Raw genomic sequence first — 57,438 nt, 5'->3', positions numbered from 1 at the left:
CATTGGATTAACTTGTACAACGGTGGCCCCAGCAAACATGGCTCCAAAATAACTGAATACATACTGCGGGCAGTTTGGTAACATTAAAGCGATCTGGTCACCTTTTTTGATTCCGACATCTTGGAAATAAGCTGCCACCTGTTTTGCGTAAGCGTAGACTGTTTGATAATCAAAGGTCTTTCCCATAAAGGTTATGGCTGTATGCCTAGGGTATTTATTTACCGTCTCTAAAAACAAGTCTCCTAAACTCAGTTCTGGAATTTGAATCTCTTTAGGATTTCCTTCTGGTATAAACTTGTGCCAAGGTTTTACTGACATCTTTCTCATCTCCCTTATTTTTTATTTACGTAATTAGCCAACCACCATCAGCTAAAACATCTGAACCTGTCATGTATGAAGCCTCAGAGGATGATAAAAATGTAATGATATTCGCAATTTCATCTGGTTTACCAACCCTTCCCAGGGCTGTATGCTGCTCAATAGCTGATTGAAAACGCTCATTTTGAAGACCAGCTTCAGTAAGAGGGGTTTCAATAAATCCGGGTGAAACTGAATTGACTCTAACATGTGGTGCTAATTCTGCAGCTAAAGCTTTTGAAAAATTAATAACTGCAGCTTTAGAAGCACTGTAGTGTGGAATTCTCGCTCCAGCTTTATGTCCTGATAACGAAGCGACATTGACAATCGAACGGTCTCTTTTAAGTCCTTCTAACATTAATTCACTTAAGGTTTTAGATACTAGAAACACACTTTTCAAATTAACATCTTGGACTCGTTGCCACTCTTCACTCGTTAAATCACGAATGGATGATTTACCAGAACTACCTGCATTATTAACCAGTATATCTAATTGACCAAACTCGCTTTGAATGTAGTCTTTTAATTGATTGACCGCTTGGTCGTCCGTCACATCAGTAGGATAAACGTAAGATAAACCATTTTCCTTAACAATCTCATTACTCACACGATCTAGTTTTTGTTTTGTTCTGCCTACTAAGACAACTTTTGCACCTTCTTTAGCAAGCCTTTTAGCAACAGCAGCACCAATACCGCTTCCTGCTCCAGTAATGACAGCTACTTTATTACCGAACCTCATCTTACACGCCTCCTTTCATTCAAATTTTTTCACTAGAATGTTCTATTAAAATCCTTCCATCACTCAACTCAGGCACGAGATCGTATAGATTTTTTTGTGCGACAAATTCTAGTACATGGTCTAATTGATGCTTTGAAAGCATTCTTCCAACAGATGATTTTTGTAATACTTGAGTGGGCTGATCCTTTAAACCTTCATAAAAGGTTAAAGCGGCAAAAGCAGAATCCGTTAAGTCATACGATGTTTCAGCCAACAGCTCACTAAGTAAATGACCTGCTCCATAAAAATCTTCTATATTGAATACACCGCCAGAGCCGGCACATACGATGACAATTGTTTGATCGGTATGATCTGTTTTGATTTTTTTAGATACTGACAAATTGTTGAGTAATGAAGCACAGTAAACTTTGTGAGCAGATGCTGATTTTTTAACGGCAACGGTTCCGTTCGTGGTCGACAGGATTAATGTCTGATCTTTAACCACATCCCTTAAAGCTAATGGGTTAGGTGAGTAAAACCCATCAAGTGTTAATCCATCGTACTCACCTGCTAATATACAATCGTCATCTCCTAATTCTTCAAATGTTTGTCTAGCTTCAGCCATATCCAAGACAGGAATGACTTCTTTGGCCCCGTCTTTTAGAGCACTAATAATGGTTGTCGTTGCCAGCAGCACATCAAACACAACCATGATTTGCTCTTCACTGATTTTATGTTCATCTATTTCTTCTTTAGTTAACAGCACATGAATTTTCGGCATAAAACACCTCTAACTAATTAGCCTTTCGATTAAGTGAGTAAAGTGCATATTCAATCAAGTTTTCAACAAAGTAGTTAAGTTTTGCAAATCTTTGATCCTGCGTTTGCCCCTTTTTATAACGATAATAGATTTGCTGACAGATGACGGCTAACTTGAAATAAGCAAAGGTTTGGTAAAAGTTCATATTGGTAACATTACGGCCACTTTTCTTAGCATAGGCTTCGATAAACTCATCACGCGACATAAAGCCTGGCTGCGTGGTAATTGGTTCATTACCAAGTCCTTTTTTCAATAACTCTGAATCACCTGACTCCTGCCAATAACTCATAGCTACACCTAAATCAGCTAGTGGATCACCTACTGTTGTCATCTCCCAATCAAATAAGCCAACTAATTGCGTTAAATCGTTTTGATCAAACATGGCATTGTTGAGTTTAAAGTCATAATGAATAATAGTAGATTCTTTTGTTTCTGGAATATTATGTGCCATCCATCTTGTTAATTCATCTACTCCTTGTATATCATCTGTTTTGGATCGTTCGTAACGGCTAATCCAACCATGGACTTGTCTTTCTAAAAACCCATCTGGTTTGGTCATATTTTTAAGGTTCGTTTTGGTATAATCAATATCATGTAACTGGACAAGCGTATCAACCATGGCCTCAGATATATCTCGATTGGTCTTCTCAGATAACTTAATTTCTTCAGGCATATTGGAATCAAGTACTACACCTTTTTTACGTTCCATGACAAAAAATGGTTTACCTTCTTCTTCGTTAGAATAGAAAAAGTACGGTTTAGGAGCTACAGGGAAATGCGGATTAATTTCTTTTAGAATGTTAAATTCTCTTTCCATATCATGAGCTTTAGGTGCAACTGGTCCATGAGGCGGTCTGCGTAACACAGCTTCCCAATCACCAATTCTTAATTGATAGGTAAGATTTGAACTTCCCAAAAAGAATTGTTCGACTTCTAAGGGATCATCACTTAATCCGCTAACATGTTCTCTAATCAGTTGTTCAACTTTATCAAGGTCTAGTTCTTCTCCTTGTCTGACTGGAATCGTATCTTTTGGACTCATCTAAAAACCTCCCAATCTATTAAACAGCTTCTATAATTGTTGCAATCCCTTGACCACCACCAATGCAAGCTGTAATTAGGGCATTGGTTTTTCCTGTCCTGCGAAGCTCGTAGATCGCCTTCGTCACTAAAATCGCGCCCGTTGCTCCTAATGGATGTCCATGAGCGATTGCACCGCCATTCACATTTACTTTATCTAAATCCATATTCAGCTCACGGTTGCATGCTAATACTTGTGACGCAAACGCTTCATTAATTTCTATTAAGTCAACATCATCGAGTGTCATATTCGACTTCTCTAACACTTTTCGTGTGGCAGGTACTGGCCCAATGCCCATTATGTTAGGATCAACACCAGCTACCGCGCTTTGCTTTATAACCGCAAGTGGTGCTAAACCTAATTCGTCTGCTTTTTCTTTTGACATAATGATTAAGGCCGCTGCAGCATCATTTAAGCCCGAACTATTACCAGCAGTTACTGACCCTGCCATCATAAAGGCCGGTTGTAATTTGTTTAATGCTTCTATTGTTGTTTGAGGTCTAGGATGCTCATCCTGACCAAAAACAATCGGATCACCTTTTCTAACAGGGACTTCGATCGGAACAATTTGTTCTTCAAAGCGACCCTCTTCCATTGCCGCAGCCATTTTCTTTTGACTTGCTAACGCAAACTCATCTTGTTCTTCCCGGCTTATGTTATACTTTTTAACTAGATTCTCAGCTGTAATCCCCATAGGCGGATCTCCGATTTCTGTTGGAGATAATTGTGATTTTCTAAACTGAGGCGGAACAGGGCTAAATGCTTTAGATGGGCGGTCCATTAAGTATGGAGCCCTGCTCATACTTTCAACTCCGCCAGCAATATAAACATCTCCTGCTCCAGCCTCTATCGCTTGGGCTGCTAAATTAATAGCGTTAACCCCTGAGCCACACTGCCTGTCAATCGTTAAACCTGGTAAATTGACAGATAAACCTGTCTCAAGCGCAGTTAACCTAGCAATATTTCCGCCACCACTTAACACATTTCCCATGATGACATCATCTATTAAATTGACATCTAGGTTGACGCGGTTTATAGCTTCTTTGATTACTTCTGCACCAAATTTATGAGCAGGCACTGTTGCAAGAGTTCCTCCAGCCCTTCCAATTGCTGTTCTTACGGCTGATACTATAACAGCTTCTCTCATCAGTTATACACTCCCTTACTACATCGCATGTGAACCACCATCAACTTCAATCACATCTCCTGTTACAAAGTTAGAAGCATCCGAAGCTAAAAATAACGCAACACCTTTTAAGTCACTATCAGAACCGAACTTTCTTAATGGTGTCCCTTTTAAAAATTCATCCCCGCCTTGTTCAATAAGTACTTTAGACATTTTAGTAGGGAAAAATCCTGGCGCGATGGCATTAACATGGATACCATGTGGCCCCCACTTTACAGCGAGATCACGTGTAAATGAAATAACGGCACCTTTACTAGAGTTATAGCCAATCGTATCCATTAAATTAGGGTCCGAACCTTTTAATCCTGCAATTGAAGATATATTAATAATCTTTCCTTGCTTTTGCTCAATCATGACTTTCCCAACGGCTTGAGACATGAGAAAAGTTCCTGTTGCATTAACTGTAAACACTTTATTCCAAGCTTCAAGCGGCATATCTACAACTGGAGCTCCCCACGTTGCCCCGCTGTTATTAACCAAAATGTCTATTTTCCCAAATTCATCTAATGTACGATCAACCACATTTTGAATATCTTCTTGATTTGTGACGTCACATTTAACCGCGATTGATTTAACACCCATTTGATTTAATTGTTCACTTACTTCTTCACATGCTTCAAGTTTTCTCGAACAAACCACCACATTAGCTCCTGATTCTGCAAAACCTTCAGCAATCTGCTGCCCTAATCCTCTTCCTCCTCCAGTCACAATGGCTACTTTACCGTTTAAATCAAATAATTCTTTAACGTGCATGGGTTAAACTCCTTTCCTGATACTTCTTTAATTCCTGTCTAGCAATCGTACGGCGATGCACTTCATCAGGCCCATCTGCAATCCTTAATGTCCGAATAGAAGCATAGCTGGATGCTAGAGGAAAATCTTCACTAACGCCTGCAGCTCCAAGGACTTGGATTGCCTTATCAATAACATTTAATGCCATATTAGGTGCAACCACTTTAATCATGGCAATTTCAGTTTTGGCTTCTTTATTACCCACCGTATCCATCATGTAAGCAGCTTTTAATGTTAATAGCCTGGCTTGCTCGATTTCGATCCTAGAATCAGCAATCCATTCTTGAATAACACCTTGGTCTTTTAACGGCTTACCAAAAGGCTCTCTCTCATGTATCCGCTTACAAATAATATCCAGTGCGCGTTCGGCTGCTCCAATCGTTCTCATGCAGTGATGAATTCGGCCGGGTCCTAATCGCCCTTGTGCAATGGCAAATCCTTTTCCTTCTTCCCACAAAATATTGGATGTTGGCACTCTGACATTATTAAATTCAATTTCTGCATGACCATGCGGGGCGTGATCGTAACCGAATACTGGTAACATTCGTTTTATATGTACCCCAGGCGTATCAAGAGGCACGATAATCATGGACTGCTGTTCGTATTTAGGTGCTTCTGGATCTGACTTACCCATAAAAATAGCAAATTCACACCTTGGATCTCCTGCACCTGATGACCACCACTTAGTGCCATTGATAATAAATTCTTCACCGTCGCGAGTAATGCTTCCGCGTATATTAGTTGCGTCTGAAGATGCTACATCTGGTTCTGTCATTGAAAAACAGGACCTAATTTCTCCATTCAGCAACGGTTTTAGCCACTTTTCTTTCTGTTCTTCTGTACCATATCGCTCTAATATTTCCATATTACCTGTGTCGGGTGCTGAACAATTAAATACTTCAGGGCCAATATGAGACCGTCCCATGATTTCGCATAATGGGGCATATTCCAAGTTCGATAATCCTGCTCCGTATTCACTATCTGGCAAAAACAAATTCCATAATCCTGCTTCTTTAGCCTTTACTTTTAATTCTCCTAAGATAGGTGGGTTCTCCCATCTCGACTCTTGCTGTGCTAATTGATCTGCAAAAACTTGTTCATTCGGATAGATACTCTCGTCCATAAACCTTTCCAATTTAGCTTTCAACTCTTTAACTTTATCTGTGTAATCAAAATTCATCATTCAGACTCCTTTTCCACAGTTTATTAACCGACCGGTTAGTATATTAATTTTATAATATAAAAAATATTCAGTCTATTCAAGGTGCATTTTGATATTTTTAGAAGACATTTTTACTGATTTTGCTTCAAAAACCCTTAGCCATGGTGTTCACCATGGCTGAATTTTTAAGGCTTTAAAATTAATTTACCTTTTGTTTGACGCCCTTCTAATAGTTCATGTACTTTTTTAGCATCTTCAAGGTCATATACTCCACCAATCGTTAGCTTCAATTGGCCAGATTGAAGATAGGATAATAGCTCTTTTAAACTGTTTTGAAATAATTTTTGTTTACGCATAATTTGGGGCAGGAAAAATCCAATGACTGATTGATTTTTCCCCATCAAATAGGACGGATAAAGTTTAGGTTGAACTCGGCTCGCCACTCCATAGATTACAAGTCTTCCAAACGGTGCTAAACATTTAAGAGTTTGTTTAAACACATCTCCACCAACCATCTCTAAGGCAACATCAACACCTTCTCCATCAGTTATTTCTAAAACCTTTTGCTCCCAGCCTTCTTCTGAATAGTTGACGAGATGCGTCGCTCCCATTTGTTTGGCATGATTTAATTTCTCTTCAGTACTAGCAGTAGCAATAATCTTACTTGCACCAAATAGTTTAGCTAATTGAACCGCAATTGTGCCAACACCACCAGCTGCTGCATGAATAAGTACCGTCTCACCTTCTTCTATACGTCCCATCGTTTTTAAGATGTGATATGCACTTAATCCTTGTAGTGGTAACGCAACAGCCGTTTCGAAATCGACACCATCAGGAATAGGGATTAATGTTTTCTCAGATGTTTTTGCATATTCAGCATAACCTTTCGATTCAATTAGAGTGACTACTCGATCGCCAACTTTAACATGTTCAACCTGATCGCCAACTTCAGATACAACACCTGCTACTTCTGCGCCAGGAATGAATGGTAATGTCGTCTCAACGACATATTCACCTTCACGGCGCGCGGTATCGGCAAAATTCACCCCGACAGCTTTCACTTCTATGACGACCTCATGACCTGTTGGCACTGGCTTTTCCAAATCAACATTCTGCAAGACATCTGGTCCTCCAAATTCTTTAAACTGTACTGCTTTCATGTCTTTTACCTCCAATATACTAACTAGTAAGTATGTTAACGGTACTCAAGTCTACTTTTATTTAAGTAGACCATTTAAAACAAAATCCACATACCCTTCAGCTAATTCATCTTCTTTGATTGGACCTGTTGGGTCGTACCAGAAATAACTCCAGTTTGTAATTCCTAATATGGCAAAGGATAATATATCAGGTCTAACATGGTCCTTGAATTGTCCTTTCTCTATGCCTTCTTTAACTAATTGTTCAAGATTTTTTCTAAACTTATGACGCTTTGGTGAAATTCTTTCAAGTTGATCCTGACTGATATGCCTCATCTCACGGAAAAAGATTCTAGCACTTTGACCATTATTTTTAATTTCATACGTCAATACTTTTACAATTTGATCAAGTTTTTCTTTGAAATCTAAACTTGAATTACTTAATACTTCTTCTTGTTTATTTAGAATATTGCTTATAAACTCATAATGAATCATCGCTAGGACTTCTTCTTTGCTCGTAAAATAATAATAGAAAGTCCCTTTAGTTACACCGATTTCATTGACAATATCTTGCACTGACGTTTCCGTGAATCCTTTCTTACCAAAGAGCCTGATGCTCGTCTCCATGATCTTTTCTTTCAATATTAAAGCCCCCACAACGTAACAATTTTACTAAGATTATACCACTTATTAGTCTTTTTTAGGGGTTGTTAGATAAATTGTCCGACTTTAACATGACCTTTTAAGAGATTACGAGAAATAATTAATCTTTGGATTTCATCTGTTCCATCATAAATTCTCCAAAGTCTTGCTTCACGATACCAACGTTCGATTGGTAGTTCACGAGTGTACCCCATACCACCATGAATTTGTAACACTCGGTCTACGACATTATTGCCCATGTTTGCCCCATATAATTTTGCCATGGAAGCTAAATGACGATTATCTTCTCCAGCATCTAAAGTATATGCCGCATTAAGGACAAGCCATTTTGCTGCTTCTATTTCAACGGCTGAATCAGCAATTTGCCACTGGATAGCCTGTCTGTCTGCAATTGGTTTACCAAAAGTTTCTCGCTCTTTCGAATAATCAATGGCCATTTGTAGTAATCGCTCAGCTGCTCCAACAGCTCTTGCACCAACGACCCACCTAGCAAAACCAATCCACTCTAAGCCTAGTTTATAACCACCGTTAATTTCACCTAAAATATTCTCTTCTGGCACTCTTACGTTATCAAAAATAAGTGATGCAGGTCCCCATTCACCCATTGTGTGGATGTATTCTGATTTCCAACCCATATCCCTGTCAACAATAAAACAAGTGACGCCTTCTGGACCTTTTTCTTTGTCTGTCACCGCAATCACCATAACGAAGTCTGCTTCATTCCCACCTGTGATAAAGGTTTTTTCACCGTTTAAAACCCATTCATTACCGTCTTTTACAGCTGTCATCTTAATATTGCGTGTATCAGAACCGGCTCCTGGCTCGGTCATGGCAAAACACGATTTTTTCTCACCGTTAATCGTTGGAATTAAGTATTTCTTCTTCTGTTCTTCATTACCGTAATACAAAATATTGTCTGCTGATCCGCCAAAAGTAAACGGTACAAATGTTTTAGAGATTTCCATCAACACAATGGCCATCATCATTTGCCCAAGATCAGCACCACCGTATTCTTCTGGTGTATTAATTCCCCAGAAACCAGCCTCTTTAGCTTTCAGTTGCAGCTCTTCCATTTTCTCATTTGAAAGTCCAGGGCGACCTTCACGTTCATTTTTTAGCACTTCATTTTCTAAAGGAATTAATTCTTTTTCAACAAACTTACGAATAGTTTGTTGAACCATTTTTTGCTCTTCTGTTAACCTTAACTGCATTTACACCACTCCTTAATCTATTTTACTGACCGTTTGGTATGTTGATGTCAAAAAAATATTTATTCCCATAATCTAAAACTAACCTGTCCTTGAATAACCTTTTGATCGTCCTGTTTTGTTACATCGACATCAAATACGAGTAACGAATCCTGGTGATCAACTAGTTTAGCATTTAACGACAATATATCTTCCAAAAAAACCATTCCAGTAAAACGAACTCTGTAATCTTCAATATACCCTTCTTCAATATGTGCAGAAAATAACCGCGATAAATTCCCCATTGTCCACATTCCATGAGCTATGATCCCAGGTAGACCTGCGTTTTGCGCTTCCTGATCAATAGTATGAATGGGGTTGTAGTCATCAGAAGCCCCAGCATATTTGATGAGAGTTAAACGATCTACTGGTTCTAATTCAACTGACGGAAGCTGATCACTAACCTCTAAAGATTTTAATGAACTCAATAGCTTAACTCCTTTCTAACTGTTTCAGTTAAAATCACTACTCGTTGGCATTTATAAATGACTTCTCCATGTTCATCTTCACCATAATCCGTTAACGTCAACATGCCTAATGTGCCACTTTTTGCTTCTTTTTCAGCATAATTCGTAACTTCTCGGTAGCAATGAACCTCTTCCCCTACTAATAACGGACGGTGGTAATGAAAGCTTTGTTCACCATGAATTAATCCTGCACTTGGTAATTTCATTCCTTTAATCTCACCGTAATTTAATGTCACAGGATAGGTTGCAGGAACTAATAAATTCCCAAACTCCGACTCCTCTGCATAATTAACATCGGTATACATTGGATGCGTCTCACCGATTGCTTTTGCAAATTTCACAACTGCGCCTTGCTCAATTATATTTGTTACCTTATGAGATTTTTCACCTATAAAATCGTATAGCACGTTCATCCCCCTCGATTAATCTTTTGGTCCACCAGCAACGTAAATAACTTGACCACTTACAAATGAAGATGCTTCATCTGCATAAAACAAAGCGGCGTTCGCTATATCCTCAGGCTTTCCGCTTCTTCCAACAGGAATTTGACTGACGCTATGTTCCACTAATTGCTCAAAGGTAATGCCGATACGTTCTGCCGTCGCTTTGGTCATATCTGTTTCAATAAATCCTGGAGCAACTGCGTTTGCTGTAATGCCATATTTACCAAGCTCAATGGCTAACGTTTTTGTAAACCCTTGTAAACCAGCTTTTGCTGTTGAATAGTTGGCCTGTCCTCTATTTCCTAAAGCAGAGGTGGATGATATGTTGATGATCCTTCCGTATTTTTGTTCAACCATATACTTCTGAACGACTTTAGAGCAGTTAAACGCACCTTTTAAATGAACGTCCATCACCATATTCCAGTCATCACTACTCATTTTAAAAAGCAGGTTATCTCGAATGACACCAGCGTTATTAACTAAAATGTCAACGCTCCCAAATTGATTCACTAATTCTTCAACCGCTTGTTCGACTTGATCGATTTCTGTTACACTCGCCACTTTAGTGAATACTTCAAAGCCTTTACTCGAAAAATCGCTTTCTGCTTCAGCTAAAGCTTCTTCATTTACATCGATGATACCGACTTTAGCACCTTCTTCTAGGAATTTTTCAGCAACACCTTTTCCAATTCCGCGGCTGCCACCAGTCACTAAGGCGACTTTTCCATCGAATCTACCCATTCTCATATCCCTCCTAGTAGTATTTTACAAATCTATTATATGATAAGAAATCTGAAATTTACAACTTTTCTAAAAGTACAACTTTGACCTTCATTAGTTTGAATAGGCAACAGAATCAGTGTTCAACTGTGGTAAAAGTTTTTGATAAATTTGTTTAACATCATGAGAATTCACCTTTCTCGGATTAAGTGGAATCGTCAGTTGATCGTGCAATGCATCATGTACAAGTTTGTCTATATCACCTGGCATCACACCTTCTATATAGCTAAAATCTCTCGGAATATCTAATTGTTTATTAAATTCTTCTAAAGCTTCAACTAGAAAACTAGCAGCTGAATCATCATCACAACTAATTAATTCGGGTTTTAGAATTCTTGCAATGTCAGCATACTTACTCTTATTTGCAATTAAGTTATAATCGATTACTTTTGGCAAGATAATCGCATTGGCCAGTCCATGTGGTACTTTATATAAAGCTGTCATAGGGTGTGAACAGGCATGAACTAGCCCTAAACCAGCAGCATTAAAGGCTACTCCTGCCATTGTACTAGCTATATGAACTTGTTCCTTAGACTCGTGATTAAATGAATGAGCATAACTTGCAGGTAGGTGTTCTTTTAACATTTTCATAGATTGAAGGGCAAGGCTATCTGTGAAGGGGTTAGCATTTATGGACGTATAAGACTCTAGTGCATGTACAAATGCATCCATTCCAGTAGCAGCTACCATATGACGTGGTAAAGATGCTGTTAGAATTGGGTCTACGATTGCAACATCAGGTCCAATGAGTGGTGAGGCTAAAACCATTTTTCGCTCTTGTTGTTCATCAGTCACAACAGCTACTGAAGTCACCTCTGACCCCGTTCCAGCAGTAGTCGGAACACAAATCATAAATGGTAGTTTCTGTTCAATAGGGTCTCCGCCATGAACGTAATTTAATACATGATCTTGATGACTCGCAACAACTCCTACTGCTTTCGCAAAATCTATTGGACTACCACCACCAATAGCCAGGAGTAGATCACAATTATTTTCTTTAAACACACTAGCTCCCTTCATAATTGAATCGGAGGAAGGGTTAGCTTTAACATCCGAATATACGTGAACTTTAAGGCCATGATCTTCAATCAAATTGGTAACGCTTTCAATTAGACCCGCTTCAACAAGTCCAGGATCAGTTGCTAGAAACACACGTGACGAACTGGATTTCTTAACTTCCTTTAACAGAAAATTATTCAATTTACCTGAGCCGAATAATATTTTAGTCGTGTTTGAAAAGTTAAATGATATCATATTCTCCCTCCTTTCTAGACCCTGAAATTTAGCTACCACTTTAAAAATTATGTTAAGTCTAACTCATGACTCTGTCAATATAATTTCAGAATTTTTAGTTATTAATATAGTTCTATTGTTTGATTTAGTTTGACGAGCTTTATGGTAAACTATTTCATACAACACTACTGTTCAAACAACTAGAAATAGGGGAATAATCTTGGAAGTAAAAACACATATTATAACTTCAGTAACCATCGCGGCTAGCATTTCAACATACATAGCCATTCCATTTTCAGCTGGTTATGTTTTTGGTACGATTTTAGGAAGCGTGCTCCCTGATTTAGATAAAAAAGACTCCTTTATCGGCAGGCGATCTTTAGGAGTCTCTTATATCATCCAGATGTTATTCGGACATCGTGGTTTCACTCATTCAGTTTTTTGCTGGATTTTAGTTACCATATTATGTTTGTATCATCCTTCACACTTTACTTATGGACTATCAGTTGGTTATGCAGGACATATTTTAGGCGACTTTTTTTCAAACCGAGGTGTTCCAATTTTTTATCCAGTTATTAAAAAGCCTTTTACGCCCAGTTCTCTATTAACATATAAAACTGGTGGACTTTCTGAAAAATTAATCTTAATGAGCACAGTCATTATATTACTCATCATTATGTTAGATGGGGATTTATTCCATGAACTCATTCAATCTGTTAGACAGTGGGTAGACCATCTTTAAAAATGGTCGCTCCACAAATGCCACGGAAAGTCCATAGGCGGGTTCGATGAGACTCGAACAGCTTCTTTTTTGGTAGGATGTTCAATGGTTAACACATGCGACCAAAGCGCAATCTGTTGGCCTGGTTTATTTACCTTTGAACCATATTTTTGATCTCCATAAATAGGCCATCGCCGAGACGATAGTTGAACGCGAATCTGATGGGGCCTTCCAGTATGTAAGTTAATCTCGAGTAAGGATAAACCTTTTTTCGTACCGAGTAATTTATAATTTAATAATGCTTTTTTTGCTTTTTTATTTTTTGATGAAGACACATGAACTTTGTTTTCCTTTTGGTCTTTTAATAAAAAGTCTTTTAATTGACCCTCATGTTCTGCCGGTGTACCACGAACTACCGTTAAATACTGTTTATCAAAAACATTACGCCTAATTTGGTCGGATAATCGTGATGCGGCTTTGGATGTTTTAGCAAACACCATCACTCCTCCAACTGGTCGGTCAAGCCTGTGAACTAAGCCTAAGTATACATTGCCAGGTTTTTGATCGCGTTCTTTAATAAAATCTTTAAGGATGGTTAGTAGGTCGCGATCCTTTGACTGATCTGCTTGAACAGGCACATTGACGGGCTTTTCGACAAATAGTAGATGGTTATCTTCATACAAAATGTTAATCTTCACAATTGAAGCTCCTTTATATTAGTCTGACACTAGAATAACATATACTTATAACCTTATAATTAGAAATATTAAATCCCCTCACCAATGTAAGGGGATTTAAATTATGATCGTTTTTGCAATCGCTCGTTTACTTCTTCTACTACCTCTTGTGCGGTCATTCCATCACAATTAACGATAGATGCATCGGATGTTGCTTCACTCATTCCCATGACATTCTGATTTTGTCCTGACACACAGCTACAATCACAGCCCGCAGCATTATCACCTTCTAGAGTGACAACATCATGACCACTCTGCTCTAATAATGCTTTTACATCAGATAAAGTCTCTTCTACTGCTATTCTTGCCATTGGCCTCACCTCCATTTTCCAAGGCTTAGTTTGTACAGCCTTTGGGAAAATTATGCAGGTATGGCCATTTATTCATATGCTTTTATTCCATTAATGGATTCAGCTTCTTTGATTGCTCTAATAATCGCTTTTTCTAATACTTGGGTAGCTAAACTTCCAATCACATCTAATGAAAATTGCCTGTCGCCATTGGCTAATGTAAAAATGGTATCGCCATCAAACATCGTATGGGCAGGATAAATGGTCCTGCCAATCGCATTATGAGCTATTTGTGATACTTTGGTAGCTTCTGATTTAGTCAGTTTTGCATTAACCGCAATGGCTCCTATAGTTGTATTCTGACCAACTCGGCCAAATGACTCAACCTGACTTAACATAAATTCTTCACTATCAACTAGTTCGCCAGTTTCAGGGTGAATCGCGCTAGCTAAACATTCACCAGTTTTGGGGTCACGTACCTCTCCTAATGAGTTTACGGCGACCATAGCTCCCACCGTTAATCCATTATCCAATGTTATTGCTGCGCTTCCAAGGCCGCCTTTCATGCATTGTTCAAAACCCATAATTTTACCAACCGTTGCTCCGCATCCAGCCCCTACATTGCCTTGTTTAAAAATACCACGTGCTGCTTTTTTCGCAGCTACATACCCCATGTCTGCATCTGGGCGCACACTAGCATCTCCTACCGCTAGATCAAATAATATTGCTGAAGGTACAATTGGTACCTTAGCCACACTGACATCAAGCCCTATGCCCTGTTCTTCTAAATATCTCATCACACCACTTGATGCATCTAACCCAAATGCACTTCCTCCTGATAAACAAATTCCGTGCACTTTATTCACCATGTTAACAGGGTCGAGCAGGTCCGTTTCTCTAGTTCCTGGGGCAGCACCTCGTACATCTACCCCGCAGACAGCACCCTCTTCGGTTATAATAACAGAACACCCTGTTAACGCTTTTGGATCTTCAACATGTCCCACTTTCACACCTGGAACATCTGTTATATTATCAAAGCTCATTAAAAGCACCTCCTAGGTTAATCAACCTCTCAGTTATGCTTTTCTATGCTTTGAATCGTTTTCCCTTTTTATATGGTAAAATTGATAAGACGTGTATCTTTTTAAATCGTCTAACGCCTTGCTTAGTAAAACAAAAGGCCAAAAAATCATCTTCATAAATTTTCACGACCCGAACAATTCGCTGACTGTAATCTCCATTTTGATCTAAATAAATCATCTCAAGTTGCTGTTTTTGTTCAAGTGCACGCTGAAGTATGCGTTCCATAAATAAACCTCCAACAAGAACGTTTGTTCGTATTATATCACTTTTGACTAAAAATATGAACAAATTTGAAGTAACAAATTGTTTTTATTGGAAACACGGTGAAGTTTATAAGCAAACGTTGACTTTTCGTAGATTTAGGTAGGAAGGTTACAATATCAGAGAATATACATAACTTCAAACCCTAAAAAATAGCCCAGCTACAAGAGCCAGGCATCAACTTATCGCTCAACGACTTGATCATTGACTTCGGCGAGAAAGTGACTAATTTTCCTAACTGTCTTTCGAATTCGTTCTTCAAAAATGATCACATTCGTAAAGTATCCGTGAACCATTCCTAATTCAAGCTTTGCATCCATTTTGACACCAGCTTCTTTAAGCCTTCTAGCGTATGCTAATCCTTCATCACGTAAAACATCATTCTCAGCTACAATAACAATAGCCGGAGGTAAGCCGCTCAAATCTTCACACGTTAGCGGGGCTATGTATGGGTTATAATAATCCTCTTCATCTCTTACATAATGATCTCCAAACCACTGCATTAACGTTCGGTCTAACCCGTAACCATTAGAAAATTCCTCATATGATGAAGTGTCATAGCTTAAATTCGTTATTGGATAGACTAGCACTTGAGCTTTAACAGGCGGCCCTTCTCGGTCTTTTGCCAGCATTGCAACTCCTGTAGCTAAATTTCCACCCGCACTATCTCCACCTACAGTTATATTAGTAACATCACCATCTATTTCAATTGGATTTGCATAGACCCACTCTAAAGCAGAATAACAGTCCTCTAATGGTGTTGGATATTTATATTCAGGAGATAATCGGTAATCGACTGACACAACAATTCGCTTGGTTTGATTAGTCAAAATTCGGCATGTGGCATCGACTAAATCTAAATCACCTAAGACCCAACCACCTCCGTGATAGTAAATAAATACTGGAAATGGGCCCTCTCCTTCAGGTTTATATACTCTAATTGGAACCTCATAATCGTCACTTGCTTTAAAATGACGATCTTCAACTTCATGTACATCTTCAAACCCTTGACTGACTACTGGTATTTGTCTAAATAATGACCTTACTTCTTCTGTTTCCATTAATGACAGGTCGGGCATTTCCTCAAACATTTCTAAATAAACTTTCGACTGTTCATTTAGATTAGCCATAGACACCATCCTTTTCTGAATTTGTTTAATTATATTGGTGTCTGTTTTAGTTTAGAAGTTAAAATCTAGACTTGTTTCCAGTTTTTCCTTTTGATACTAGTTAAATTTATGGGGAAAATTTTTAATTTATAAGGAAATCCATGTATATATAAAACTGACCAGCCATTGTTTATAGCTGGTCATACCTGATTAATTATCTGATTGCGCAACGGTTTGGTCCAATTTCCATTTCACGTTGTTCTTCATCCTCTGGTTTCTTTTGACCCATGTTTGTTTGACGAATATCATTATACGAGTTTGGCTGTGGTGGTAAGTTATCTGTTACAGCAGACCTGAATTCTTCTTCACTTTCTATATTTAAGCCATGGTTTTCTTTATATAACTTACCTAACTTCTCTGATATACTACCATCTTGATTCATTTCTTTTATACTCATATAATGTGCCGGTAATACTATTAACTCCTCAGGCAATTTTTTGTATCTCTTATATAACGTCTCTCTTAAATCTGCAACCCAATCCTCCGCTTTTCCAGCTAAGTCAGGTCGTCCAATTGAGTCAATGAATAGAATATCACCCGTTAATAGATACTGCTCATCAATGATATAAGACGTGCTTCCAATAGTATGCCCTGGCGAGTAAAAAGCTTTAATGGTCGTATCACCAACTTTGATTTCATCACCATCCTCTACTGGCTGATAATCAAATTGAACATCGGTTGCATCTTTGAGTGGTAAATAATAAGTTGCCTCATGTTTGTTCGCTAAATCTCTTCCACCTGAAATATGGTCCGCATGCAAGTGGGTATCGAGAACCGATTTTATTGAAAAGCTGTGTTCTTTTATAAATTCATCATATTGATTCGTCATTCGATTAGCATCAATAATTGCAGCTTCACCATTTGATTCGATTAAATAAGATAAACAACCTTTACCTATTCGAACAAATTGGTAAATCGTCCCACCTGACACTTTACCAATTTCGATCGGTTCTAAGTGCTCACTGTACGCTTTCATGCCACCTTCAATAGAATATACATTGTCATAGCCAGCCTCAGCAATTTGCTCAGCTACCATTTGGGATGAACCACCTTTAGCACAAATGACATAAATCGGTTGATCTTTTGGAAGCTTCTCTTCTACTGGCTCAACACCATCCATTAAATCAAAATAAGGTTGGTTATGAATTTCAACATTATCACCTTCAACCTTCCAGTCATCAAAATCATCCGTATTTCGAACATCTAAAATAAACAAATGTTCACCATTTAAAATTTTACTCGTCAATTCTTTTACAGAAATATGTTTAACATCTGACATTAGGATCCCTCCTTTAGAATGTTAATGTCACATTTGCATCCTCAGCAAAGCTTAAGAACATTGCTGCACCACCGACTTCGATCCCTTCAACGAACTGATCCTTATCTAAACTCATCACATCCATTGTCATTTGACAGCCAATCATTTTGACGTTTAAATCTTTTGCCATACTTAATAACTCCTCTACTGGAGGTACATTTGCTTTCTTAAACCCTTCTTGAAAGTGTTCTTTTCCTTGAGGTAAAGGTAATTGTTTATGGGCATCTTTGTGTATCAGATTTAACCCTTCAAATGTAAAGAATATCCCAACTTCTGCATCAGTTGCAGCTGCAGCTGTTGCTATATTAAACACTTTATAAGCATCAAACATCCCGCCATTTGCGGCAATAATCGCTACTTTCATAATGAAAATCTCCTTTTTTAATGATTTTGATCTACAGGTCCATCCCACTCATTCATACCTGGTACTACATTTTTCACATTCTTATAACCTTTTGTTGCTAACTTTTGAGCTGCAAGGTCACTTCTATTACCTGTGCGACAAATAACATGCAAATCATCCTCTTCATTTAGTTCATTAAAACGTTCTTCCAATTCACCTAAAGGAATATTAATAGACCCTGGAATATGTCCAAATGCATACTCGGCTGGTTCCCGAACATCTAGAATTGTAATCGTCTCATCACCATCTATCATTTCTCTTAAATCTTTTAAGTCCATTACATCTCCATGTTTTGTTTCTGATGTGTCTTCTTCACTAGCTTTTCGTAAATAATGTTTAAGTATATCTCCATCTTCTTTAGTTCCAAGATAATGATGGCCAGTACTTTCAGCCCAAGCTTTAATATCCGCAGTAGAACCTTGATCTGTTGCCTGCACTTCCATAACTTGTCCAGGTTCTAACTGATTAAATTCTTTTTTAGTTTTCACAATTGGCATAGGACATGCGAGTCCCTTTGCATCTAAAACTCGGTTTACATTAACCTCCATTCACTTCACCTCCTTAACGTTCAACTTTACCTTCCCATTCGAGCATCCCACCAGGCATGTTTTTGACCTTATACCCTTTACTTTTTAAAAAATCCGTTGCTTTACCACTTCTTCCGCCTGATCGGCACACCATTATATGTTCTTTGTTCTCATCGATTTCACTAAGTCGGTCAGGTAACTCCCCAAGTGGTATATGTTGAGCGCCTGGAATTTTCCCTTGTGCGACCTCATCATCTTCCCGGACGTCAATAATACTCAATTCTTTATGATCTTCGAGTTCTTTTTTAACTTCTTCAGGCTTCATTTCTTGGTGTGACATATAAAAACCCCTTTTTTATTTTCATATCAAACTTAATTTGTCTCACATTTTGTGCTTTATACGATAACGGGTATTAAAAATTTTTTAGAACCTTGAAAGCGCTTTATTAGGCTGTTTTTGAAATCGTTTCCTTTAGGTAAATATCAATACGTTAAGCATTTTCACACAAAGTATAACCACTATTTAGATTTGTATAAATAGTCAGAAATTAGTTATTTACAACCCTTTTACGCGGTGCTATAGTGAATATTAAATTTTATGAGGAGGGATTAGGAATGTCAGAATTACTAAATAATCCACTAATTGCAACTGTACTCATATTTTCACTAATTGCTTTTGGTGAATGGGTATCAATCATCACTCGAGCAAGAATTCCAATGTTATTAACAGCGATGGTGAGCTTCCTAATCCTGTCATGGACCGGCATTTTTCCGGAAGACATCATGGACCGCTCACAATTTGCCGTTTTAGGTTCAATCTTAATTGGGCCAGCCATTGTGCATATGGGAACTTTAATTCCACTTTCTATATTAAGAAGTCAATATAAAGCCGTCTTGATTGCACTCAGTGGACTCGTTGTTTCCGGGGTTCTAGTCCTATCAATTATTACTTTTGTATTTAGTTATGAGACAGCTGTTGCCGGGATCGGACCAATTAGTGGTGGTGTAGTCGCCTTACTAATTACACAAGAAAAACTAACGGAAATCGGACTTTCTGCATTAGTTGTGATCCCAGCATTAATTGTTGCTTTTCAAGGTGTGTTGGGGATGCCACTGGCGTTAAACTTTATGAGACGATATGCCAAAAAAATTGTTGAAGGTATTGATAATGGCACCTTCAGTCCAATGAAAGGAGCAACAATTGGGGAATCCATTTCAGGGGCTAAAAAACAAGGACCATTAAAATCGAGCACTACCATTAAACTATTTTTAGTGTTTGTAGTAGGTGCTGTCGGTGTCATCTTAGGAGAAGTCACCGGGATTCATTACAGCTTATGGTGTTTAGGACTTGGGATTGTGTCCGTTAAGTTTGGGATTCTGGAAAGCGAATCTCTTAACCGTGCTAATTCATTCACATTGACGATGATTGGGATTATTTTTGTCGTCATTGGAACCATGGCTGATGTATCACCTGGGCAGGTCATTGATAACTTACCAGCTATTTTATCTATTCTACTGTTAGGCACTTTCGGAATTGCTCTTGGTGGTTTCGTCGGTTCTAAATTGGTCAAATGGGACCCATTAAAAGGGATGCCTGTTGCTTTAACAGCCTTATTTGGATTTCCAGGAGATTATATCCTATGTGAAGAAGTAAGTAGAAGTACAGCACGTAATGAGAAGGAAGAGAAGATGATCTTTGATGAGCTTTTAACACCGATGTTGATTGGCGGATTTACGACCGTTACGGTGGCGTCCGTAATCATTGCAGGAATTTTAATTCAAACTCTATAAGGAGGAATTTAAATGGGTAAAACATTATTCAAAAATGGATTATTAGTTGATGGAAATGGCGGTGAGCCAAAATTAGATCAGGTCGTCGTCACCCAAGATCAAAAAATCCTTTACGTAGGACCTGAAGACAGTTATGAAGCAACTGGAGAAGAAAATGTTGTTGATGCTCAAGGTGGCACGATTTTACCAGGTTTTATTGATACGCATGTTCATATGATGATGGAATATACACCTTTATCAGAACGTTTAACGAAGCCATTTTCATATATGTATTTTGAAGCGCAGAAGTACCTTGAAAATACCTTAAATGCTGGTGTTACTTCAGTTAGAGATGCTTTAGGTACTGATTTAGGAGTTAAAAAAGCTATTGAAGAAGGTTTGATCAAAGGGCCTAGAATGCAGCTTAGCATTAATGCATTAACCATAACTGGTGGTCACGGTGATGGTACACAATTAAACGGAGATGTGCTTGACCTTCTCCCTTCTGGTCATCGCGGGATGCCAGATGGACGATGTGATGGTGTTGCAGAGGTAAGAAAGAAGACTCGCGAAATGTTGCGTGCCGGTGCAGAAGTTATTAAAGTCCATGCAACAGGCGGCGTATTAAGCCCAACTGATCACCCAGAGTTTACTCAGTTCTCTTTAGAAGAATTAAAAGCAATCGTTGAAGAAGGTCGTTTCCGCAAAGGTGTTAAAGTCATGGCTCATGCCCAGGGATCTGAAGGTATTAAAAATGCTGTTCGGGCAGGCATTCATTCTATTGAGCATGGTATTTTTATTGATGATGAAGCCATCGAATTAATGCTTGAAAATGGCACTTATTTAGTTCCAACATTACTAGCTCCAGTATCAGTTTTAGAAACTGCTGATGAAAAAGGTATGCCTCAATCGGCTGTTGAAAAATCAAAAGAGGTCATCGAACAGCATCGTGCTAGTTTCACCAAGGCTTATCAAGCAGGAGTTAAAATAGCGATGGGAACTGATGCGGGTGTTATGAAACACGGAACTAACCTACGTGAATTAGGCTTAATGGTTGATGCCGGTATGACACCAATGGATGCTATTGTTGCAACAACTAAAACAGCATCAGAATGTCTTGGTTGGAGTGATCAAGTCGGCACACTTGAAGAAGGTAAATTAGCCGATGTGGTCATCACAAAAGGGAAACCACTAGATGATATTTATTCTTTAGCAAATAATGATGAAATCCAGTATGTATTAAAAGGTGGTCAAGTCCAAAAAAATCTCCTATCTACTAAGCAAGAGTTAACCCATCATTAAAATTATCTAAAAAGGAATGCCGTCATGCAAATGGCATTCCTTTTATTTAAGATCTTCTTCCTTTTGGTTACATCCTTGAAGTTCAATAAGTTCCTCTTTCAATTGCTGGTGATCGTGTTCGAGCTTCTCTAAAGCATTTTGATACATATTTACTTTTATATTAGCGACATCTAACAAACGCTTATAATGTTCAAGTTTAATTTCTAATGAACTTAGATGTTCTCCTAAGTCTTCTTGTTTTTTTCTAAATTCCTGATTTTCTTTTTTTAATTGTTCAATTAACAGATAATGATGAGAATGCTCAATTTCGTCAATTCTTTTTTGTTTCTTTTTAAGTTCAGACTGTAAATAAATCAATTTTTGTTGAAGTTGTATGGCATCTTGTTTTGATTCAGACATTTTTCTCCTCCCCGCGCTCTGGGTACTTATCTATATGACCCTATTGTGAGGAAAGTTCAGCATACATAACAAATTCTAAAGACACTCACTCCATCGCTGCTGTTACTTGCGACAATTGAAGCTACTAATGTTCAATCATTTCTCCCTCTAAGGTTTTATGAAATACAATAAAAAAAGAACCTGATTATAGATCAGATTCTTTTTACACAAAATTTTTATTTTGAAGCTTTTTCTTTCTTTTTAGATGAAGATGATTTTTTCTGTTTAGAAGTGGTTGTTTTAGATTTTTTCGTGGTGCTTTTCTTTTTACTTTTCTGAGACTCATTTAATGATTTCTCTAATGCAGCCATTAAATCATCAACATTCTCTGGAGCTTTTGGTTCTTTTGCAGTCGTAATTTCTTCTCCTGCTTTCTTCTTCTCAATTAATTCCATTAAAGCTGTTCGATACTCATCTGTATATTTTTCAGGTTCAAATTCAGCTGTTAACTGGTCTATTAACATTTTTGCCGTTTTTAGCTCTTTCTCTCCCACATCAGTTTCTTCTGGAACATTCGGAACTTCTTGAAAATCTCTTACTTCATCAGGATAATGAATCGTTTCCATTACTAATGTATTTTCATAAATTCTAACAACGGCTAAATGCTCTTTTGAACGAATAGTGATTTTCGCTAATCCAATTTTCCCTGTGTCTTTTAAAGCCTGGCGCAATAAGGCATATGCTTTTCCACCCCCATCATTTGGCGAGAGAAAGTAACTCCGATCAAAATAAATAGGGTCAATGTCTTCTAGCTTAACGAAGTCCATTATCTCAACTGATTTATCTTCGGTTACATCTTTCAATGATTGTAAATCCTCTTCTTCAAGGACCACGAACTTGTTTTTGGTATATTCAAACCCTTTGACAATATCGTCATTTGTGACTTCCGTTTCGCAGACTGGGCACACTTTTTCATATTTTATAGGAGATTGACATTCTTTATGAAGATTTCTAAGCTTAATATCTTTATTTTCAGTTGCTGAATGTAATTTAACCGGAATATTAACCAAACCAAAACTAATGGTTCCTTTCCACATGGTATGCATACGAATCACCTCTTTAACTTTATTGTCTGTTGCTTTGTCATAATCATTCAAGTTTTGACTAAAAATAATGGAAACGTTTTGGAGGAGACATTATGTGGAAACCTATGATTCCCACTTTAGTGGATGAACCGCCACTAAAGAAAAATTGGATTTTCGAGACAAAGTATGACGGCTTTCGGTGCGGACTAAGTTGGACGAGTGAAGATATAAAGTTAATTAGCCGAAACCAAAAGGACTTAACTGAAAATTTCCCTGAAGTTGTAGAGTGGTGTAAGTCACAACAGCATAAAATTGAAGATTTACTGCCCCTATTTATCGATGGTGAAATAGTTATTTTAAGAACAGAGTTTCAGGCAATCTTTGATTTAGTGCAACAACGAGGTCGTATAAAGACTAAGAAAAAAATCAACCAAGCTAAACAGAATCGACCAGCTACATTTATGGCTTTTGACCTTATTCATTATCAAAATCATGACATTTCAAATCAATCTTTACGTGACAGACGTAAAAAATTAGAACAAATAAGCCAGCATTTACAAACTGAAAATTTTGCGTTTAGAAGACCCTTTAATTTAGTTCAACAATTTAATCAGTACGACGAAATTCATGGCGTTATTAAGTTACACCAAGCGGAAGGTATTGTCGCAAAAAAAACCTCTTCTCCATACTCAAATGGTAAACGCACAAATGATTGGGTCAAAATCAAAAATTATCGCATGGTTCAAGGCGCTATAACAAATTGGAATGCGAATAATGATTATTTTGAAGTAGCTTATTTCAATGAAGATCAGTTCAATACATTAGGAAAAGTTAAAAATGGATTTAAGGAAAAAGATAAAAAAACGTTAATTACATTTATTCAAGAGCACGGGGAACAAACGAGCTCTTCTTTATGGTCCGTCCACCCAAGTGCTTGTATCGATATAAAATGTTTAGATGCAAAAGACGGAGAATTACGAGAACCATTTTTTCATCAATTTCGATTTGATTTAGAACCTGATGATGTTACCAAAGATTTAGTAAGAGAAGGATTGGCACAGCTTCCTAAAGAGATTGAATTATCCAAACCTGATAAAGAGTTATTCCCGCATACTACTAAGCGAGATTATGTCCTATATTTACGTGAAGTTGCACCAATTTTATTACCTCGCCTGCAAGATAAGCGTTTAACGATGATTCGCTATCCTGACGGAATAGACGAACATTCATTTTATCAAAAGCATCTCCCTGATTATGCACCAGATTATATACAAACTGTACCAGGTGATGAAGATGAAGAAGATATATTATGTCAGGATTTAAAAAGTTTATTATGGTTCGGTAATCATGCGGCATTGGAGTTTCACGTGCCATTTCAAACCATACACTCTTCTTATCCAGATGAAATGGTGTTTGACTTAGACCCACCCTCTTTAAATGAATTTTCTTTGGCGATAGTAGCCGCGCAATTAATTAAAGAAATGTGTGAACATAAAGGCTTCAAGACATTTGCCAAAACATCAGGTAAAACTGGGCTTCAAGTTCATATTCCATTAGAACCAGAAAGTATGACATTTGATGAAACACGTGAATTTATGGAAGCTGTTGCGAATGTGTTAGTAACAAAATACCCAAATGATTATACCATTGAAAGATTGAAAAAGAATCGAGGTAACCGGCTTTATGTTGACTATATACAACATGCTCCAGGAAAAACAATTGTCGCTCCCTATTCGCCGCGTGCAACTCGCCATGCATCGGTTGCAACACCTTTGTATTGGGATGAGGTGACCGAGCAATTAGACCCAACTAATTTCACCATTCATTCTGTTCCAGAACGTATAAAAAGAATAGGTTGTCCGTTTTTACAAATGCCAAACTCATGAATAGGAAAAGAAAATAAGGAAAAATTATGAATTATGATGATAAAGGTATAGGTGGGTCAAAATGATTTTCAAAAACCTATTTTTTAAACAAAAAAACGGATTAAAAACGCACAAAAACTCACCAGAGATTGACGAAACGGTTCAAGATTTAATCGATCAGCTTAAGAAATCAGACGATTTTAAAGAAGTGACTGTTAAAGAAGGCCTTAAACCATTAAAATTTTATTATTTTCATCCTTTAGTTGATAAAAAATTAGTACAGAATGATATTTTACCTTATCTACAAGAGGAATCCATTCATTCACTTGAAGATATCAAACGTTCTGTTCCGATAGAAAACATGGAAGTTACAAATGACATTGCAACGATTCAGCATCAAGTATTGTCAGGCTCCTGCATGGTACAGATCGGAGAGAAAAGCAGTGAGGTTATACTTCTAAGGGCTGTCAAGAATAACCACCGGGACGTGAATATACCTGAAGTTGAATTTAGTGTCGTAGGTCCAAAAGAAGCTTTTATCGAATCACTAGATGTTAATCTAAATTTAGTAAGAAGAAGACTACCAATACCAGAATTAAGAGTTGAAGAAATAACGGTTGGTAAAATTACTAAAACCAAAATTGCCATACTTAGCATCGAAGGGATTACGAATAAGGAGAATGTCAATACTCTAAAGCAAAGAATTAATGATATTGAAATTGACTCTGTTATTGATAGTTCATATATCGTCCAGCTGATCTCTGATAATCAGCATTCACCCTTCCCGCAATTTATAGATACTGAGCGACCAGACCGAATTGCCGCCGTACTTGGAGAAGGTAAAGTTGCATTTTTGGTTGACGGTGCTCCGCATGGCATTATTGGTCCAACGACACTTGTTGAGTTTTTCTCAGCATTTGAGGATTACTTTCTTAATTGGTTAACAGCTTCATTCTTTAGGTTAATTCGTTCATTTGCCGTTGTTTTCTCTATTCTAGTTACACCTATTTATGTAGCTGTATTAACCTATCATTATGAGATTATCCCTAAGGATTTGTTAGGGATTTTGGTTACATCAAGGCGTGAAATACCATTACCACCAATATTAGAAGCTATATTTTTAGAGCTGGCAATTGAGTTGTTAAGAGAGGCTGGAGCAAGACTGCCAACAAAAGTCGGACAAACAATCGGTATCGTGGGCGGAATTGTAATCGGAACAGCATCGGTTGAAGCTGGGCTAACGAGTAACGTGTTATTGATCTTTGTAGCCCTTGCTGCATTAGCATCATTTACAACACCTGTTTATCAAATTGGTAATACAATCCGTTTATTGCGCTTTCCATTTCTGTTTATGGCACATATATGGGGATTATTAGGCATTTCAATTTGTTTCTGTTTTGTGATGTCCCATTTATTAAGATTAAGCTCTTTAGGAAGACCTTATTTAGAGCCTATCTATCCCCCGCGAGTTCAGGATTTAAAAGATGCGTTTATTAGATTACCTTGGTCGAGACAATCGAAACGTCCAGTAGAAGCCCAAACACAAGATACTATGAGGTTCAATCAAAAGAAAGCTAAGAAAAAGAAAACTGAAGTAGATGAGTAGGGATTACATGAGAGAACTACAGCGAGAAATTAAAGATCAATATAAAGTCTCCCCCTATTTAGCTATATTTTTAATTAGCTCTATTCAAATCGGTGTTGGAGTATTAGGCTTTCAATCGTACATTGTGGGTTACTTAAAAAATGATTCGTGGATGGCAGTCATTATTGCTGGAATACTCATTAGCATTTTGATTTTTATTATTTACAAAATTTTAAAATACGGTAATGGGGATTTAATTGTCATTCATTACGACACGTTCGGGAAGTGGATTGGAGGATTCTTTAGTCTCATTTGGATTATATATTTTATCGGTATTAGCATTCTCGTATTAAGGTCGTTTATACAAGTTGTACAAGTTTGGATGTTCCCTGATTTAAACGTTATCTATCTAAGTATAGTGTATTGTATTTTAGTTTATTACGTGATCACAGGCGGATTTAGAGTTGTTGCAGGTGTGAGTTTTTTAGGAATGGTTATCCCTTCTTATTTAATCTTAACGATTTTATATCTTTTGGAATATACCGATTTTAGAAACCTTTTGCCTGTTTGGAATCATTCAGTGCAAGATTTACTTATAGCGACTAAACAAATGACTTTTAGCTATATCGGATTCGCAACTCTTCTAATGTTTTATCCATATATAAAAGATCCTGAGAAATCAAAGATTTGGGCACATGGAGGTAATGTCATAACAGTCGGTCTTTACTTAATATTAATTGTCATATCACTTGCTTATTTTGCTGCTGATCATCTTACAAAACTTTACTGGCCTACTTTAACTATGTGGAAAACGATTGAAATGCCATTTGTCGAGCGTTTTGAATATGTAGGCATCTCTTCTTGGGGGTTAGTCATTTTACCTAACATTTGCTTATCCTATTGGGCGGCAAGCCGAGGTGCTCGTCAGTTGTTTAGAATCAGTCAACGAAAAGCCTTAATAATCATTTTACTTATAACAGTTGGTGCTAATTATCTTTTAAAAACTCAGAAACAAGTTGAACAAATAACGACATATTATTCTCAGTTTAGCTTTTATCTTTTATTAGTCTATTTACCTCTATTACTAATCATTGTTTATTTCAGATTTAAAAGGAGAAAAAAATCATGAAGCGATTAGCCATCATTCTTTTGTTCAGTCTCATAATTTTAAGTGGGTGCTTAAATAAAAATATTCTAGATAACATAAGAATGGTAACAGCCATAGGGTTTGATGTGGCTGAAAATGGCCTTCATGAAATTACGGTAGTCGTACCAAGATTTAATCCTGACAAATCTACTTCTAGTGAAACCTATACAACCTTTGCTAATATTACAAGCGGCGCTGAAGAAGCGTTAAATATGAGTGATTCTAAACCTTTTGTGAGTGGTAAAATTGAAGTTGTACTTGCTAGTCAAGAACTAGCACAAAATGGATTAATAAAACTGACTGATGGATTTCTAAGAGACCCTTCAGTAGGGTCTAGGGTATATTTAGCCATTACAGATATTACAACAAAAGAATTACTACAAGGTCAATACAGTAATCAAGATAACGGAATGTTCATCTCAGATATGCTCAGGCAGAATATGGATTCAGGGCCATTACCTGAGACAAATATTCACTTATTTTTTAATCAATTTTACGATCAAGCCCGTGACCCTTACCTTCCATTAATCGGAATAGAAGGCAAACGAATAACCATTAAAGGATTAGCTCTTTTAAGAGACGACAAAATGGTTGAGATATTAAGCAAGGATCAATTATTTACTTTTAAAACATTGGCGCATCGAAAAACGATCGGAGACCAATTATTAATTGAACTAGATAACGATGAGTATGCTTCTTTGTATAAAGTTAAAACAGTTCGGAGCATTAAGATGTCAAATTTGAAAGAGACACCAAAAGTTAATATTAACATTGATATGAATCTGACGGTCAGAGAATTTACAGGTCAAGATTTAAATCCTCAAAAAATTGAAAGGTTAAAAAAGAAAACAGAGGAAAGAATTATAGAAGATTCTAAAGAAATGATTGAAACATTTAAAGAATTAAACATTGATCCATTAGGATTCGGAGATCAAGCCAGAAGCCGATTACGATCATGGAATAATACTAAATGGGAAGACCAATATCCTAACATCGAAGTGACCATTCAACCTAACGTCACTATTTCAGAGACAGGGATTGCGAAGTAAAGTTATCAACTAAATAAATCAAACCTGAACTATTGATCATTGCAAAGTTCAGGTTTTTGAATTCACTTACTGTCTAGCAGTCGTCGTTTGTTTGAATAATTGATGGCCAAATACAGCAGTTCCGGCTATTAAAATAGATTGTATGAAAGCTTCGAAAGATAATCCCAACATGACACTTGTTAAAATAATACTAATTAATAATAACGATAATGGAATAAAACGATTGGGAATTAACTGAGTTTGTTTAATAATTTTCCCTAATACCATTAATACTGGGACTAGAATTAAAGCTTCATCCATAATAAAGCTAAGTAAGTCCATCCTCATCCCTCCTTCATCCTTTTAAGTGGTCAATAAAAGCATTAAAACCTGATTCTTTTAACTCACGAACTCGTTTTTCAGCATTCTCTAAGCTTTTAAATGAGCCAGTTATTACACGATATAAAGTTTCAGGCTGACTTATTCCACTATTCTCAGAATGATAAGTGACACCTTCATCTCGGCATATAGCTTTTACTACACATTCATACATACCCAATCTATACTCTTTGTTTCTCAATTTGTTGCGGTGTCCACCATCTAGAAACTCATATTCTACGATGGTTGTTCTGCACCTTCCCGTGTCACGGTGCATATAATAATAGTCGCGCTTGCTTTGATTTGAGTAATGTTTAGTGAAGGTTCTGCGGACGGGATAGCCCATACGTTTGAATTCATCAGTTAGAAGGTTTTCAAACTGTCCTTTTGAATAAATACTATGAATGAATTCCGCTCCTTTTCCGCCTCCAGCATTAAAATGATGAGATATACATCGGTCATACTTTCTTACTTTACTTGTTCGCTCGTGTCTTGATAAAGTAACATCATTTGATCTTGTTGTAGTTGAAGTTATTCCTAGTTCATCTAATCTTTGGTTCACATATAGTGCCGCTTCTAAGGTCCATACTTTTTCTTGCTTACCATCATAAACTGCACCAGGGTCTTCCCCGCCGTGCCCTGCATCTTGAATCCAATTAACCATACTCATCTCTCCCTAAAATTATTCTACATATATAATCGTTGGAAGAGACAATATCGAGTATTAAATATATATAAACACGTAGTCAGTTAATTGTAAACTGAATATTCTATCATTTTTACAAAGAAAAAAACTAGCCCAAATTGGCTAGTTCTTAACTGATATCAAACCCGATTTTTCCAAAGTTTTTAGTGTCTTTTAAATACGTAAACGCTTCAAGATAATCTTCTAAATTGAACATATGGTCAATTTCTGGTTTAACATTATGTTGTCCAACGAACGCTAACATAGATCTAAACTCTTCTGCACTTCCCATTGTTGACCCTAGTAGATTAAACTGACCATAAAAGAAATGTCTAATATCTATTTCGACGGTATCTTCTGTTGTCGAACCAAACGTTACAATTGTTCCACCTTTGCGAATGATTTTAAGTGATTTATTAAATGTTGCTCGTCCAATACTCTCAACTAATAAATCAACCTGTTCCCCTTTTAACACTTCATTCCAATCTGAATTTGTATCTATAGCAAGGGCAGCTCCAAGTGATTTAGCCTTTTCAAGTTTACTCTGACTTCTAGATGTAACAATGACTCTTGCACCAATGGCTTTTGCAAACTTAAGTGCGTACGTCAAAACACCACTACCGATTCCTGGAAGCATGACTGTGTCTCCCTTTTTCACTTTCCCTCTTGTAAAGAGTACACGATAAGCGGTTAGAGCAGCCAAAGGTAAAACACCTGCTTCATGCCAGGACAAATGAGCTGGCTTGCTTTCAACATGATCTTGATCCATCACAATATATTCTGCAAACGTGCCATCATCTGGTAAACCTAATATTTCAAACCCTTCTGGTGGCGCCTCGCTAATATTTTTCCAACCAAGGCCTGGGTTTATAACGACTTCATCACCTACTTGCCATTGATCAACACTATCACCAACCTCTGTGATGACGCCTGCTCCATCAGAACCTAACACAAGCGGTTCATCACTTGCACCATGTCTGTAAGTGACCGCAATATCCCGTCTATTCATTCCAGCCGCTTTCAATTGAACCTTCACCTGATTACTCTTTACAATCGGTTCATCAATATCTGAATAAGACAATCCGTCTAACCCTTCAATTTGTTGATGAATAATCGCTTTCATCTAACTTCCTCCTTTACAACACCTCGTAGATGATATGAAAATACATCTAACTTATCCAAATCTGAAATATCTTCTTCGTATAACGGAACCTTGATTAATATTTGTTTATTAAATTCTTCTTCCATTTGTTTTAAATACTTTTGTTCAATTTGTCTACGTTTTTCTAAAAAGGCTCCATCAGCTGCTTCTGGTAATACTTTATTAACAATTAATGTGTTGACATGTAAATGGTATTGATGTAATTGCTTAATCGCTTGTTTCGTCTCAATCATAGGTAACCTTTCTGGAATGAGCACAAAAATAAAGCCAGTTTGAGTTTCATCTAAAATCACATCACGCACAGATGAAAATTTTTCTTTCCTCTTTTGCAGAATTTCATAAATTGGATCATCGATCGGCTCGCCATCATTTAATAATTGAGTATAATTATCGTTAATCTTTTGCCTTTTTTGAAGCATGCCGTCGATCCACACACTCATTAGCTCTGGTAATGATAACAACCTAATTGTATGACCAGTTGGGGCTGTATCAAAAATAATTTTATCAAAATGATGTTTTTCATCTAAAATAATAGAAATTAATCGATCAAACAAAGCTGCCTCTTCTGCTCCTGGTGATGCTGCTGCAAGGTCGATCTGTCGATTCACTTCATCGACTAATTTTGATTTAACAAGTCCTTGTAAATTGCTTTTCACCTGTTCCATATACCTCTTAGTTTCTTTGGTTGAATCAATTTCAATTCCCCACAGGTTTTGATCAAGCTGTGTTTTGTCATGAGATAAAGGCTTATGAAAAATATCACCTAAATTATGTGCAGGATCTGTGGAAACAACTAAAGTATCTAGTCCTTGCTTTGAAAAGGCGAGTGCTAGTGCAGCGGAAGAGGTAGATTTACCTACCCCTCCTTTTCCTCCAACGAATATTATTTGTTGATTGGTTAGCTGATTCATAGTCTCACATCCTTTTAGCAACATCGTATTCCATCAAGAGGTGATTTTTCCATCCCCATACGCAAGTGCCAATCATGGAACTTTTCAATAATGTAGGGATATAGTTCCAGTGTGTAATAAAAGGCTGGATTAGGTATTCCTAATAAATCTGAGTAAACTAATAATAAAAACAAATCATCTTCGTCCCTTAATTCCCTTGCAATCTCAGTTTTGTGAGGAACACTTAACATTTCTTCATATAATTCGATCATTCTTTTAATTGAGAATTTCCTTTGTTCAGCCATGCTTAACACCCACTTCATGTGTTTGTTTTACTATTTTATCAAAATCATCAATATTTTCTAAATAATAACCATTCACAAAAATGGCATTTAGTTTTATTTTCGTAAACAAATATAAGATAGCCTTTTTATAGGTGATCATACCAGCTTGGGCTTGTTTAAATAAATATGAAGCAACACTACCAACGTTTTTTGGGTCCACATAATTGATGCTAAGATGTTCTCCATATTTATTTTTCCACTCATTATACATCTTACCAAGTTTCATATAATCATCTTCTAAATGTTTAAATTCATTAGATAATGTGATGAACCCGTCATCACTCATACCACCACATCAACCAGATCCGATTGCTTTAGTCTGCCGAATGATGAGAACATTAATCATCCTCCCCACCTCCTAAATGAAGATGAAAAGCCGCACTGTAATAGCACGGCTTTAATCATATTAACTTACATTTTTAAGTTTATTATCTTTTTCTTTTCTGAGAACCGATATTGCAGTTAAAACAATCCAAATTGCGAATACAAACACGACGGCCCCTAATATAAATAATAACCAATCAGATTGCGCAGCCCACGGGGCCCATTGGGTAAAGACTTGCAGATACATAGCGTATAGAGTCATGACCATAATGAAGCCCATCGGTATTAGTGCAGGAAGTATATTACGTCCCTTACGTCCTAAGTAAATAGATAGTAAGAGCAAACTAATACCTGCTAGTAATTGGTTCATCGTACCAAATAGAGGCCATAATAGGTAACCTCCTGAACCTAATCCACGATCACCTGGTAATAATACTAAAATAGTCGAAGCCACGACTGCTAATGTTGTTGCTGAGTGCTTAGATGTAATCGACTTAACATTATATTCCATACCAAGTTCTGCGATAATATATCTCATCAAACGGACTGCTGAATCTAACGATGTTGCAGCAAAGCTGACAATAATAACGGCAACAATAGTCGCTGCTACACTTTCAGGAATGCCAACACCTGTTGCTAGTACTGCTGCACCATCAACAAAGACGTTTAAACCTCCACCAGCTGCACTAAAGTCACTATAGAACCCTAAAAATTCACTTTCTGAATTAAAGAATGTGACCACTGCAATAATCGCAATTACAGCTAGTAAACCTTCACCTATAGAACCTAAGTAGCCAACAAAACGAACATCTTTCTCATTTGAAAGCTGTTTAGAAGATGTACCACTTGAGATCAGACCATGGAAACCTGAAATCGCACCACAGGCAACTGTGATAAACAAAATTGGAAACCACGGAGTATCGTTTGCTGCAGGGTTTGTCATTGGTGCTGTTACCTCTGGTGTTGTCAGAAATAGGCCTAAATATAGAATGACAAGACCTAAGATCAATTGGTGTGAATTAATAAAATCACGCGGTTGTAGTAGTTTCCATACTGGTAATGTCGATGCAAAATAAAGATAGACCATTAATATAAGTATCCATATTAAAAATGCCATGCTAGTCGTATCTAGTCCAAAGGCAGAAGTGGCTCCTTCTCCACCTAGGTAAGAGACTACATCAATCTGTAATGCAGGAACATAACTAGTTAGAATAGCAGTTCCATACATCACTGCAAGCGCAGCTAATGATGGTAATAACATGCTTCCACTACGTTTATAAACATGGTAACCAATCCATATAGCAAGTGGAATTTGGATAAAGACTGGTAATATACTAGCCGGATTATTAATAAATAAGTTGGCAATAACCCAAGCAAATACCGCATTTACCATTAGAACTAAAATTAAAATAATGAATAAAAACAAGATTTTTGCCCGTTGTCCAATTAGCTTGTGAGCTAAAGTTCCAACAGATTGTCCTTTATTACGTACTGACAAAAATAATGTACCTGAATCGTGCACACCTGCAGCAAAAACAGTACCAAGAATAACCCATAAAAACGCTGGTAACCAGCCCCAATATACCGCAATAGCTGGTCCAACAATAGGAGCCGCACCTGCTACAGAAGTAAAGTGGTGCCCCCATAGTACAAATTTGTTAGTCGGGACAAAGTCGACCCCATCTTTATATTCATGCGCTGGGGTTTTGAAATTTGGATCAAGTTTATAAACTTTTTCTGCAATGTACTTCGAATAAAAACGATAACCAAAAAAGAACACAACAAAACCAATTAAAGCTAAATAAATACCATTCAATCCCGTAACCTCCCCTATTCATTTTTCTAGACAGTATTTTACCCCTAAATTATCAGAATTTCAAGATAACTTAAATAATTTTATATAATCAAACTATTATAATTTTATATTTTATTTATCTAAACTTTTTTCATAAACAATAAGACCCAGTTCATAATTGAACTGAGTCCACTTAGATTAGACACAATACCTACATCAAATACTTTAACTAGGTCTTATGAGCTATAATTCGGTTTGGTAAGTTAATTCTTTTTACTTATTTTCATTAATTTAGTTCCAACCAAACTAGTTATTAAACTAAGGAAGATTGATACAAGTAATAAAGTTATTAATGAAAACCCAATCACATAATGTTCATTAAATTCTGCTCTTACAATACTATAACTAAAATTAGATGCGTAAGTTAATCCAGTAAAAATTAAAGATATAAAACCACTATAAACTAATATGGTCTTAGTTTGATTTTTTCGTGTGAATTTTCTAAAGGACAAGGAGTACAATAAAATGACTAAAATTGTAATAACAAGCATCATCCATAAGTAGTTTTCTAGATACACAAAACCTTGTTGGATTAATCGGTTATTTAAACTTGAATCAACTGTCTGAAGTATTTGATATTGAAAGTGTTCTGGATTAAAATCTCCGCCGCTCATTTCAAATGTATTTAAAAAGGATAAATTCAGCATATATACTGATAATTGAACGATTAATACTAGACCAGAAATTAGAGATGAACCAATAAGAACTTGATAAAAACTTTCTTCTTGTACATTACCTATAATAAGTCCACTTAATATTAAATATAAGCTCATAATTGTTACAGCTGCTAAAGAGGCGAGTTTAACACCTTTAGCGTAAACAGATTGAGCTTTCATACCTTTTTTGAAAGATAACACGGATAAAAGCACTACAAAACTAATTAAAAAGCTTTTCCACATTACTCCCCATGATTGATAAGAATAATTCGTAACCTCATTCACAGTTTGATACCCTTTTTCCATTGAATAATCTGTTAAAATACTAAGAACCCACATCATGATACTGTAAATAAAACTAAAGGAAATCGTCTGAATAAGCCAATCTTTTTCATCTGAAACTTTAACTCTAAATGCATAAAGCATACCAGCTAATGCAATCGTGATGACCGTTATAATCAAATAAAAAGAAAGTCCGAGCTTTGATTCCATAGTATGGTTTGTCAATGTTTCTGAAGTTTTTTGATTTGTAACTTCATCAAATGTTACATAGACTTCTCCCAAGTTGCCCAATAACATTATATCTACTGGTGACAGAGCAGAAATAACAGTAGGGCTCCAGTTCATCTGTTGCGCCCCTTCTGTTGCCTCTAACTTCATCATTTGATAAGAATCTAGTAAATAACGATACGACACCCCCCATTGAACTTGTTCAAAGTCTTCCATATCATGTTGGAAGGGTTCTGCATATGAGTGATTGTCTGTTAGTGATAATGAAAATGCAGAAAAGACGTATAAAAAAACGATACATAACAAAGCAAAAGGTATAGCTAGTAATAAAGGCCTTTTAAAATCGTTCATTTTTATATTATGATCCTTAGGTTTAACTCTTTCTGGTACTTTATGTATGACACACTCAAACGATTCACCGCAGAAATAACAATACTGGGCACCACTCACTTGATCGGAACCACAATTATGACAAACCATGTCACTTGTTTGTTTTGTTAAACCCGTTTGCATTGATTGATGTAAAGCATGTCCATCTTCTATGCAATAAATAGCTTGATTAGGGTTTCCGGTACCACATTTAGTACAGTAAATCACCGAACCCCCTCCTGCTCATTTAACTTTGTGCCACATGCATAGCAAAAAACAGCCCTACTCATCGCCTCTACTCCGCATTGAGTGCAAGTTGGAAACGCAGTATTCGTCTGTTTTTGCACCTCACTTCCGCAATTAGAACAATATTGATCTCTATTATTTATCAGGTGTCCACAACCACAGAATTGTTCATAATCACCAGTATTTTGGGTTTGAAGCTTAAATATATTTTGATCTAATTCAGTAATTTCCTGACTGATGTCACTTAATTCTTCACTATAAATTTGCCCAATTCTATATTGATAATAAACTGATTGTCCTAGCTCAGCTAATAAAATAGATTTCTTTGCCCTTAATCTATTAAGCTCCTGTTCTATGTAATCGTTCATTTTCTCTCCCCCGTTAACTAAAACTTAATATTATTTTAACATACAAAATATTCTAATTAATTACTTAAGGGTGGAAATTACATATCTTTACTCAAAAAAAGGGTGTAGAGCAATTCACTCTACACCCTTTTTGCTATGGCTTATTAATGTGTAATCTTACCAAAGGCTTGGACCATTTCCTTTATATAAACCAAGGCCAAGTCCGTTCCCTTTGCCTTTACTTTTACCTTTACCCTTTCCTTTTCCTTTCCCATTTCCATTACCATTATCATCTTCAACTACTGTAATTTTACCCTCAGCTTGTTTAAGTGTTTGGTTTCCAAATTCATCAGTAGCTTTTACTTGAATAACAGCTCCTTCTGCTTCTAATCCTTTAGGTGCTGTCCAGTAACCGATGTAATGGCCATCTTCCATTTCCATCATTGGCAATTCAGTTGCATTTTGGACACCAAATGTTAATGGCATTAGGATTGAGAATCTAGCATCTAAGTCTGTTTCACTATCAAACTCAATGATCACTGTTTCACCAGCCTCAACTGTTTGATCTTCTGTTGGTGTAAGATTCTCAATTTCAGGTGCAGTGTAATCCGCCTCTACTTCTATTGACTGACTGGATGTGTTACCTGCCTTATCAGAAGCTTCAACTTCAATGACATTAACACCTTTATCTAAGATGATTCGTTTAGAATATTGACCATCCTCAACAGTTGCTTCTTGACCATTAACCAATACTGAGTCTAAATGGTCATCGCTTATCTGACCTTCAACAGTTACGGTTTCACTATTTAATAGATCACCATCACTAGGGTTATCAATAGTTATCTCAGGTGCTGCTGTATCTAGGGTTACCGATACAACATCAGATTCATTAGCCTGTTCACCATTAACAATATTAATAGCTTGAAGGTCATTATTTCCTTCTTCTAATTGAACTGGCATACTGAATTCGCCATTTTCACCAATTTCAACTGATCCAACTTCTTCTCCGTTATTTAATAGTTGAACTGTCGTAGTTGGTGAAGCAGTACCTTCTACTGTAATTTCAGTTTCATTTGTAATTAATCCACTAGATGGATTGGTGATTTGGACGTCTTCTACTGCGTAATCTACACGAGCTCTGATCATGTAGTTACCTTCAGCAGCAGGAGATGGTGACCACGTACCACCTACAGACTGATAACTTCTTTCAGCATTTGGACTACTTTCATCAGTTGCTAGCCCTGGTACATTAGGGTTAGCACCCGTTTGTACATAGACCATGTAGAAGTCACCATCTACTTGAATGTTATATTCACGTAAATCAACAACTGTCCACTGATCTAAGTCTCTAATAGCCTCAGCATCAATAGGTCCTGCTAATTTTTCACCAGGTAAACCATCAGAACCACTAGCATCCCAAACTTCTACGGCGAATTCAGTTCCGCCTGGACTAGGCCAATCTGTTCCGTGGAATTGGAAGACACCATCAGTTACGACAGCTTCGTCCTCCCCTTCAGGAAGAGACATCTTAACAGCCCACTTATTGCCCGCATCATAGAATGCACGAGCGTTTTCAGCTGTGCCATCATCGTAACCAATTTCACCACCTGGGTAAGTGTACATCGGCTCCAATTCAATGTTAAGTTCTTGGTCACCATCGAGATTAACCTCGAACTCGTCACCGTGGAAACCTTGAGCATAGACTTTAAGAGTATAGGTTCCTTCGTATGCTGTTAGATCATAATTACCGTTAGCATCTGTTTGTACTGGATCAACGTTAGCATCTTCTACCAATAGTAACGTTGCCCCTTCTACAGGGTTACCAGAGTTTGCGCTAGTAACTTGACCCGATAATGTTGCTTGAGGTAATTCTTCTAAAACAAAATTAGCTGTTACCGTTTCATCCGCTTCTAAGTTTACCGATTGTTCCTCTGAAGCGAAACCATAAGTTTCAGCTTTAACTGTAAACTCACCTGCTGGATGTACGAATGAGAAACTTCCATCAGCTGGATTTGTATTTACTGACTTGCCACTTTCAAGTACAGAAACCTGCGCACCAAGTGGAAGGTTGCTTACTTCTTCATCATTTAATTCTAACGAATCAGAAGCTGGTTTCTTCATAAGTGGTTCAATCTTAGACGGATCTACTTCTGGAGCATCTTTCTTAGCTTTATCGATTATTTTCTTAGGCTGGATTGATGCTTTATTACCACCGATTGAAGTATCGGTTAAGGTTACATCATCGATATACCAACCCGCTCTAGTAATAATGCTATCTGAATCTAAGTTAAATGCTATATAGACACGTTCACCAGCATATTCAGATAGATCAAGCTCCATTGTATTCCACGCTTCATCATCACCAGTTAACTCTTGTAATGACTCCCAGTTTTCCATGTCTTGTGAAATAAAGACATTACCATAATCCCAACCAGATTCAATGTTATACCAGCTTTCAAATTGTAAGAAAGAGTCGCCTTCCGGTAAATCAATTGGAGGCATTAACAAGGTTGAGTTTTCACTATTGTTGTAATCACCACTTAAACCAGTTGCATAAACATTTTCACCAGAAACTGCCTCTCCTGGACCTGACGTCGGCTCACCACGCTCCCAAGAGATATTGTCACCATATACTTGCCAACCTATTGCAGGATCCTCAAAATCACTTGAGTAACCGACCGTAATTCCTGAATCGATTGCAACAGTATAGTCATCACTTACAACATCATTACCGCCAAAATCACTGACAGTAATTGAGTAAGTCAATTCACCTTCTAATACATCTTCTCCAGGAATAGTCGCCTCGAATATTCCGGATTTAAAGTTACCTTCAGTACGAGTAGCTTCAACTGTGTTTTCGTCACCGTTTTCGTTAACATAGCTAACTTCAACAGACGTTACACTTACGTTGTCACTAGCTTGTATAGATAAATCTAAATCCATTTCGGAGAATGCTTGTTCAGGTGCATCATGTTCAAAAGTAGGCGCTTCTTCATCCTCACCTTCCATAGTAACAGCACCCTCAATTGTACCTAAACCATCCATTACAGATGAAACTGCGTTATAAGCATCAACTAAACCAGAACCAAAACCATTGTTTGGTGATTCTGGATATTCACTGTTTGTTAACGGAGTTGCTGTTGACATTAAAATTTCTTCCATGTCATCAACAGATAAGCCAGCATTAGCTTCTAACAATAATGCTGCGACACCAGATACTGCTGGCCCTGACATAGACGTTCCATTCCAACCACCTTCATATCCACCGCCTGGAACTGAAGAACGGATGTTGACGCCAGGAGCTGAAATATCTGGTTTGATCTCATCGTATGGAGATGGACCTTCTAAAGAGAAGCTTGCCAAGTTATTATCACTATCAGTTGCACCTGTTGCAAAAGATTCAGGATAATTTGCAGGTACAGCAACTGACCCTGGACCGCCTGGGTTCGTAAGTGTTGTATTACCAGCTGAGAACTCTGGGAAAATTCCTGCAGCTCTCCAAGCTTTAACAACATCACGATACCATTCGTCTAAACCAGGACCGCCACCCCAAGAGTTGTTCACAACATCTGGAGCTTTAGTTACATCTCCACCTGGAGCTAATATCCATTCACCACCAGCTAGGATATCCACATCAGAACCACTTCCACTAGAGTTGAATATTTTAACTCCAATAAATTGAGCTCCCGGGGCTACCCCAACTTGGTTTGATCCGTCAGGCTCACTACCTACCATAGTACCTGTAACGTGGGTACCATGTCCATGATCGTCATATGCAGCTTCTTCACCATAAACTGGATCGTAGAAACTGTAGGTGTGATCAACCTCATCAGTTGATGCATCATAGCCACGGTATTTTTCTTTTAATGCTGGGTGATCCCACTGAACACCTGTATCAAGAGCAGCAACTACGATACCTGACCCGTCAATACCCATATCCCATACTTCTGGTGCATTAACTTGTTCAACGTTCCATTCTACATTAGTAATTTCGGATTCTATTTTTTTAGCATCCGAATCTACTGAAACTTTATTTAATTGTCTAGTTTCGTTAGGTAATAGTTTTTCAACTTCATTGAAAGATGCTAGTTTCTCAGCCACCTTTTTATTGGCAGTAACAGCAATAGCATTAACAATATGGTAAGAATGGTAATCTTTAACCACACCTTCTTGCTTTGCCTCTTCTAAGAAATTCTTAACGTTAGCCTGAGAAATATCTGCAGTTGCTTTTAATTCTGATATGACAGACGAACGTTGTTGCAATTCCGCATTAAATGAAGTTAGACCATTTTTCTGTGCTTTATTCTTTGCTTCTTTAGCTACTTTTTGTACATCAGCCTTTTCTTTAAATTTGACTAAGAATGTCACATTTTCTTCTGCATTGAATTCTTGAGTCAATCGTTTACTGATTTTTTGTTGAACTGTCTTAGTTGACTCTTTCAATGAAGTAGATGCATTACCTGGTTCGGCAAATACCATGCTTGGCATTGCCATCGTCCATATTAGTGTCAATGAAACGATCAATTTAACCCATCTAGACAATGAATTTCCTCCTCCCAATTTTTAAAAACTATGAAGAGTCCTGTTGTAATTTAGCAATCCTCCTTCCTGTAAAAATTTCTAATGTAGAATCTTGATTGTTAGTGTTAATATAATAGAAAGAGAAGAACATTTTCTGTCAAATATTGTCGAATTTTTTCCTTAAAAATGGAAATGATTACTAAGTATTAGATGGTTAACCTTAATATGGTAAACATGTCCCAATTTAAGTAGAACTATATGATTAATTATCTGAAAAATGAATTATTATTCATAAAATTTAATAAATAGTATCTATCATGTTGTTTAGAATTAAAAGAATTAACTAGGGTTCCACAACTAAAGAACGTCATTTCTTCCTATTTATTGTAAAAAAACACCCATAATAAACTAGATTAATGTTGGTGGTTATATGTTTATTTAATGAAAAAAACCCTACAAGGTATTTAAGACATCTATAAGGGGGATATAAATTTTGAAAAAAATTTTACTTACTGGCTTTGAGCCGTTCTTGATGTTTAAGAAAAACCCAACAGTGGAAATTGCTCAATATTTGAATGGTAAAACCATCGATGAATATGAAATAACAAGTCGTATATTAACTGTTGATTTTAATCATTCAGGACAGGAGATGGTTAAGGCGATTGAGGAAGTGAAGCCAAATGTTGTGGTAGCATTAGGTCTGGCTGGTAATCGGAGGCACATAACACCAGAACGAATAGCGGTTAATTGTAATGATGGTCCAGAAGACAACCAAGGCTACAAACCATCAGGGGAGAAAATTGTAGATGATGGTCCAGATGGATACTTTTCGACATTACCCATTTATGAGATGGTCGGTATTATGAAACAGCATGGTTATCCAGCGTCAATTTCAAATAGTGCTGGAACATATTTATGTAATCATGTCATGTATCAAGCTCTACATTATGCCAAGACAACCGGGTTAGTTGATCAAGCTGGGTTTATTCACATTCCACCTTCACATGAGATGGCGATTGAGCAGCCCCAACTTGCAAGCTGGTCACAAACGGATTTGAATAACGCAATCGAATTGTGCTTAAGTAAGCTTTAATCTTAAAAGAGAAACGCCTACCGTAACCTTTTATTGGGGGTAGGCACTTCTTATTATTATATTAATCATTACAGCCGGTCTTCCTCATCTTGAATAATTAAATCTTCCTCTGTCATTCCATCTAAAAGATCTCTATACCTATGTGCAATACGGCTAGAAGCATTCGCAGCAATACTTCCAATGATATCGTCTAAAAACGTGTGGCAACGTTCCCCTTCTTTTGTATCTAATCTTTCTATTACTCCAACTTTTTGTTTGTCTAGGTGACCATAGGTGGTAACGGCAATACTTCCGTAACCTAGTGCAGCACCTAAAGCAATGGTTTCATCTACTCCAAAAAGACCTTCATCTTTAGCAATTAATGATTGAAGTGGTTCAGATAAAAGCTCTTTTTCTGCCAATACATCTAATTCCACTCCAACTAAGATAGCGTGTTGGATTTCTCTTTTCTCTAGTACGCGATCGACACTTTCAATACAGTCATCAATAGTAAGCGATGAATGATAAGGGTGTTGCATTAAATAAACGACATCTGCAATATCACGAATGGACACTCCTCGTTCTTGCAACCTGTCTCTTGCAGCCTGTTCAATTTCCTTACTATTAATATGAGAATGCACCGTCATCGTCATACCCCCTTATATAACTATTATATCACTGGACAAATTTCTAAGGTTTGATTAATTTAACTAATTTATCAGAATATATTTGTAGTTGCTTAAAGTTCGATATCTATTTTATTTGTGATAAAATTATTTTGAAAGTTCTTTATACAACTTGCAACGCTACAGATGGAGGTTTTAATTTTGGGTAGACAGGGTACGATGTTGGATAAGGAAATTAAGAGTCAATATTTAGATGAAACATTTGTTATTAAAATTTATAAGCCAGAAAACTTCTCACCTCTTTATAAGTATCACATTTGCATCATGCAAGATGGTGACGATTATTATCAATTAGGACGAGCCGCTACTGTTAGCGATCGTTTACACAGTAAAAGTGAAATTGAAAATACAATCTTTGCAGGTATACATTATAAAGATCGTTACGATCGTTGGGATAAATATCATCCTGATGGCGAAAAAAATGATGCCTATATGAAATTTTTAGTCTTTGAAGTGATTCCGATGCTTGAAAAGGAATTGCCTAGTTATCATGTCGGTTCAACACGTGTTTTAATGGGGGATTCTTTAGGAGGTACATTGTCCTTAATGACAGCCATCAAGTATCCGAATAACTTTGGTAAAGTCATCATGCAATCCCCTTACGTCGATGACAGAGTGATAGAAGCTGTTAAAGAATCTAATGAAATAGCAAACATGACGATTTATCATACAATTGGACTTGATGAAACAGAAGTTCCTACTACAAAAGATGGCACCGAAGACTTTCTATCCCCTAACCGAGAACTTAATAACATGTTAGAAGATCTCGTTAATGATTATGTGTATAAAGAATTAGAAGGTAAACACACTTGGAAGCAATGGCAGAAAGATTTACCTGAGGCCATTAAGAAAATTTTTAACAATTGAGTCTATAGATTGAGGAAACATTAATTGTTTTTTTGTTATAATAGAAAATAGACCTTATATGATACGCTAAGATTATTAATTAGGAGGGAATTACATGTCAACATTAAACTACGGAATCGCAGTTTTTCCATCTAAAGAAATTCAAGACATCGCTAACTCTTACAGAAAGAGATATGATCCGAGATATAATAAAATTCCGCCACATATTACGTTAAAAGAACGTTTTGAAGCAACTCCAGATGAGATTAAAGACATTACGTCTGAACTCGATCGAATTGCTGCAGAAACTAACCCATTTGATATTGAGATTAAAAAGGTTAGCTCATTTAGTCCTGTTACAAACACAGTTTATTTAAAGGTTGAGCCAAATGACACTTTAACAAGTTTAAATCAAAAAATGAATGAAGGTAAGTTTCCTGTATCACAACAATTCGCTTTTGTGCCTCATATTACAATCAGTCAAGATTTATCAGAGGACGAGCATTCAGATGTGTACGGTAGTATGAGAATGTTAGAATTCGACTTACAAGACCATATTGATCGCTTCCAATTGTTATACCAATTAGAAGATGGTTCTTGGACTGTTTATGAAACATTTAAACTAGGTCGTAACTAAATGAATATTAAACTAGTTGACACAAAAGAACAGTTGGAAGATGCCTATCAGGTTCGGTCGGAAGTATTTATTAAAGAACAGAACGTGCCGCCAGAAATTGAAGTAGATGAACACGAAAGTGAAGCAGTTCATTTTGTTGGATATTTAGATGAAAAACCCGTTGCTGCTAGTCGCCTAAGACTATTAGACGATTACGGTAAATTCGAAAGAATCTGTGTTCTGAAAGAATTACGCGGTAAGCATTATGGACAACAAATCATTCAAGAAATGGAAGATTATTTAGTCTCACAAAAGGTCAAAAAAGCAAAATTAAATGCACAGACACATGCGGAAGAATTTTATAAACGAATTGGTTACGAAACGATTTCTGATGAGTTTATGGATGCTGGAATTCCTCATGTAACAATGATTAAAGAACTAAGCTGACGGAACAATGCCGTCAGCTTTTTCTTATTATTAAGTATGTATCGATTAGACGTTGGCCATAATGTATAAAAGCTTGTGCACTTTTCTTTCGGGATGGTGAATCATATGGATATGAATTTTGTAAAAATCCTAGTTGAAAGCTTAGTAGGGTTTCTTGCTCTTTTTGTCTTAACAAAAGTATTAGGTAAATCCCAAATTACACAAATCACAGCTTTTGATTTTATCGCAGCTTTAGTATTAGGTGAGTTAGTTGGTAATGGACTTTATGATCCTGAAGTAGGAATTTCTCAAGTTATATTTGCGATAACGATATGGGGAGCACTTATCTATACAACAGAATGGGTTACTCAGAAATATAGACGTTCGAGATCTTTATTAGAGGGGAGCCCTGCCATAGTTATACGTAAAGGAAAAATCCAGCGGGATGTTATGAAAAAGAATAAATTAGATGTCAATCAATTAATGCACTTACTAAGGGATAAAGATATATTCTCGATTCAAGAAGTGGAATATGCAATATTTGAGACTAATGGTTCAATCAATGTCCTAAAAAAGTATATATATCAAACACCAACAAACGAATTTTTTAAAGCTCCTCCTCAAGAGACCATTTTACCAATGGCAATCATTACTGATGGAGAACTAGTAAAAGAAAATTTATTAGAAATTGAGTGGGATGAACAACAAGTAATTGATGAAATTAAAGGTCAAGGATTAACAATTGAAGAAGTCATGTATGCAGAATACAACAAAGAGGAAGGGCTGTATGTGATGCCATACTAGCTCCCTTCCTCTTTTACTTTAAAGATCCAGCGAAAATCTTTGATATAGTGTTCAATTCTATCTTCGTTAATAAGAGCGGTGATATAGGCTGTTACAGCCGTTCTAAAAAGGAGAAATGGACCAAGTAAGTCACTTTTAACCTTCATCATCGTACACATTCTTGCTACAATTTCTTCGTGAGAGACGGTAGGTTTTTCTGCAATTTCTCCATACACTTTTTCTAGTAACATCTGATGGTAGTCTATGTTAGCCTCAATCGTTTCAACAAATTGTTGTTCATATGGACCGTGCCCTGGCACAGCACCTTTAACTTGAACAGTTTTTAATTTTTCAAGGCTTTTAACTGCTTTATCAACACTAGTAATGTAAGGTATTTTATGTTTCTTTATTTCTTCTTTACCAAAATAACTGTCAGCAGCATACAAAGTGTCATAAATATTAATTGCTAGTTGGTGATAACTATGGCCTGGTGTTGCGATCGCTTCAAACTCAAATTTATCTACTTTCTGATACCCTTCCTCAATCTCAATATCAACCTTTACCTCTGGTCCTTCTAAAAATTTATTTCTCAGTTCATCTAATGGATCATTTCCAGAGAATAAATAAGTTGGTTCGAGAATGGGATTTTCTATAATAGCCCTCTCAAATGTAGGTGCGATTACTTTAACACCATATTGTTTAACTAAATAAGCTGCGCCTCCGTAATGATCAGCATGTGCATGTGTTATAAGCAGATGTGTAATAGGTAGGTTTTTTTCGTCAAGCTGGCGCACTACTTTACGTATCGCAGAACGGTCAATGGCTGCATCAATTAACATGCCTTGATTTTCACGATGTATAAACCCGACATTAACAGAACTCATGAATACATAACAATTATCATTGAGCTGCATCATTTGCATCAGAATTTACTCCTTGTACTTGTCGTTACTATACAGATTCGCTAAAGTTCTGACCTTTTCCTGTTATATCTGCTAAATCATCAGGATTCATAGTTGTGTATTTAGATGTCTTTGTTTGATAAATTGATAGTTTTGGAACGGGCTTGACTTTTAATTCGTCATCGTAGGTATCTTTTTGCCGTTTAACTTTTTGAAACTCAGCTCTAAAAACACGCTCTAATGTTAATTCCTGTTTATGACTTTTTGAAATATGGCGATTATGATATTGACGGTACTGATGAAAATCGACAGGTGCGATATAACCCATGATTTTTCCCTCCTTGTTATATCATTTCCCTTTTTTCTATTAGATTATTCGTGAACGCTTAATCATTTATGTCCGTTATTTCCCATCAAACCAACTTTCAAACTCTTTACCGAACTTCTCTAAGTTTTGAAGATCCTTGGCTAATTTAGTATCCCATTCTGTTAAATGTTTATATTCCTTACCTCCCTTTTTTTCAGTTTGCTTTCCAATTTCTATTAATATCTTCTCTAAATCGTGTAGCCATTTCATATTAAATCCCCCTTATTATATTAGGTATTCGTTAAAAAATATGTAAAAAGAACTCGTATGGAGCCATACGAGTTCAAAAAAATCTACATCCAGAAAAATGGTGGCCTGCGGTCACGATGATCATCATCGTGATCCTCTTCATGATGGTCCTCTTCAGCTTCCTCCATTGTTGATTCTTCCTCCATGACGTGATCTTCGTTCATTTCCATTTCTTCTTCTCTACGACGACGTGGACCGAACAAGAAATCACGATCACGGTTGCGATTAGGACGTTCAAACATAACGTTATCAGCTCTTACAACTAAATCTTTAACATGCAGTTCTTTTCTTTCATCAGACATTACCATTCACTCCCTCTTCGTAAATGTACGATAATAGTATATTCAACCAACATCGAAGGGCATGGTCGCTTGACCTACTATAAAGAATTTTAAGAATTTAAGTTGTTTGATTAACATTATGGATTTGGCATGAATCGGGTAAACAATTACATTTTTAGGTTTAGAAAATGTGATATTGCCTAAGAAAAATTTAAAAAACCATCAATTGCCCACACCCTATCAGGTCAAATGCATAGATTAATAACGTAAGAAAGGTCATATGACTAAGAAAGGAGAATGACAATGTCTTGTAAAGGGAAAGAACATTCTGACAACTGTGTAAGCGATATTCTACGTCAGATTGTTGATGCACAAAATGACATCGTCGAACACGAGTGCGACATTAGCTGTAAGCAATCGATTGAGGATTTATTGGGGGATACTACGTCACCATCCGGTTTAGACACAGTACCTGTTTTACTATATTGTGAGTGTAAACCATTTAAAGGGTATGGTGTTTTAAATGACCAGCAGCATACGGTAATAGGTAGCTTCTTCTTCCGCGTTAAGAAAGTCTACGATGATGATTGCGCAGTATTAGAATTACTTCGTGATCCAGCTGACTCGGATCGAAACCCTAAAGATCCAACCCATCAAAAAACAGCTAATCTAAGAACGACTGGAATCTGCATCAATGTCGACTTAAAATGCTTCTGCCACGTGACATGCTTACCAGCAGTCGATGCGATTAACTAGACTGAAGGCCATGTTTTTTTACACAAAAATGGAGCTGCTCCAATACGAAGCAGCTCCATTTTTAGCTTTGATAAATTTACAAAACTGAATACATTTTATCGATATTATCTTCAATATTTTTTAAAAAATAAAGCGAGCTAATATTATGATTAACTCACTTCAATGCCCCATCTTAAAACCCTACAATCTGAATATCTAGTAGATCCTCTTTATTCATCGTACGTCTTCTAGGTAGTTCTCTCGAAATGAATACAATCGTATCACCTTTCATCTCTTCAATGATTCCAGTTAAGGCGCCCTCTTTAGTTAACAGTCTGCACTTTAATGGCGGAAGTGTTTCTTGCAAGTTCAGAATGTAATCTAATTTATCGCTTTTAGATAGTGATTGAAAACGGCTACGGCTAGACTCACTTGCTGCCTGCGCTTCCTTTTCTTGTCTCTTTTCTTCAGTATTTTGATAAGCACTATAATAAAAGGTTTGGGATGTCAATTCAGGCTCAGGGTTATGTTTTTGGTCAATATATAATAAAGGTTTGATATGACGCTTCTCCATCTGACATACTCCTTTCTTATGATTCTAACCCATATTATGCACAAACACCCAATTCTGTGAGATACGCTTTAAATTGAAAAAACTCCGAACCAATAAATTAGTTCGGAGTTCAGATATCATTAATATCCTAGAATATTGTAGCCTGAATCAACATGAATGATTTCACCTGTAACACCTCGTGATAAATCACTCATTAAGAAGTAAGCCGCATCGCCTACTTCTTCCTTAGTTACTGGCTTACGTAGTGGAGAACGTTCTTCAATCTCTTTTAAGATCGCGTTGAAGTCGCCCACACCTTTAGCTGAAACTGTACGAATTGGCCCAGCAGAAATAGCGTTAACGCGTACACCATACTTACCGAGGTCATTAGCAAGGTAACGCATCGTTGCATCTAAACTAGCTTTTGCAACACCCATGACATTGTAATTCTCAACGACACGTTCGCCGCCTAAATAGGTAAGCGTTAAGATACTACCGCCTTCTGTCATAACATCTTTCGCTGCACGTGACACGGCTGCTAATGAAAATGCGCTTATATCATGCGCTAAATGAAAGCCCTCTCGAGATGTATTTAAAAATTCACCTTTTAACTCTTCTCTCTTCGCAAAAGCGATACAGTGAGCTAGTCCATGAATCACACCTACATCATTCTTTATTTCAGAAAAAGTTTTCTCAATTGCTTCATCTGATGTAACATCACACTCATAAAATAATGAATCATCACGGTCTAATGTGTCCGCTAAGTCGCGTACAGGTTTCTCAAAACGCTCATTGGCATAAGTGAAAACTAGACGTGCTCCTGCATCGTGTAATGATTGAGCAATCCCCCAAGCAATACTCCGTCTGTTTGCAACACCCATCACGACATACGTGCGACCTTCTAAAGAAAAGTTCATTTATTCCGCCTCCTGATTTCTAATACATTTTTTATGATTAAATATTAGTACCTAGTCCTATTTTATATAAAAAATAATAAATACTCAATCCATATTTTAATAAAGATTGAGTATTTATGATTCAAGTTAGGTATTCCATAAACGTCGTTGCTAATCCAAAGTAAATGATGACTGAAATAATATCATTAATGGTTGTAATAAATGGTCCACTAGCGACAGCAGGGTCAATGTTCAGTTTATGCATGAGTAAAGGTAAGAAGGAACCTGCTATTGTAGCAACAATTAGAGATGCCATGATCGATACACCAACAACGACCCCTAAGAATAATTGGTCTATACCTTGCCAAGCAATAACAATTAAAATGATGGTTACTCCGCAAATAACACCTGTTATTAACCCTGTTAACGTTTCTCGCATTAAACGTTTCATGGCTCCTTCACTCATAACGTCGCCAGTAGCAATACCGCGAACAGTTACGGCAAGTGCCTGCGTGCCTGTATTACCAGCCATTCCGGCAATTAATGGGATAAAGACGGCTAATAACGCTACCTCCGCAATCGTCTCCTCGAATTGTCCAATTAAGGTTGCAGTAATCATCCCTAAAAATAACAAAATAATTAACCATGGCAGACGCTTTTTAGCAGCATCAATAGCACTTAAGTCATTACGATCCATATCCGTTACGGCCGCAAGCTTTGAATAGTCATCGCTCGCTTCTTCATCCATAACATCTAAAATATCATCAACGGTGATAATCCCTAACAAATGTTTCTTGAAATCTACAACTGGCAATGCAAGAAAATCATAATCACGCATTAGTTTAGCAATCGACTCTTGATCATCTCCAGCCGAAGCATAAACAACACGTTCACTCATGACATCACTAACAACCCAATCTTCTTCTGAAATGATTAAATCACGTAAAGATATGACGCCAACCAACCTTTTATCATCATCAATGACAAAAACATAGTAAATGGTCTCGGCATCTGGCGCTTCATCACGCAGATGCAACATAGCCTGTCTAATGGTCATGTTTTGATTTACAACGACATATTCAGTCGTCATAATACTACCAGCTGTACGTTCTTCGTAATGTAGGAGATTTTTAATCTCTTTAGCTTCTTCTCTGTTCATTAACGTTAAATAGCTGGCAATTTGGTTTCTCTCGAGTATATTCATTATATCAACAGCATCATCTGTCGATAACTCATCGAAAATTTGAGCCGCAAACCTTGGGTTCATTTCAGTAATAATTTCACTGACATCTTCTAATTCAAAGTGCTCAATGATTTCAGCCATTTCATCTGGCGACAAATACGTATAAATCTGTAATCTAGTTTCTTTTAATAAATTCAGAAAAATATTCGCCTGATCGTATGGGTGGAGCTCCAAAAATTCAGATCGAAATCGATCGATTGAGTCTTCTTCTAATGCTTGATATATTTTAGCGATAATCGCTTCGTATTCTAAACTTTTATGATTTTGTTGCATTTCCAAGTCAGTCCCCTCCTTCAGACGAAATCATTATGTATCATTTTATATAAAACCATTTGAGATGCCAACTAAAATTCAAAAAATGTGTTAAATCTTCTCTTTGTAAGTATTCCCTATTTTAAAATAAACTAAATTAACGTATTATGATTATAGAGAGAAACCGTATTAAGGGAGATTGAAATGGATAATCAAAACACAAGACCACGATTAGACACCTTTCTAGTCACCACTATAATTTTAATTGTTGGAATAAGTATTTTTACTTTATATACACTTGGGGAAGCCTATCCATCTTTTTATAGCGGTTATGCTAGGCAACAACTTATCTGGTTTATCATAAGTTCCATTGGGATCGCAGCAATTATGGTTCTTGATTTTGACCGCTACCGTAAGTTTGCATGGCCGTTATATATACTAGGTGTGTTCATGCTAGCAGGGCTACACTTCTTACCTTGGGCCTGGGAGAACAACGGCGCTCTTCGTTGGTACAAATTTGGAGGTACCACTTTACAACCATCAGAGTTTGTTAAAGTATTCTTAGTTGTAGCTTTAGCCCATGTGATTACAAGTCATAATGAAAAATGGACCAAAAAAGATTTACAATATGATTTATTTTTATTAGGAAAAATTTTAATCTTAACGCTGCCTGTCTTCCTATTAATAGCGATTCAACCTGATATTGGTTCTTCGTTAGTTATATTATCTATTGCGGCATTTTTAATCATTATCTCTGGTATTCGCTGGCGAACGATATTAACTTTATTCGGTACAGCCTTCGTGATCATTGCCTCATTATTTATGTTATATTTCGCCAACCCTGATACTTTTATTTCATTTATTGAGGATGAGACATCATTTGATCACGTTGCCGATCGTATTAAAGCATGGGATAATCCACATCTTTATACAGATGGAGCCGCCATGCAATCTATAAAATCAATGCTTGCCATCGGATCTGGGCAATTGTCAGGTAAAGGAAGTATGAACTACCAAGTTTGGATTCCTGAAAGGCACACAGACATGATTTTCACAGCCGTAGCTGAACAATTTGGATTTGTCGGTGCAAGTATTTTAGTCGTTTTATACTTCTTAATGATCTACCGCATTATTCAAATAGCTTTAGAGACTAAAGACCCTTTTGGCACATATTTAGCCGTTGGAATTGTCGGAATGTTTACCTATCAGATTTTCCAAAACATCGGTATGTCTGTTCAGTTACTGCCGTTAACAGGGTTACCTCTACCCTTTATGAGCTATGGGGGTACGTCACTCCTCGTTTATATGGCGGCAATTGGTTTAATTCTAAACGTACGTTCAAGACAAAAAAGCTTTATGTTTGAATCGGAAAATTAAATCAATAACTCTTGAATTTCACTGGGGTATGAGGCAACGCATGATATGACCTTGCTATTTATGGGATGTTTAAACTTTAGCAGACGAGCATGCAATGCCTGGCCATTTATACTCCGTTGTGTCGAACCATACAAATCATCCCCAATTAAAGGATGACCCATATATGAAAAATGAACTCTGATCTGGTGGGTCCTGCCAGTATCTAACGTAACAGCAATAAGAGAGCGATCATTCATTTCTTTTAAAACTTGAAAATGGGTGGTCGCTCTTTTTCCATTAACATCCACCTTGCGTTCAATAATAGATGGTAAATTTCTAGCGATAGGTAGATCAATCGTTCCTATTTCCTTTTGAATCTTGCCCTCTATAATAGCTCTATATTCTCTATGAATGTTTTGTTTGGAAAGCAAATAGTGAATATATTTGTTTTTAGCAATTAAAACGAGACCTGATGTCCATTTATCTATTCTAGTTACGATATGCACTGTGCTTTTGATATGATTTTGGAGATAATAGTCGACTAATCCATTCGCCAAAGTCACCTCATCATTCATATTTGGTAGTACGGATAGTCCTCTAGGTTTATTTATAGTAAGTAAAAAGTCGTCCTCATAAACTATATTTAAATTCATTTCTATTGGTTTTAAATTTTCATTTACAGATTCAATAGGCATGTGAACTGTTAAGATTTGACCTGACCTAAGTGAGTGTCTGACTGTTACTGGTTCACCTTCAACTAGTATTTTGCCACTTTTCTTCAATTCTTTTAATAAACGATTAGAAAAAGCTCGGTCGTGAAGTAAATAATCACGAACGAGCTTATGTTCATCAGATGATGTGATTTTCCATTTTAACATCATCTTAGGATAACTCCGATCTAGAATCTGATATAAATGAGTCATGAACCCTTTTCCAAAATGGAAATGGACGAAAGCGTGCAAATCTTACGCGTTCTTTAGCTACACGACACTGAATCGTATGAACATCATTAAAAGCCATATTTAAATGATCAATCGTAATCATAAAGGTCCGTTCGTTTTTAGGCCTTAAGATTGCAGTATGATGTTTCGGTAAAATAAGTGGTGAGCCCACCGTACGGAATACACGATTGTTGATTGATGCCATTTCTGTAATTTGAATAGCTTCAAGTGAAGGATGAATAATCGCCCCACCTAGTGCTTTATTATAGGCTGTAGAGCCAGATGGTGTTGAAATGCATAAACCATCACCTCTAAACGTTTCAAAGTGTTCCCCTTTGATTTCTACATCAACAACAACAGAACCTTCAGACGTTTTTACAGTGATTTCGTTTAAAGCAATATACGTATGCTCTTCATCATAATCATTTGGACGAATAGTTAACTCTAATAACGGATACTCCACAACCTGAAAAGGCGTTCTGGCTATTTCAATGATTAATTTTTCCAATTCATCTGGTACCCAGTCCGCATAAAATCCTAAATGCCCAGTATGAATACCAATAAAAGCCGTTTGATCCAATCGATGAACATATCGATGAAACGCTTCAAGTAACGTCCCGTCTCCACCTACTGAAATACAAAGATCAGGTTCCTCTTCATTGTACTCCATTTTAAATTGGGTTAAATAGCTCTTTAATTTTGATTTAATTTCTTTTGAATCTTGATCTCCTCGGCACTGGATCGCAAACTTCATTGTCACGACTCCTTCCTCTTCTAATCCTTTTTACGTCTAAACACTTCTTGAGCATCTCTAATTTCCTGCCTAATCTTAGACATTTCCTCATCTAGACGAAAGGCCGCTTCTGAGGCATTTTTTAGACGCTGTGTAATTTCAGTTGGAATTTGACCAGAATATTTATAATTTAACGAGTGCTCATTAATTGCCCAAAAGTTCATCGCTAACGTCCGAATTTGGATCTCAGCAAGCAAACGTTTCTCTCCATAGATTGTCTCAACTGGATATGTAATAATGACATGATACGAACGGTAACCACTTTCCTTATTCTTTTCAATATAATCTTTCTCTTCAACAATCGTAAAATCTTTCCTTAATCTTAACATATCAACGATTTCATAAATATCTTCAACGAATGGACAGACCACTCTTAACCCTGCAATGTCTTGTATCTCTTCTTCCACATTAGTCATAGCAATATCTCTTCTTTTTGCTTTTTCAATAATACTGGAAATAGGTTTTACACGACCTGTCACAAATTCGATTGGAGAATGGCGTGATTCATAGTCGAATTGTTTGCGCATGCCTTTTAGTTTGATTTTAAGTTCATCTACTGCTTGGGTATATGGTGCTAGGAATATTTCCCAATTCATTGCCGTTCCCCTCACTTTCCAAATCTTGCGAGTTGCATTTTTATTGTATCACAAAATTATTTTAACTTAACTTTTGAAACACGTGAAACTATAGCTCATAATAATAACAAACCAATGAAATTGATTATGTTAGTAATGGATTGGGGGAACTCCTATGCAAGAAATTGAAATTGAATTCAAGAATTTATTAACCAAAGTACAATACGAGGAATTACGAAATGATTATTTTGAAGGGCACAGCCCTAAAAAACAAATAAACTATTATTTTGAGACAGACTTATTTTCTTTAAAAAAACATCTCATGGCACTTCGTATTAGGGAAAAAGGTTCATCCTTTGTCGCAACTTTAAAACAACCTAGCAAAGAAGGATTATTAGAAACACACGACGTGTTAACAGAGAAAGAAGCAACACAATGGTTCAATAATGAAGTTTACTTAAAAGAGAACATCGAACGTCAATTAAACCATCTAAATATAGATCAAAGTGATATAAAATATAAAGGAAAACTAACAACCTATCGTTTAGAAAAAATTGTTAGTGATCACACATTGGTACTTGATTATAGCACGTATAATGGTCATGAAGATTATGAACTAGAAATCGAATCTCCTTCTTATGAGCAAGGTGAAGCCTTTTTAAAAGAGATCCTTCAACGTTATTCTATTAAATCAACCAAAACAGAAAATAAAATACAGCGCTTTTTTAATACCGTATCTTAGACCTTATAATTTGCCAGTCTATTTTTACGTTGCTACAATATATACAGAAAAATGATAACCTAATTATTAATGATATATACTATTTCTTTTCTGGAAAGGATTTTACTAACATGGCATACCAACAAGGTAATATATATGATGCAATTGGGGGAGCCGAGGCCGTTGAACGCTTAGTTGAGGCTTTTTATAAACGAGTGGGGCAACACCCTGATTTAATTCCGATTTTTCCGGATGATTTAACCGAAACAGCAAGAAAGCAAAAACAATTCTTAACTCAATTTTTCGGCGGGCCACCGCTATATATTCAGGAACACGGCCACCCGATGTTAAGAGCTCGTCATATGCCGTTCCCAATCACACCTACTAGACGCGATGCATGGTTAGAGTGTATGGCAGGCGCCTTAGATGAAGCTGAAATTGATGAGCCTTATAAGTCATCTATTTATGAGAGACTAACGATGACAGCGAATCATATGATGAATACAGAAGAATAGATATATAAATAAAAAGAGTTGAAAGGGGAATCGATGTGGGAAAGTTAACCTCAGAAGTAATGGACAATCTAGCATCGAATGATAATTCCCAAGTTGACTTTTGTTCTTTAGTTAATAAACCAGTCGAAATGTACGTTTTTATAGATCCGCTTTGCCCAGAATGCTGGTCTTTAGAGCCAGCCATCAAGAAACTTGCCATGGAATATGGTTGCTATTTTAAACTACGCTCTATTGTATCTAGTAATCTAACAAGCTTAAACTGTCAATCAATTAAAAAAACAAACAAATTAGCACAACACTGGGAGCATATTGCATCTAAGACGGGGATGAGCTGCGATGGAGACCTTTGGTACGAAAACCCCGTATCAACACCTTCCATTGTCGCTTTATCCATTAAAGCAGCAGAGTTTCAGGGTCAAAGACTTGGCTCTAAATTCTTAAGAAAATTGCAGGAATTTTTATTCTTGAAGAAACAAGATATTTCGAACGAACAGGTTTTGTTAGATATAGCTAATGAAGTCAATTTGGATCTAGATGAATTTAAAAAAGACTTTCATTCAGATACAGCAAAAAGAGCTTTAAAACGTGACTGGAATCTAGTATGTGAAATGGATATTGATCACTATCCGACCATCGTTATGTTTAATAGAGGGCATGATGGCGATGGATTAAAAGTATCTGGCCTTCATACAAATGAAGTTTATGAGCGCGCATTCTTTGAAATTCTTGGGCAAAACGTCAGACCACTGAGAAAGCCATCATTAGAAGATTTTATGTGTCATTTTGAATTTGTTGCGACAAAAGAAGTCGCAGTAGTCTATGATTGGACCATGGAGAGAGCGGAAAAGGAATTAAAGAAACTAGTCTTAAAACAGAAAATAGAACGCGTACCAGTTAAGTACGGTACATTTTGGAGATTTATTAAATAAATGGAGGGCTCGCGCCTTCCTTTTTTTTTATTCTAATCAACTTTTCAAATCATATGATGTAATAGTAAAACTAACGGGAAAAGGTGATTTAGATGGTTAAAATACTTTTCTGGATTTTATTAATTTTAGGAGCGTTTACGTTAAATTTACTAGGTATGATGAATCTTGTTCCTAAAGTCATCACCATCCCTCTTCTATTTTTAATCTTATTTTTGTTCTTTTATACAATCTTCCAGAAAAATTCAGTGAAAAAATATTAAATTTTCATATATTTAAACACTGAAGTCTATTGAACTGTACTCTAAAAAGTGGACAGTTTAAAAAAGCTAGACAGCTAAAATATGATCTCGATACTGATTCGGGTTCATTTTTTGGCTCTACAATATTTGTTGGGGTGTAGGTTATTTTCTGATAACTTGATAAAGTTACTTGTGGTTAACCTTTCAGGTTAGGCCTTCCCTTTCCGTGGGCGATCCGCGAGCCTCCTCGAACTCCACTAACGTTTCGTTCTGTGGGGTCTCGCCTGGCTTAAATAACATAAAAAACCCCAGTTGGTACTGCACCCCAAAAGTTAGAGTGAAAAATTTAACTTTTGGGGTGTTTTGTATGGCGAAATATAGTAACGATTTTAAGTTAAAAATTGTGAAAGAATATTTA

At 36.7% G+C, this 57,438-nt stretch carries 64 protein-coding genes (1 of these 64 only partly in view); 18 read left to right on the top strand and 46 right to left on the bottom strand.

All coding sequences use genetic code 11. The features are described 5' to 3' along the window. The 14 genes from ACFSW4_RS13925 to ACFSW4_RS13860 form a co-directional block, all read right to left on the bottom strand. A protein-coding gene (locus ACFSW4_RS13925; protein ID WP_054754178.1) for a long-chain-fatty-acid--CoA ligase crosses the window boundary here: on the bottom strand, positions 1-318 show its 5' end (the start). 1,269 nt of this gene lie to the left of the window's left edge; 318 of the gene's 1,587 nt are visible here — the first part of the coding sequence; the start codon lies at positions 316-318; its stop codon lies beyond the left edge, outside the window. 25 nt (positions 319-343) lie between these two features. Next, entirely contained in the window at positions 344-1,096 is a 753-nt protein-coding gene (locus ACFSW4_RS13920; protein ID WP_054754180.1) for an SDR family NAD(P)-dependent oxidoreductase, read from the bottom strand. Between the two features lie 19 nt (positions 1,097-1,115). Continuing rightward, positions 1,116-1,856, bottom strand: coding sequence for a 2-phosphosulfolactate phosphatase (locus tag ACFSW4_RS13915; protein WP_377330025.1), 741 nt, complete (start codon positions 1,854-1,856; stop codon positions 1,116-1,118). Between the two features lie 13 nt (positions 1,857-1,869). Then, positions 1,870-2,937 (bottom strand): phosphotransferase family protein, encoded by a 1,068-nt coding sequence (locus tag ACFSW4_RS13910; protein WP_377330023.1) that lies wholly within the window; start codon positions 2,935-2,937, stop codon positions 1,870-1,872. A gap of 19 nt (positions 2,938-2,956) precedes the next feature. Next, a complete protein-coding gene (locus tag ACFSW4_RS13905) occupies positions 2,957-4,126 on the bottom strand; it encodes a thiolase family protein (protein WP_054754185.1) in 1,170 nt (389 codons plus the stop codon). 15 nt (positions 4,127-4,141) lie between these two features. Beyond that, the gene (locus tag ACFSW4_RS13900; RefSeq protein ID WP_377330021.1) at positions 4,142-4,915 is read right to left on the bottom strand and encodes an SDR family oxidoreductase; all 774 of its coding nucleotides are present in this window, start codon (positions 4,913-4,915) and stop codon (positions 4,142-4,144) included. Next, a complete protein-coding gene (locus ACFSW4_RS13895) occupies positions 4,905-6,134 on the bottom strand; it encodes an acyl-CoA dehydrogenase (RefSeq protein ID WP_054754187.1) in 1,230 nt (409 codons plus the stop codon). Before ACFSW4_RS13895 ends, ACFSW4_RS13900 begins: the two co-directional genes overlap by 11 nt. Positions 6,135-6,301: 167 nt before the next feature. Beyond that, positions 6,302-7,276: a quinone oxidoreductase family protein gene (locus ACFSW4_RS13890; protein ID WP_054754189.1), complete on the bottom strand. Its 975-nt coding sequence runs from the start codon at positions 7,274-7,276 to the stop codon at positions 6,302-6,304. A gap of 57 nt (positions 7,277-7,333) precedes the next feature. Continuing rightward, on the bottom strand, positions 7,334-7,897 hold the full coding sequence (locus tag ACFSW4_RS13885; RefSeq protein ID WP_054754191.1) for a TetR/AcrR family transcriptional regulator: 564 nt from the start codon (positions 7,895-7,897) through the stop codon (positions 7,334-7,336). Between the two features lie 68 nt (positions 7,898-7,965). Next, complete coding sequence (locus ACFSW4_RS13880; protein ID WP_377330018.1) at positions 7,966-9,129, bottom strand: acyl-CoA dehydrogenase family protein; 1,164 nt, start codon at positions 9,127-9,129, stop codon at positions 7,966-7,968. A 59-nt stretch (positions 9,130-9,188) separates the two neighbouring features. Then, positions 9,189-9,593: a MaoC/PaaZ C-terminal domain-containing protein gene (locus ACFSW4_RS13875; RefSeq protein ID WP_377330016.1), complete on the bottom strand. Its 405-nt coding sequence runs from the start codon at positions 9,591-9,593 to the stop codon at positions 9,189-9,191. Further along, a complete protein-coding gene (locus ACFSW4_RS13870; RefSeq protein WP_279401758.1) occupies positions 9,590-10,039 on the bottom strand; it encodes a MaoC family dehydratase N-terminal domain-containing protein in 450 nt (149 codons plus the stop codon). Before ACFSW4_RS13870 ends, ACFSW4_RS13875 begins: the two co-directional genes overlap by 4 nt. 15 nt (positions 10,040-10,054) lie before the next feature. After that, positions 10,055-10,816, bottom strand: coding sequence for a 3-oxoacyl-ACP reductase FabG (fabG, locus tag ACFSW4_RS13865; RefSeq protein ID WP_377330014.1), 762 nt, complete (start codon positions 10,814-10,816; stop codon positions 10,055-10,057). 93 nt (positions 10,817-10,909) lie between these two features. Then, on the bottom strand, positions 10,910-12,109 hold the full coding sequence (locus tag ACFSW4_RS13860) for an iron-containing alcohol dehydrogenase family protein (RefSeq protein ID WP_377330012.1): 1,200 nt from the start codon (positions 12,107-12,109) through the stop codon (positions 10,910-10,912). Positions 12,110-12,308: 199 nt separating this feature from the next. On the opposite strand from ACFSW4_RS13860, the gene ACFSW4_RS13855 reads away from it, so the two are divergent. Continuing rightward, complete coding sequence (locus ACFSW4_RS13855; protein WP_054754201.1) at positions 12,309-12,830, top strand: metal-dependent hydrolase; 522 nt, start codon at positions 12,309-12,311, stop codon at positions 12,828-12,830. Here the strand turns inward: ACFSW4_RS13855 and ACFSW4_RS13850 are convergent. The 9 genes from ACFSW4_RS13850 to ACFSW4_RS13810 all read right to left on the bottom strand — a co-directional run bounded on the left by ACFSW4_RS13850 (position 12,827) and on the right by ACFSW4_RS13810 (position 18,937). Beyond that, entirely contained in the window at positions 12,827-13,507 is a 681-nt protein-coding gene (locus tag ACFSW4_RS13850) for an RluA family pseudouridine synthase (RefSeq protein WP_377330010.1), read from the bottom strand. The two genes, ACFSW4_RS13855 and ACFSW4_RS13850, sit on opposite strands and share 4 nt — an antisense overlap. A gap of 101 nt (positions 13,508-13,608) precedes the next feature. After that, positions 13,609-13,857: a YkuS family protein gene (locus ACFSW4_RS13845; RefSeq protein ID WP_054754205.1), complete on the bottom strand. Its 249-nt coding sequence runs from the start codon at positions 13,855-13,857 to the stop codon at positions 13,609-13,611. Positions 13,858-13,925: 68 nt separating this feature from the next. Beyond that, complete coding sequence (locus ACFSW4_RS13840; RefSeq protein ID WP_377330008.1) at positions 13,926-14,879, bottom strand: P1 family peptidase; 954 nt, start codon at positions 14,877-14,879, stop codon at positions 13,926-13,928. 43 nt (positions 14,880-14,922) lie between these two features. Then, positions 14,923-15,144 carry a hypothetical protein gene (locus ACFSW4_RS13835; protein ID WP_054754209.1) on the bottom strand — a complete coding sequence of 74 codons (222 nt, stop codon included), beginning with the start codon at positions 15,142-15,144 and terminating at the stop codon, positions 14,923-14,925. Positions 15,145-15,362: 218 nt separating this feature from the next. Beyond that, a complete protein-coding gene (locus tag ACFSW4_RS13830; RefSeq protein ID WP_054754211.1) occupies positions 15,363-16,310 on the bottom strand; it encodes an alpha/beta hydrolase in 948 nt (315 codons plus the stop codon). Positions 16,311-16,503: 193 nt separating this feature from the next. Then, entirely contained in the window at positions 16,504-17,628 is a 1,125-nt protein-coding gene (locus tag ACFSW4_RS13825; RefSeq protein WP_377330005.1) for an MBL fold metallo-hydrolase, read from the bottom strand. A gap of 13 nt (positions 17,629-17,641) precedes the next feature. Beyond that, on the bottom strand, positions 17,642-18,031 hold the full coding sequence (locus ACFSW4_RS13820) for a DsrE/DsrF/DrsH-like family protein (protein ID WP_377330003.1): 390 nt from the start codon (positions 18,029-18,031) through the stop codon (positions 17,642-17,644). 17 nt (positions 18,032-18,048) lie between these two features. Next, positions 18,049-18,618, bottom strand: coding sequence for a sulfurtransferase TusA family protein (locus ACFSW4_RS13815; RefSeq protein ID WP_377330001.1), 570 nt, complete (start codon positions 18,616-18,618; stop codon positions 18,049-18,051). Between the two features lie 13 nt (positions 18,619-18,631). Next, positions 18,632-18,937 (bottom strand): rhodanese-like domain-containing protein, encoded by a 306-nt coding sequence (locus tag ACFSW4_RS13810; RefSeq protein WP_377329999.1) that lies wholly within the window; start codon positions 18,935-18,937, stop codon positions 18,632-18,634. A gap of 275 nt (positions 18,938-19,212) precedes the next feature. Here ACFSW4_RS13810 and ACFSW4_RS13805 point away from each other — a divergent pair, with 275 nt between their 5' ends. Together ACFSW4_RS13805 and ACFSW4_RS13800 are read left to right on the top strand one after the other, a co-directional pair. Continuing rightward, the gene (locus ACFSW4_RS13805) at positions 19,213-20,388 is read left to right on the top strand and encodes a hypothetical protein (protein WP_377329998.1); all 1,176 of its coding nucleotides are present in this window, start codon (positions 19,213-19,215) and stop codon (positions 20,386-20,388) included. Positions 20,389-20,400: 12 nt separating this feature from the next. Next, positions 20,401-21,669, top strand: a complete 1,269-nt coding sequence (locus tag ACFSW4_RS13800) for a metal-dependent hydrolase family protein (protein ID WP_377329996.1) — start codon at positions 20,401-20,403, stop codon at positions 21,667-21,669. A gap of 42 nt (positions 21,670-21,711) precedes the next feature. Here the strand turns inward: ACFSW4_RS13800 and ACFSW4_RS13795 are convergent, their stop codons facing one another. Then, a complete protein-coding gene (locus tag ACFSW4_RS13795) occupies positions 21,712-22,068 on the bottom strand; it encodes a hypothetical protein (protein ID WP_377329994.1) in 357 nt (118 codons plus the stop codon). 215 nt (positions 22,069-22,283) lie between these two features. After that, the gene (gene ku, locus ACFSW4_RS13790; RefSeq protein WP_377329992.1) at positions 22,284-23,153 is read right to left on the bottom strand and encodes a non-homologous end joining protein Ku; all 870 of its coding nucleotides are present in this window, start codon (positions 23,151-23,153) and stop codon (positions 22,284-22,286) included. Positions 23,154-23,245: 92 nt separating this feature from the next. Between ku and ligD the strand changes: the two genes are divergently transcribed. From ligD to ACFSW4_RS13770, 4 genes are all read left to right on the top strand, one after another. After that, positions 23,246-25,018 (top strand): DNA ligase D, encoded by a 1,773-nt coding sequence (gene ligD / locus ACFSW4_RS13785; RefSeq protein WP_377329990.1) that lies wholly within the window; start codon positions 23,246-23,248, stop codon positions 25,016-25,018. A 61-nt stretch (positions 25,019-25,079) separates the two neighbouring features. Beyond that, complete coding sequence (locus ACFSW4_RS13780) at positions 25,080-26,603, top strand: spore germination protein (protein WP_377329988.1); 1,524 nt, start codon at positions 25,080-25,082, stop codon at positions 26,601-26,603. Between the two features lie 7 nt (positions 26,604-26,610). After that, the gene (locus ACFSW4_RS13775) at positions 26,611-27,711 is read left to right on the top strand and encodes a GerAB/ArcD/ProY family transporter (protein WP_377329986.1); all 1,101 of its coding nucleotides are present in this window, start codon (positions 26,611-26,613) and stop codon (positions 27,709-27,711) included. Beyond that, positions 27,708-28,778, top strand: coding sequence for a Ger(x)C family spore germination protein (locus ACFSW4_RS13770; RefSeq protein WP_377329984.1), 1,071 nt, complete (start codon positions 27,708-27,710; stop codon positions 28,776-28,778). The genes ACFSW4_RS13775 and ACFSW4_RS13770 overlap by 4 nt, the downstream gene beginning before the upstream one ends. Positions 28,779-28,844: 66 nt before the next feature. Here ACFSW4_RS13770 and ACFSW4_RS13765 read toward each other — a convergent pair whose 3' ends face one another. The 10 genes from ACFSW4_RS13765 to ACFSW4_RS13720 form a co-directional block, all read right to left on the bottom strand. Beyond that, positions 28,845-29,099 carry a phage holin family protein gene (locus tag ACFSW4_RS13765; protein WP_054754220.1) on the bottom strand — a complete coding sequence of 85 codons (255 nt, stop codon included), beginning with the start codon at positions 29,097-29,099 and terminating at the stop codon, positions 28,845-28,847. A 13-nt stretch (positions 29,100-29,112) separates the two neighbouring features. Beyond that, complete coding sequence (locus ACFSW4_RS13760) at positions 29,113-29,799, bottom strand: N-acetylmuramoyl-L-alanine amidase (protein ID WP_054754222.1); 687 nt, start codon at positions 29,797-29,799, stop codon at positions 29,113-29,115. A gap of 151 nt (positions 29,800-29,950) precedes the next feature. Further along, positions 29,951-30,943, bottom strand: a complete 993-nt coding sequence (locus tag ACFSW4_RS13755; protein ID WP_054754224.1) for a zinc-binding dehydrogenase — start codon at positions 30,941-30,943, stop codon at positions 29,951-29,953. Beyond that, positions 30,940-31,893 carry an ArsA family ATPase gene (locus ACFSW4_RS13750; protein WP_377329982.1) on the bottom strand — a complete coding sequence of 318 codons (954 nt, stop codon included), beginning with the start codon at positions 31,891-31,893 and terminating at the stop codon, positions 30,940-30,942. Before ACFSW4_RS13750 ends, ACFSW4_RS13755 begins: the two co-directional genes overlap by 4 nt. Positions 31,894-31,907: 14 nt before the next feature. Beyond that, positions 31,908-32,177: a cory-CC-star protein gene (locus tag ACFSW4_RS13745; RefSeq protein WP_054754226.1), complete on the bottom strand. Its 270-nt coding sequence runs from the start codon at positions 32,175-32,177 to the stop codon at positions 31,908-31,910. Beyond that, complete coding sequence (locus ACFSW4_RS13740) at positions 32,170-32,502, bottom strand: hypothetical protein (RefSeq protein WP_377329980.1); 333 nt, start codon at positions 32,500-32,502, stop codon at positions 32,170-32,172. The genes ACFSW4_RS13745 and ACFSW4_RS13740 overlap by 8 nt, the downstream gene beginning before the upstream one ends. Positions 32,503-32,622: 120 nt before the next feature. Beyond that, complete coding sequence (locus tag ACFSW4_RS13735) at positions 32,623-34,356, bottom strand: carbon starvation CstA family protein (RefSeq protein WP_377329978.1); 1,734 nt, start codon at positions 34,354-34,356, stop codon at positions 32,623-32,625. Positions 34,357-34,598: 242 nt separating this feature from the next. Then, positions 34,599-36,158: a zinc ribbon domain-containing protein gene (locus tag ACFSW4_RS13730; protein WP_377329976.1), complete on the bottom strand. Its 1,560-nt coding sequence runs from the start codon at positions 36,156-36,158 to the stop codon at positions 34,599-34,601. Next, the gene (locus ACFSW4_RS13725) at positions 36,155-36,544 is read right to left on the bottom strand and encodes a hypothetical protein (RefSeq protein ID WP_377329974.1); all 390 of its coding nucleotides are present in this window, start codon (positions 36,542-36,544) and stop codon (positions 36,155-36,157) included. The genes ACFSW4_RS13730 and ACFSW4_RS13725 overlap by 4 nt, the downstream gene beginning before the upstream one ends. A 156-nt stretch (positions 36,545-36,700) precedes the next feature. Beyond that, on the bottom strand, positions 36,701-41,017 hold the full coding sequence (locus ACFSW4_RS13720; protein ID WP_377330045.1) for a S8 family serine peptidase: 4,317 nt from the start codon (positions 41,015-41,017) through the stop codon (positions 36,701-36,703). Positions 41,018-41,537: 520 nt separating this feature from the next. Between ACFSW4_RS13720 and ACFSW4_RS13715 the strand changes: the two genes are divergently transcribed. Then, positions 41,538-42,137, top strand: a complete 600-nt coding sequence (locus tag ACFSW4_RS13715) for a pyroglutamyl-peptidase I (RefSeq protein ID WP_054754234.1) — start codon at positions 41,538-41,540, stop codon at positions 42,135-42,137. Positions 42,138-42,205: 68 nt separating this feature from the next. On the opposite strand, the gene ACFSW4_RS13710 is transcribed toward ACFSW4_RS13715, so the two are convergent. After that, positions 42,206-42,763: a phosphatidylglycerophosphatase A family protein gene (locus ACFSW4_RS13710; protein ID WP_377329972.1), complete on the bottom strand. Its 558-nt coding sequence runs from the start codon at positions 42,761-42,763 to the stop codon at positions 42,206-42,208. 180 nt (positions 42,764-42,943) lie between these two features. Here ACFSW4_RS13710 and ACFSW4_RS13705 point away from each other — a divergent pair, with 180 nt between their 5' ends. The 4 genes from ACFSW4_RS13705 (at position 42,944) to ACFSW4_RS13690 (ending at position 45,494) form a co-directional block, all read left to right on the top strand. Next, positions 42,944-43,669, top strand: coding sequence for an alpha/beta hydrolase (locus ACFSW4_RS13705; RefSeq protein WP_377329970.1), 726 nt, complete (start codon positions 42,944-42,946; stop codon positions 43,667-43,669). A gap of 94 nt (positions 43,670-43,763) precedes the next feature. After that, positions 43,764-44,285 (top strand): YjcG family protein, encoded by a 522-nt coding sequence (locus ACFSW4_RS13700; RefSeq protein WP_054754235.1) that lies wholly within the window; start codon positions 43,764-43,766, stop codon positions 44,283-44,285. Then, entirely contained in the window at positions 44,286-44,711 is a 426-nt protein-coding gene (locus tag ACFSW4_RS13695) for a GNAT family N-acetyltransferase (RefSeq protein WP_054754238.1), read from the top strand. 105 nt (positions 44,712-44,816) lie between these two features. Then, entirely contained in the window at positions 44,817-45,494 is a 678-nt protein-coding gene (locus tag ACFSW4_RS13690; RefSeq protein ID WP_377329968.1) for a DUF421 domain-containing protein, read from the top strand. Here the strand turns inward: ACFSW4_RS13690 and ACFSW4_RS13685 are convergent. The 4 genes from ACFSW4_RS13685 to ACFSW4_RS13670 form a co-directional block, all read right to left on the bottom strand. Next, complete coding sequence (locus ACFSW4_RS13685) at positions 45,491-46,396, bottom strand: MBL fold metallo-hydrolase (RefSeq protein WP_377329966.1); 906 nt, start codon at positions 46,394-46,396, stop codon at positions 45,491-45,493. The genes ACFSW4_RS13690 and ACFSW4_RS13685 overlap by 4 nt on opposite strands. A gap of 28 nt (positions 46,397-46,424) precedes the next feature. Continuing rightward, positions 46,425-46,703 (bottom strand): hypothetical protein, encoded by a 279-nt coding sequence (locus tag ACFSW4_RS13680; protein ID WP_054754239.1) that lies wholly within the window; start codon positions 46,701-46,703, stop codon positions 46,425-46,427. 75 nt (positions 46,704-46,778) lie between these two features. Further along, complete coding sequence (locus ACFSW4_RS13675; RefSeq protein WP_377329964.1) at positions 46,779-46,952, bottom strand: hypothetical protein; 174 nt, start codon at positions 46,950-46,952, stop codon at positions 46,779-46,781. Between the two features lie 83 nt (positions 46,953-47,035). After that, positions 47,036-47,293 carry a hypothetical protein gene (locus ACFSW4_RS13670; RefSeq protein ID WP_279401769.1) on the bottom strand — a complete coding sequence of 86 codons (258 nt, stop codon included), beginning with the start codon at positions 47,291-47,293 and terminating at the stop codon, positions 47,036-47,038. Positions 47,294-47,575: 282 nt separating this feature from the next. Here ACFSW4_RS13670 and ACFSW4_RS13665 point away from each other — a divergent pair, with 282 nt between their 5' ends. Continuing rightward, positions 47,576-48,028: a CotY/CotZ family spore coat protein gene (locus ACFSW4_RS13665; protein ID WP_377329962.1), complete on the top strand. Its 453-nt coding sequence runs from the start codon at positions 47,576-47,578 to the stop codon at positions 48,026-48,028. A gap of 172 nt (positions 48,029-48,200) precedes the next feature. Here the strand turns inward: ACFSW4_RS13665 and ACFSW4_RS13660 are convergent, their stop codons facing one another. The 3 genes from ACFSW4_RS13660 to mgtE all read right to left on the bottom strand — a co-directional run bounded on the left by ACFSW4_RS13660 (position 48,201) and on the right by mgtE (position 50,972). Beyond that, entirely contained in the window at positions 48,201-48,581 is a 381-nt protein-coding gene (locus ACFSW4_RS13660) for a CotO family spore coat protein (protein WP_054754243.1), read from the bottom strand. Between the two features lie 119 nt (positions 48,582-48,700). Further along, positions 48,701-49,477 (bottom strand): enoyl-ACP reductase FabI, encoded by a 777-nt coding sequence (gene fabI / locus ACFSW4_RS13655; RefSeq protein WP_377329960.1) that lies wholly within the window; start codon positions 49,475-49,477, stop codon positions 48,701-48,703. Positions 49,478-49,598: 121 nt separating this feature from the next. Continuing rightward, entirely contained in the window at positions 49,599-50,972 is a 1,374-nt protein-coding gene (mgtE, locus tag ACFSW4_RS13650) for a magnesium transporter (protein WP_377330043.1), read from the bottom strand. Between the two features lie 183 nt (positions 50,973-51,155). Between mgtE and ACFSW4_RS13645 the strand changes: the two genes are divergently transcribed. Next, positions 51,156-52,328 (top strand): FtsW/RodA/SpoVE family cell cycle protein, encoded by a 1,173-nt coding sequence (locus tag ACFSW4_RS13645; RefSeq protein ID WP_377329958.1) that lies wholly within the window; start codon positions 51,156-51,158, stop codon positions 52,326-52,328. On the opposite strand, the gene ACFSW4_RS13640 is transcribed toward ACFSW4_RS13645, so the two are convergent. From ACFSW4_RS13640 to ACFSW4_RS13630, 3 genes are read right to left on the bottom strand one after another with little or no spacing between them, the layout of a single operon-like run. Further along, entirely contained in the window at positions 52,325-53,188 is an 864-nt protein-coding gene (locus ACFSW4_RS13640; RefSeq protein ID WP_377329956.1) for an RluA family pseudouridine synthase, read from the bottom strand. The two genes, ACFSW4_RS13645 and ACFSW4_RS13640, sit on opposite strands and share 4 nt — an antisense overlap. Before the next feature lies 1 nt (position 53,189). Continuing rightward, entirely contained in the window at positions 53,190-54,002 is an 813-nt protein-coding gene (locus tag ACFSW4_RS13635) for an NAD kinase (protein WP_054754246.1), read from the bottom strand. Between the two features lie 20 nt (positions 54,003-54,022). Continuing rightward, positions 54,023-54,637 (bottom strand): GTP pyrophosphokinase, encoded by a 615-nt coding sequence (locus ACFSW4_RS13630; protein ID WP_377329954.1) that lies wholly within the window; start codon positions 54,635-54,637, stop codon positions 54,023-54,025. 154 nt (positions 54,638-54,791) lie between these two features. Here ACFSW4_RS13630 and ACFSW4_RS13625 point away from each other — a divergent pair, with 154 nt between their 5' ends. From ACFSW4_RS13625 to ACFSW4_RS13610, 4 genes are all read left to right on the top strand, one after another. After that, entirely contained in the window at positions 54,792-55,358 is a 567-nt protein-coding gene (locus ACFSW4_RS13625) for a CYTH domain-containing protein (protein WP_054754251.1), read from the top strand. A 110-nt stretch (positions 55,359-55,468) separates the two neighbouring features. Further along, complete coding sequence (locus ACFSW4_RS13620; RefSeq protein ID WP_054754253.1) at positions 55,469-55,852, top strand: globin domain-containing protein; 384 nt, start codon at positions 55,469-55,471, stop codon at positions 55,850-55,852. 35 nt (positions 55,853-55,887) lie between these two features. Further along, a complete protein-coding gene (locus ACFSW4_RS13615; RefSeq protein WP_377329952.1) occupies positions 55,888-56,781 on the top strand; it encodes a ClpXP adapter SpxH family protein in 894 nt (297 codons plus the stop codon). Positions 56,782-56,873: 92 nt separating this feature from the next. Beyond that, the gene (locus ACFSW4_RS13610; RefSeq protein WP_377329950.1) at positions 56,874-57,041 is read left to right on the top strand and encodes a hypothetical protein; all 168 of its coding nucleotides are present in this window, start codon (positions 56,874-56,876) and stop codon (positions 57,039-57,041) included. Positions 57,042-57,438: the final 397 nt, after the last annotated feature.

The organism is Piscibacillus salipiscarius (genome assembly GCF_042685285.1).
GTDB classification, from domain to species: domain Bacteria; phylum Bacillota; class Bacilli; order Bacillales; family Alkalibacillaceae; genus Piscibacillus; species Piscibacillus salipiscarius.
The sequence above is the reverse complement of the archived record's forward strand: the minus strand, read 5'-3'. Positions and strand labels throughout refer to the sequence as shown.

Excerpts from the sequence above, each read along its gene's own strand:
- ACFSW4_RS13620 (WP_054754253.1), top strand. The coding sequence starts at position 55,469 with ATGGCATACCAACAAGGTAATATATATGATGCAATTGGGGGAGCCGAG.
- ACFSW4_RS13920 (WP_054754180.1), bottom strand. The coding sequence starts at position 1,096 with ATGAGGTTCGGTAATAAAGTAGCTGTCATTACTGGAGCAGGAAGCGGT.
- ACFSW4_RS13770 (WP_377329984.1), top strand. The coding sequence starts at position 27,708 with ATGAAGCGATTAGCCATCATTCTTTTGTTCAGTCTCATAATTTTAAGT.
- ACFSW4_RS13635 (WP_054754246.1), bottom strand. The coding sequence starts at position 54,002 with ATGAAGTTTGCGATCCAGTGCCGAGGAGATCAAGATTCAAAAGAAATT.
- ligD (WP_377329990.1), top strand. The coding sequence starts at position 23,246 with ATGTGGAAACCTATGATTCCCACTTTAGTGGATGAACCGCCACTAAAG.
- ACFSW4_RS13880 (WP_377330018.1), bottom strand. The coding sequence starts at position 9,129 with ATGCAGTTAAGGTTAACAGAAGAGCAAAAAATGGTTCAACAAACTATT.
- ACFSW4_RS13830 (WP_054754211.1), bottom strand. The coding sequence starts at position 16,310 with ATGGCTAATCTAAATGAACAGTCGAAAGTTTATTTAGAAATGTTTGAG.
- ACFSW4_RS13665 (WP_377329962.1), top strand. The coding sequence starts at position 47,576 with ATGTCTTGTAAAGGGAAAGAACATTCTGACAACTGTGTAAGCGATATT.
- ACFSW4_RS13895 (WP_054754187.1), bottom strand. The coding sequence starts at position 6,134 with ATGAATTTTGATTACACAGATAAAGTTAAAGAGTTGAAAGCTAAATTG.
- ACFSW4_RS13765 (WP_054754220.1), bottom strand. The coding sequence starts at position 29,099 with ATGGACTTACTTAGCTTTATTATGGATGAAGCTTTAATTCTAGTCCCA.
- ACFSW4_RS13815 (WP_377330001.1), bottom strand. The coding sequence starts at position 18,618 with ATGGAGGTTAATGTAAACCGAGTTTTAGATGCAAAGGGACTCGCATGT.
- ACFSW4_RS13805 (WP_377329998.1), top strand. The coding sequence starts at position 19,213 with ATGTCAGAATTACTAAATAATCCACTAATTGCAACTGTACTCATATTT.
- ACFSW4_RS13640 (WP_377329956.1), bottom strand. The coding sequence starts at position 53,188 with ATGATGTTAAAATGGAAAATCACATCATCTGATGAACATAAGCTCGTT.
- ACFSW4_RS13915 (WP_377330025.1), bottom strand. The coding sequence starts at position 1,856 with ATGCCGAAAATTCATGTGCTGTTAACTAAAGAAGAAATAGATGAACAT.
- ACFSW4_RS13660 (WP_054754243.1), bottom strand. The coding sequence starts at position 48,581 with ATGGAGAAGCGTCATATCAAACCTTTATTATATATTGACCAAAAACAT.
- fabI (WP_377329960.1), bottom strand. The coding sequence starts at position 49,477 with ATGAACTTTTCTTTAGAAGGTCGCACGTATGTCGTGATGGGTGTTGCA.
- ACFSW4_RS13625 (WP_054754251.1), top strand. The coding sequence starts at position 54,792 with ATGCAAGAAATTGAAATTGAATTCAAGAATTTATTAACCAAAGTACAA.
- ACFSW4_RS13745 (WP_054754226.1), bottom strand. The coding sequence starts at position 32,177 with ATGGCTGAACAAAGGAAATTCTCAATTAAAAGAATGATCGAATTATAT.
- ACFSW4_RS13760 (WP_054754222.1), bottom strand. The coding sequence starts at position 29,799 with ATGGTTAATTGGATTCAAGATGCAGGGCACGGCGGGGAAGACCCTGGT.
- ACFSW4_RS13845 (WP_054754205.1), bottom strand. The coding sequence starts at position 13,857 with ATGGCAAGAATAGCAGTAGAAGAGACTTTATCTGATGTAAAAGCATTA.
- ACFSW4_RS13820 (WP_377330003.1), bottom strand. The coding sequence starts at position 18,031 with ATGAAAGTAGCGATTATTGCCGCAAATGGCGGGATGTTTGATGCTTAT.
- ACFSW4_RS13860 (WP_377330012.1), bottom strand. The coding sequence starts at position 12,109 with ATGATATCATTTAACTTTTCAAACACGACTAAAATATTATTCGGCTCA.
- ACFSW4_RS13720 (WP_377330045.1), bottom strand. The coding sequence starts at position 41,017 with ATGGCAATGCCAAGCATGGTATTTGCCGAACCAGGTAATGCATCTACT.
- ACFSW4_RS13685 (WP_377329966.1), bottom strand. The coding sequence starts at position 46,396 with ATGCAAATGATGCAGCTCAATGATAATTGTTATGTATTCATGAGTTCT.
- ACFSW4_RS13775 (WP_377329986.1), top strand. The coding sequence starts at position 26,611 with ATGAGAGAACTACAGCGAGAAATTAAAGATCAATATAAAGTCTCCCCC.
- ACFSW4_RS13810 (WP_377329999.1), bottom strand. The coding sequence starts at position 18,937 with ATGTCACACCAAGAAATGAAGCCTGAAGAAGTTAAAAAAGAACTCGAA.
- ACFSW4_RS13825 (WP_377330005.1), bottom strand. The coding sequence starts at position 17,628 with ATGTCAGATGTTAAACATATTTCTGTAAAAGAATTGACGAGTAAAATT.
- ACFSW4_RS13630 (WP_377329954.1), bottom strand. The coding sequence starts at position 54,637 with ATGAATTGGGAAATATTCCTAGCACCATATACCCAAGCAGTAGATGAA.
- ACFSW4_RS13835 (WP_054754209.1), bottom strand. The coding sequence starts at position 15,144 with ATGGAACGCATACTTCAGCGTGCACTTGAACAAAAACAGCAACTTGAG.
- ACFSW4_RS13670 (WP_279401769.1), bottom strand. The coding sequence starts at position 47,293 with ATGTCTGATGAAAGAAAAGAACTGCATGTTAAAGATTTAGTTGTAAGA.
- ACFSW4_RS13700 (WP_054754235.1), top strand. The coding sequence starts at position 43,764 with ATGTCAACATTAAACTACGGAATCGCAGTTTTTCCATCTAAAGAAATT.
- ku (WP_377329992.1), bottom strand. The coding sequence starts at position 23,153 with ATGCATACCATGTGGAAAGGAACCATTAGTTTTGGTTTGGTTAATATT.
- ACFSW4_RS13900 (WP_377330021.1), bottom strand. The coding sequence starts at position 4,915 with ATGCACGTTAAAGAATTATTTGATTTAAACGGTAAAGTAGCCATTGTG.
- ACFSW4_RS13725 (WP_377329974.1), bottom strand. The coding sequence starts at position 36,544 with ATGAACGATTACATAGAACAGGAGCTTAATAGATTAAGGGCAAAGAAA.
- mgtE (WP_377330043.1), bottom strand. The coding sequence starts at position 50,972 with ATGCAACAAAATCATAAAAGTTTAGAATACGAAGCGATTATCGCTAAA.
- ACFSW4_RS13755 (WP_054754224.1), bottom strand. The coding sequence starts at position 30,943 with ATGAAAGCGATTATTCATCAACAAATTGAAGGGTTAGACGGATTGTCT.
- ACFSW4_RS13780 (WP_377329988.1), top strand. The coding sequence starts at position 25,080 with ATGATTTTCAAAAACCTATTTTTTAAACAAAAAAACGGATTAAAAACG.
- ACFSW4_RS13675 (WP_377329964.1), bottom strand. The coding sequence starts at position 46,952 with ATGAAATGGCTACACGATTTAGAGAAGATATTAATAGAAATTGGAAAG.
- ACFSW4_RS13740 (WP_377329980.1), bottom strand. The coding sequence starts at position 32,502 with ATGAGTGATGACGGGTTCATCACATTATCTAATGAATTTAAACATTTA.
- ACFSW4_RS13840 (WP_377330008.1), bottom strand. The coding sequence starts at position 14,879 with ATGAGCTTTGATAATATAACAGATGTTCCAGGTGTGAAAGTGGGACAT.
- ACFSW4_RS13645 (WP_377329958.1), top strand. The coding sequence starts at position 51,156 with ATGGATAATCAAAACACAAGACCACGATTAGACACCTTTCTAGTCACC.
- ACFSW4_RS13750 (WP_377329982.1), bottom strand. The coding sequence starts at position 31,893 with ATGAATCAGCTAACCAATCAACAAATAATATTCGTTGGAGGAAAAGGA.
- ACFSW4_RS13610 (WP_377329950.1), top strand. The coding sequence starts at position 56,874 with ATGGTTAAAATACTTTTCTGGATTTTATTAATTTTAGGAGCGTTTACG.
- ACFSW4_RS13695 (WP_054754238.1), top strand. The coding sequence starts at position 44,286 with ATGAATATTAAACTAGTTGACACAAAAGAACAGTTGGAAGATGCCTAT.
- ACFSW4_RS13680 (WP_054754239.1), bottom strand. The coding sequence starts at position 46,703 with ATGGGTTATATCGCACCTGTCGATTTTCATCAGTACCGTCAATATCAT.
- ACFSW4_RS13710 (WP_377329972.1), bottom strand. The coding sequence starts at position 42,763 with ATGACGGTGCATTCTCATATTAATAGTAAGGAAATTGAACAGGCTGCA.
- fabG (WP_377330014.1), bottom strand. The coding sequence starts at position 10,816 with ATGGGTAGATTCGATGGAAAAGTCGCCTTAGTGACTGGTGGCAGCCGC.
- ACFSW4_RS13690 (WP_377329968.1), top strand. The coding sequence starts at position 44,817 with ATGGATATGAATTTTGTAAAAATCCTAGTTGAAAGCTTAGTAGGGTTT.
- ACFSW4_RS13800 (WP_377329996.1), top strand. The coding sequence starts at position 20,401 with ATGGGTAAAACATTATTCAAAAATGGATTATTAGTTGATGGAAATGGC.
- ACFSW4_RS13890 (WP_054754189.1), bottom strand. The coding sequence starts at position 7,276 with ATGAAAGCAGTACAGTTTAAAGAATTTGGAGGACCAGATGTCTTGCAG.
- ACFSW4_RS13910 (WP_377330023.1), bottom strand. The coding sequence starts at position 2,937 with ATGAGTCCAAAAGATACGATTCCAGTCAGACAAGGAGAAGAACTAGAC.
- ACFSW4_RS13795 (WP_377329994.1), bottom strand. The coding sequence starts at position 22,068 with ATGTCTGAATCAAAACAAGATGCCATACAACTTCAACAAAAATTGATT.